Below are 57,671 nucleotides of genomic sequence, written 5' to 3' on the forward strand. Positions count from 1 at the left end.
TGATCCTTCCGTCTCCGGCCGGTCCTTCCCGGCCTCTGCTGACGCGTCGAACAGCGGGCCGCCCGATCGACACGGCTCACGAGATTTTTCCGGACTTTCTATCAGCGGTCCGCGCCGCGGGTCGGCGGAGCGGTGTCACCGCAGGCCAGGGCCGTACGGCCGCCGCCCCGCGCCCCCGTCACCGCGCCCGGTGGAGGCTGAAGTCGTCGAAGGAGACGGTGAGGAGGCCGTCGCCGCCCTCCGGCACCTGGGCGATCAGGCCCGCCTGGCTGTTGCCCGCGTCGGGCAGGGCCCGGGAGTCGGTGACGTCGAGCACCTGGGTCCCGTCGACCCAGAAGGTGAGGCGGGTCCCGGCGTCGGTCCGGCGGCACGCGGCCTGCAGGCGCACCGTCTGCCCCACGCCCGGCGCGTCCGCCCGCACGGCGGGCGCCACGTCCAGGCGGTCGCCCCGCGCGGTCCTGGTGACCCGGGCCGTGCCGTCGAGCCCGAGCAGGAAGCGGTATCCGTTGGGCACGTTCTCGTCCCACCAGCACAGGAGCCCGAGCGCGCCCGTGCCGGTCGAGCCCTCCCGCACCTGGGCGGTCGCCCCGATCAGCACGTCGCGCTCGGGGGACGACAGGGCGACCGGGGTCTTGGCCGGGACCGGGGACAGCGCGGGGCTGGACGGGTAGGAGGAGTCGGCCCGGAGCGAGAAGACCCCGCGGTCGATCTCGTGGCCCCGGTAGGTGCGCTCCTCCGCCGGGGCGTCGGGGTTGAAGGTGTAACCGTCCCACCCGGTCCGCTCGCTGAAGTCGTCGCTGAACAGCGGCGCGTCCGCCGCCTCGGAGGCCGGGTCGCCGCCCCCGGGCCTCAGGATGAGGACCGCGGCCGTGACCAGCAGCGCCACGACGACGGCGGCCGCCCCCCAGATCCATCGCCGTGCCGGCGGCCTGCCCGGGCTCGCCGCGGTCGTCGCGGAGCGCGGGGCGGCGGTCTCCCGGCCGGGGAGGGCGGGGCCGGTGAGAAGCCGGGTGGCCTTCTCCCCGGCGGGCACGGCTTCGCCGGCGGGCGCGGCGGGTCCTCCCGCGAACGCGGCGGGTTCCCCGGTGAGCGTGGCGGGTCCTCCCGCGAACGCGGCGGGTTCCCCGGTGAGCGTGGCGGGTTCTCCCGTGAACGCGGCGGGTTCCCCGGTGAGCGTGGCGGGTTCTCCGGCGGGCGCGCCGGCCGGCCGGGTCTGTGCCTCCGCCCGTCCCAGGAGAGCCGCGCCGCCGCTCGCGTCGTCGTCCCCGATCAGGCGGAGCAGCACCTCCCGCGCGGTCGGGCGCAGCTCCGGATCCCTGGCCAGGCAGGCCGTCACCACCTCCCGCAGGTCGTCCGGGAGCGGCGGGAGCACGGGGTCGGCGTGCAGGATCCGGTACATGATCGCCGGAACGGTGTCCTGCCCGAAGGGCGACTCCCCGCCCGCCGCGTAGGCCATCGTCGCGGCCCAGCTGAACATGTCGGAGGCGAAGTCGACGCGCGCGCCGGCCACCTGCTCGGGCGACATGTACGCGACGGTGCCGACCACGTGACCGGTCGTCGTGGAGGCCGTGTCCAGCAGCCGGGCGATCCCGAAGTCGATCACCCGCGGCCCGTCCGGGCCCAGCAGCACGTTGGGCGGTTTGACGTCCCGGTGGACGATCCCGGCCTGGTGGATGGCGGCCAGCGCGGTCACGGTGCCCACGGCCAGGCGGCGCAGGGTGCCTCCGCTCCGCGGCCCGCCGGTCTCCACGGCGGTCTTCAGGGAGGGGCCGTCGACGTACTCGCTGACGATGTAGGGCCGCTCGCTGTCGAGGTCGGCGTCCAGCACCTCCGCCACGCAGAACGACGACACCTGGCGGATCAGCTCCGCCTCGCCCGCGAAACGCCGCCGCCTGATCGGGTCGGAGCTCGCCGCGGCGTGCAGCGCCTTCACCGCCACGGGCGTCCCGGAGGGGTCCTCGGCGAGGTAGACCGTGCCCTGCCCGCCCTCGCCCAGGCGGCCCAGCAACCGGTAGTCGCCCAGACGGCCCGGATCCCCCGGCCGGAGAGGGTCCATCGCCGCTCCTGTTCATGATCGAAGAGCGGCACCGTGGACGCTCCACCACGAAGCGTGGCAGGAAACGGCCGCCGCGTGAAGCGGATCCCCCGCTTCTCCGCCCGCCCGAGCCGTTCTCCGGCCGCCCGGACCCGTCCCCGGAGGGGATGCCGTGTCCGGTTCGCGGTTGTGCGACAGAGTGTCGTGATATCACCCCCATCGGTTACTTCCTGCGGATTGTCCGAGGTGATGCCGGGTCCGCAAGCTGATCGGCAACACGATCAGAAAGGCAGCACCCCCCATGCCGCGAACGTCCTCCCTCCGCGCGCTCCAGCGCGTCGCCGCCGACCACCACGCCGCCCGCCGCCTCGGCCTCCCCGTCGACGAACTGCGCGGCCTGCGCGCGGAGGCGGCGGCCGAGCCGGGCGGCATCGCCCGGCGCGAGCTGCTCAAGCGGGCCGCGCTCCTCGGCCTCGGCGCGGCGGCCCTCGGCGCGCAGGCCGCGGCGGCCCGCCCGGCCCGCGCCGACACCGTCACGCCGCAGGCCGGGCCGCTCAAGCCCGCCCGCGTCGCCGTGATCGGGGCGGGCATCGCCGGGCTCACGGCGGCGCTCACCCTGCGGGACGCCGGGGCGACACCCGTCGTCTACGAGGCCAACGCCTCCCGCGTCGGCGGCCGGATGTACTCCCAGCGCTCACTCTGGGCGGGCGGGCAGACCTCCGAGATCGGCGGGGAGCTGATCGACGTCGAGCACAAGAAGATGCTGGAGCTGTGCCGCCGCTTCGACCTGCCCACCCGGAACTTCGCCGGGGCCGGGCCGAACGGGGCCGAGGAGATCCTGCACGTCAACGGCGCCTACTACCCGCGCTCCCAGGCGGACGAGGACTTCAAGGACGTCTACCACGCCCTGCACTCCGACCTGATGGCGGCCGGCGAGGTGATGTGGAACCAGACGACGCCCGAGGGCACCGCGCTGGACAACATGTCGATCCGGCAGTGGATCGACTCGCGCGTGCCCGGCGGCTACGCCTCCGACCTCGGCCGCTTCCTCGACGTCGCCTACAACGTCGAGTACGGCGCCGAGACGGTGAACCAGTCGTCCCTGGCGCTGGTGCTGCTGATGGGCTACCAGCCCAACCCGGGGCACTTCAACGTCTGGGGGCTGTCCGACGAGCGCTACCACATCGTCGGCGGCAACGACCAGCTGCCGCAGGCGATGGCCGCCTCGCTGCCGCCCGGCTCGCTGCAGCTGGGGTGGACGCTGCTGGCCGTACGGGCCAACTCCGACGGCACGCAGACGCTCACCTTCGACGAGGGCGGCGCCACCAGGACCGTCACCGCCGACCACACGATCATCACCGTGCCGCTCCCGATCCTGCAGGGCCTCGACCTGTCACGCGCCGGGTTCGACGCCCGCATGACGAACCTGCTGCGCGACGCGCGGATGGGCCACGTCACCAAGCTCAACATGCAGTTCTCCGCCCGCACGTGGCTGGGTACCGGTCCCTGGCCGGGGGTGTCGGCCGGCGACTGCTTCACCGACCTGCCGTTCCAGCAGTGCTGGGACACCACCAAGGACCAGGCGGGCACGACCGGGGTGCTGATCCAGTACGGCGGCGGCGACGCGGCGCGCGCGCTGAACCCCTCCACGCCGTTCCCCACGCACGCCGACGCCTACGTGCGCACCCTGGTGCCCACCGTCCTGACCCAGATCGACAAGGTCTTCCCCGGGACCAAGGCCAAGTGGAACGGCCGGGCCCAGCTGTCGGCCTGGCACAAGAACCCCCACGCGCTCGGCGCCTACTCCTACTGGCCCGTCGGCTACCTGCACCGGTACGCGGGCTACGAGGGGGTACGCCAGGGCAACGTCCACCTGGCCGGGGAGCACTGCTCCTACGACTTCCAGGGCTTCATGAACGGCGGGGCCACCGAGGGCGAGAGGGCCGCCGGCGAGGTCATCGCCGACCTGCGGTAACCGGCCCGGGGGAACGGGTCCGCCCCGGGCCCGCTCCCGTACGGCGCGCGCCCGGCCTCCCACGGGAGGGCCGGGCGCGCGCTGTATGGGACGACCTGGGAAGAGCCGGACGAGACGACCTGAGGAAGGCTGTACGAGACGACCGGGGAAGAGCCGTACGAGACAACCCGGGAAAGGAACCTCAGTCGAGCCTGACGGCGTCCATCGGGCCGGTCCCGCCGACGGACGCCTTCTCGGCCGGGTCACGCTCGGCGGTGTCCTCCAGGACGATCCGGCCGATGATCGCGTACTTCGCCGGGTTCCTGGCCCGCAGGTAGAGCGCCAGGGCGGCGCCGAGCACGGCGAAGCCGAGCACGATCCACGGGATCAGCTTGAAGAACAGGGACTTGGAGGCGTCCCCGGCCGCGGTCTCCTGGTTCTGGAACAGCAGCAGCACGACGTAGGACATCGCCAGGCCCCCTGCCAGCGGGGCGAGCAGGGTGCGCCACCACGAGGCGGTCTCGGGATGCTTCTTCCTGATGTGGAAGTAGCCGATGACCGAGAACGAGCACATGGTCTGCACGATCAGGATCGCCAGCGTGCCCAGCACCGCGAGCAGCGTGTAGATGTGCAGGTACGGGTCCATCCCCGCGAGGGCGAACACCGCGATGATCAGCACCGAGATGCCCGTCTGGACGAACCCGGCGATGTGCGGCGAGCCGTGCTTGGGGTGGGTGGCGCCGAGGGTCCGGCGGGTGCCGGGGATGAGGTCCTCGCGGCCGATGGCGTACAGGTAGCGCGAGGCGCAGTTGTGGAAGGCCATCGAGCAGGCGAACGAGCCGGTCAGGATGAGGACCTTGAACAGGTCGACCGCCCACTGGCCGACGAGCTCGCCGGTCGGGATGAAGAAGATCCCGGCGAACTCGCTGGCCGCGATCTCCGGCGCCTTGACGCCGTTGGCCGCCACCGTCATCCAGGAGACGAAGGTGTAGAACAGGCCGATGCCGACCACGGAGACGAGGGTCGCGATCGGGATGATCCGCTTGGGGTCGCGGGACTCCTCGCCGTACATGGCGGTGGACTCGAAGCCGACCCACGACCAGAAGCACATGAACAGGCCGAGCCCGACCGCCCCGCCCGTCAGGCCCGTGGTGGTGAAGGCGTTGGCCGGGTTGAGGGTGTCGGCCATCAGCCCGTCCGGGCCGCCGCCGTTCAGCAGGGCGGCGACGGCGGTCAGGCCGAGCATGAGGATCTCGGTGATCAGGAAGACGCCGAGGACCTTCGCGGTCAGGTTGATGTCGAAGTAGGTGAGGATCGCGTTCAGGGCGAGGCCGAGGGCGGCGAACCAGAGCCAGTGGACGTCCACCCCGGCCAGGCTCTTGAAGGTGTCGTTGGCCGAGTAGGCGAAGAACCCGATGATGGACGCCTCGAAGACCACGTAGGCCATGGTCGCCAGCATCCCGGCGACCATGCCTGCGACCTGGCCGAGGCCGTGGGAGATGTAGCCGTAGAACGCTCCGGCGGAGGTGATGTGCTTGGCCATGGCCACGTACCCGACGGAGAAGATCGTCAGGACCAGCGTCGCCACGAGGTACGCCGCCGGCACCCCGAGGCCGTTTCCGAAGCCGACGACCATCGGAACGTTGCCGGTCATGGCGGTGATGGGGGCGGCGGTGGCGACCGCCATGAAGATGACGCCGACGAGACCGACGGCGTCCTTGCGGAGCCGGCTGATGCCTTCGGCCGCCTCCGCGGGCCTCTCAGTGATGCTCAATCGCGTGCGCCCTTCTGTAACCAGCGCCTGACGGGGGGATGGCGGCGATAATGGCATCAGCGCGGGGCGACGAGATAGTGGCATTCCCCCTGAAACGCTTACGAGATGTCAGCTTCACCGGGGCGCGCAAGGGCATGTGAAAGCCCTGAAACCTCCGCGAAAGCCGTGCGGTCCCCCGGTGTCGCGGGGCGCGTTCCCGAGGACGGCGCCGGAGCCTCCCGGCGCCGGGCGCGGGTCTCAGGCCGCGGCGTCGAACGCCTCGTGCAGGGTGCCGCAGGTCTCGAAGTGGCGGTCGAGACTGGTGATCGCCAGCAGGCGGGTGATCATTCCCGGCGTGAGGACGAGGATGAGACGGCCCTGGGAGTTCCGCATCTTGGTGAGCGCGCTCACCAGGGTCCCCAGTCCCACCGAGTCGCAGAACGGCACCTGGGTCAGGTCCATCACCAGGCAGGGGTGGCTCCCGGCCTCCAGCACCCGGTCGACCTCGGCCCCGAGACGCGGGGCGACGGTCATGTCCAACTCGCCCGTCGCCCGGATCACCGCGCACGGGCCGTTCTTCCAGGTCTGAACGTCGAATGCCGGAATCATGTTCGTCACCTCCGTCGGCTGACCACTGCCCCGCCTAGCGGGCGTTATGCGACTTGAATCACTTTTTGCAGATGTTCTGCGTCGCGGTTCTGGCCGTCGGAGTGGCGACAGGGGAGGCGGAGGGGGTGGGCGCGGCCTCCTTGACGGTGACCTTCTTGACCTGCGGGCGCTTCTCGCCGACGATGACCTCGATCCGGTCCCCGAGCTCCTCGATCGGGCGGACGTCCGCGCCGGGGAGGGCGGCGGCCAGGGTGCGGGCGGAGTCTTCGCGGCCGGGGCCGTACCGGATGACCGTCTCCTTGTGGTCCCGGCGCTGGGTGTCCCCGGCGGGCTCGGGCACGAGGAACCCGGCGTCCAGCAGATCCTGCCGGGTGCGCGCGCCGAGACCGGTGATCAGGGTGCCGTTGAGGACCTTGACCGCGATCCGGGAGGGCGGCACGGTCAGCGGGGCGGCCGAGGGCGTCGCGGCGGGCGCGGCGGATCCGGACGCGGACGGCTTGGGCGCGGGTTTGGTCAGCTCCTCGTCGGCCGCGATCCGCTGGAACAGCTCGCGCGCGGCGGGCTTGTCCCACAGCACCGCGGACTCACCCGTCGGCGTCCGGTAGTCGACGTCGGCGAGCGGCACGGTGGCGAAGGCCACGTCGTCGGTGGAGACGGTCTTGAGCTGGTCGGCCAGGCCGAGCAGGTTCCCGCGGAGCGAGTCGTCCACCCGGAGCGTGCTCAACGTCGTGTTGACGAAATTGGTGAGCTTGACCGGGTTGGCCAGCGTGTCACCGCTCAGCGCCTGGTTCAGCAGGGCCGAGATCACCTGCTGCTGGCGGTCGATCCGGTCGAGGTCGGAGCGGGCGGTGGCCCGGGTGCGGGCGTAGGCGAGGGCCCTGACGCCGTCGAGGGAGTGGGTGCCCGGCTGGAGCTGCAGGGCGGTCTTCGGGTCGTTGATCGCGACCGGGGTGCAGACCGAGACGCCGCCGAGCGCTTCCACCACGTTGATGAAGCCGAGCACGTTGACCTCGACGTAGTGGTTGATCATCAGGCCGGTGGCGTTCTGCACCGTGCGCACGGCGAGCTTGGGACCGCCGAGCTGGTAGGCGGCGTTGATCTTGTGCTCGCCCTTGCCGGGGACGGTCGTCCAGGTGTCGCGGGGGAGGCTGACCACGGTGACCTTGCGGTGGTCCTCCGACAGGTGGATCACCATCATGGTGTCGGTGCGCTCGCCGCTCTCGCGGCCCAGCTTGAGCTGGTTCTGCTGCTTGCGGGTGAGGTCGTCGCGCCTGTCCACGCCGACGAGCAGGATGTTCATCGCCCCGGTGGACTGCGACCCGGGCACGCCCGCGTCGACACTCTCGATCTTGCTCGCCGCGTAGTTCGGCAGCGACCACGCGGCCCCCGAGCCGACCAGGACCAGGCCGGAGAGCGCCCCCGCGACGATCAGGTTGCGCCGCCGGGAACGAGCGCCCCGGGCGGGCCTGCGGCCACGCTTCGGAGCCACCCGGACGACGCCGTAGGCGTCGCCGCCCACGTGCACACCCGAGTCCTCGTCTTCCGGGTCGCGCATCAGCCCCCCTACGGGTGTGTCCGGCTCCGACCAGAGTCCATCCGGGCTCCAACATGGGTCGATGAGGTACCCGTTCGTACAGTAGCGTGAGCGACGCCATGAAGCAGTTCCCCGACTCGCCCGCGCCGGCCCCGTCTTCCGAGTCTTCCGATTCCGCCAAGACCCGGGTCTGGCCGCCCATCTCCGTCGTCATCCCGGTGCTGAACGAGGAGCGCCATCTGCGGGAGGCGGTGCACCAGGTCCTGTCCCAGCACTACGAAGGACCCATCGAGGTCGTCCTCGCGATCGGCCCCTCCCAGGACCGCACCCAGGAGGTCGCCGACGCGATCGCGGCGGAGGACCCCCGGGTGATCGTGGTCCCCAATCCCACCGGTCGCACGCCCAACGCGCTCAACGCCGCCATCGCCGCCTCCGGTAACGGGATTGTGGCCCGGGTGGACGGCCACGCCATGCTGCCGGAGGACTACCTCCGGGTCGCGGTGGAGACGCTGGAGGAGACCGGCGCCGACAACGTGGGCGGCATCATGGCCGCCGAGGGCGTCACCCCCTTCGAGCGGGCGGTCGCCCGCGCCATGACCTCCAAGATCGGCGTCGGCGGCGCCCGGTTCCACACCGGCGGCACCGCGGGCCCGGCCGACACGGTCTATCTCGGGGTGTTCCGCCGCGAGGCGCTGGAGCGGGTCGGCGGCTACGACGAGCACTTCCAGCGCGCCCAGGACTGGGAGATGAACCACCGCATCCGCCAGAGCGGCGGCCTGGTCTGGTTCCAGCCCCGCATGCGCGTCTCCTACCGGCCGCGCCCCACCATCAAGGCCCTCGCCAAGCAGTACTTCCACTACGGCCGCTGGCGGCGCGTGGTCGCCCGCACCCACGAGGGCACGATCAACATGCGCTACCTGGCCCCGCCGCTGGCGGTCCTGGCCATGCTCGCGGGCCTGCTGGTCTCCCCGTTCTTCTGGCCGGGCCTGCTGATCCCCGGCGGCTACGTCGCGGCGATCGTCGCCGGCTCGGCGGTGACCGGCAGCGGCCTGCCCCCGGCCGCGCTGGCACGGCTCCCGCTCGTCTACGCGACCATGCACATCTCCTGGGGCTGGGGCTTCCTCACCAGCCCGCCGAGCCTCGGCAAGCCGACCGGCTGACCCGGGCCGGGGACCGTCCCCGGCCCGACGCGGAACCGCGGCCGGCTTCCCGGCCGGGGCGCGACCGCGGAGCCGGGATCAGCTCTCCGGCACGCCGGAACCGTCGCCGAGGCGCAGGAGCGTCTCGGCGACGAGGACGTCCACCGGGTGGGTGACCTTCATGTTGCGCTCGCTGCCCGGCACGATGTGGATCGGCACGTCGGGCAGGTAGCGCAGCACCACGCCGCAGTCGTCGGTGGCCTGCCGCCCGCCGAAGGCGGGGTCGGCGAAGGCCCGCTCGTAGGCCTCGCGGATCACCGGCAGCCGGAAGCACTGCGGCGTCTGGGCGCGCCAGATCCGCGACCGGTCGGGCACCTCGCTGACGACCTCCCCGTACGGTCCCGGCGCGGTCACCACGACCGTGTCGGAGCTCGGGATCGCCACCTCCACGGCCGCGTGGGTGCGCAGCGCCGCCACGCACTCGGTGATGATGCGCGGCTCCAGCAGCGGGCGCGCGGCGTCGTGCAGGAGCACGTCGCAGTCCTGCCCCTCCAGCGCCCTCAGCGCCCGCCAGGTGGTCTCCGTACGGCTCGCGCCGCCCTCCAGCACCCGGCCGACCTTCGCGAACCCGTTGCGCGCGACGAGCCGCCCCGCCTCCTCCGCGAAGCCCGGAGCCATCATCACGACGACCTCGTCGATCTCCGGTGCGGCGTCGAACGCGGCGATCGCGTGCTCCAGGATCGTCCTGCCGCCGATCTCGATGAGCTGCTTGGGGGTGTCCCGGCCGATCCGCCGGCCGACCCCGCCCGCGAGGACGACTCCGACGGCGCGGCGATGTGGTTCACGAGCGGTCAAGGCGGGCTTCCTCCGGGGTGCGGGGGATCGGGGCGGGAGTCGGTGTAGCGCGAGGGTAGCGCCTCCGGGCCCGCGCGCCGGGGGCGGGTGGACGCGGGCGGCCGTCGCGTCGTCCGTGATATCGAGTCAGGATCTCGCTACGCTGGGTGCGCACTCCCCGATTCGTGCGGCGATCCCGTCGGATGCGAAGGAGCTCCGCTTGCACGACACCCCATCCTCCCCGCCGTTCCCCCCCGGTTCCGCCACCCCCCGGACCTCCGCCGTCGTGCTCGCCACCGCCGCCGCGACCACGCTGCGCTGCCCCGACGGCACCCTGCTCGACCGGCTGACCGGCCAGCTCGCCGAGCTCGCCGTCCAGGACGTGCACACGGTGGGCGGATCCGGCGACGTCATCCGCGCCTCCGGCGGGGCCTACATGATCGGATCGGACGGGTCGCGCGGGATCGCCGACGACCTGCGCCGGGTCGCCCGGGTGGCGCGCGACTCCACGGGGCCGGTGGCCGTGCTGGCCGGAGACCTGGTGGCCCACACGGAGGCCCTGGCCGAGCTGCTGGACCACCCCGGCCGCGGCACCGGCGCGATCGTGGTCGTCGGGGGCGACCCGGACGGCCCGCTGCGCCCGCCGGTCCGGGTCGAGGACGGCCGGCTGGTCGCCGCGGGCAGCTCGTTCCACCGGGTGACCGGGGCCAACGGCACCTTCCGCGGGGTCCTCCGGGTCGGCGAGGCCGACCTCGGCGGCCTCGCCGCGACCGCCGAGCGGCTGGCCGAACTGGCCGAGGCGGGGCTCTTCGGCCAGGTGAACGGCTCCGAGGCGGGCGAGCTGCTCCTGGTGGGGCTGATCCGCTCCGGCGTCGCCGTCCGCGCGGCCGAGCCCGGGGCGCTCCACTGCGACCGGGTGGCCGGGCAGGTCGCCGCCGAGGTGGCCCTCGCCCGGATGGCCGAGGTGGACGTGGGCAGGGCCCGGCTGGACGCGGCGGTCAAGCGGGACGACGGCTTCTTCACCACCTACTTCGTCAGCTCCTGGTCCCGCGTCCTGGTCGCGCTCGCCGCCTGGTCGCGGCTGACGCCGAACGCGGTCACCGGGATGTCCGTCGGGCTGGCCGTGCTGGCGGCGGTCTGGTTCTCCGACGGCGGCCGGGCCGCGATGATCACCGGGGCGGTCCTGCTCTACCTGTCGTTCGTGCTCGACTGCGTGGACGGCCAGCTCGCCCGCTACACCCGGGTGTTCTCCCCGCTCGGCTCGTGGCTGGACGCCACCTCCGACCGGGTCAAGGAGTACGCCGTCTACGCGGGCCTCGCCTTCGGCGGCGCCGCGGGCGCCGGGAGCGGCGTGTGGAGCTGGGACGTCTGGGGCCTGGCCGTGGCGGCGCTGATCCTCCAGACGCTCCGCCACATGATCGACTTCTCCTACGAGGGGGCCCGCTCCGACGCCGCGCGGGCCCGTGCGGCGCGGCCCGCGGCGGCCGTCCCGCTGACCGTCCGGGCCGACACGGGCGACCCGCTGGTCCCGGCGCCGGCGCCGCCCCTGGGCGAGTCCGGCGGCCTCGGGGCGGACGGCCCCGGCGCGGTGGCGCGGCTCTCGAACCGCCTGGAGCAGGACACCTTCGCCCGCTGGCTGAAGAAGATCGTCATCCTCCCCATCGGGGAGCGCATGGCGCTGATCGCGGTGACCGCGGCGGCCTCCGACGCGAGAGTGACCTTCGTCGCGCTCCTGAGCTGGGGCGGCCTGGCCGCCCTGTACACGCTCGCCGGCCGGATGGGCAGGTCCCTCGCATGACGGGGGCGTCTTCCGCATCCTCCCGCTTCCCCGCGCGGATGACGCCGGTGCCGCGCAGCGCCGTGGCCGCCTACCGCGACGACGGGCCGGCCTCCCGGATGATGGGCAGGCCGGCGGCCGGTCAGCTGCCGCCGCTGCCGCCCGTGCTCGTCGGCACGTTCGTCGTCGGCGTGCTGCTGGGCGTCGGCGTGGCCGGGACCGGCGGCCTGACGGCGTTCGCCCCGGCGGTGGCGCTGCTGCTGGCCGGCCCCGGCAGCTCCCACCCGCACGGCGGGCGGCTCGACTGGCTGGTCCCGCCGATCCTGCGCCTGGCCGAGTACGGCTTCGCCGCGTCGGCCGGGTTCTCCACCGGCGTGCCACCGTGGCTGATCTTCCTGCTCCTCGGCGCGCTGGCCTTCCACCACTACGACGTCGTCTACCGGATCCGCCAGCGCCTCTACCCGCCGGCCTGGCTGGCCGTGGCCGGGCTCGGCTGGGACGGGCGGATGCTGCTGCTGGCGCTGGGGGGCCTCACCGAGCGGATGACGCTGCTGTTCGCACTGCTGGCGATCTACCTGTGGCTGCTGTTCGGCTGGGAGAGCCTTACCTGCTGGCTGGCGACGACGCATCCGGAGACGGACTCCGGCGAGCTCCGCGAGCTCGGCGCGCACGATTGAGACGCCCGGCGCGCAGATCGGGAACGCCCGGCAAACCTCGGATTACACGATCAGGGGCCAAAGGCAACTAACCTTTGGGCCAGGAGTGCCCGCCGAGGGTCTCATTGGAACGAGGAGTGCACGTTGCTGGGAATGGTGCTGGCCGCCGGGGCCGGACGACGCCTGCGGCCGTACACCGACACGCTGCCCAAGGCGCTCGTGCCGGTCGACGGTGACACCACGATCATGGATATCTCGCTGCGGAACCTCGCGGCGGCCGACCTCCGCGACGTCGTGGTCATCGTCGGATACCAGGCGCAGGCCGTACACGAGCGCAAGGCCGAGCTGGAGCGGCGGCACGGCGTGAAGCTCACCCTCGTGCACAACGACAAGGCCGAGGAGTGGAACAACGCCTACTCCCTGTGGTGCGCCCGCGACTACTTCGACCAGGGCGTGCTGCTGGTCAACGGCGACACCGTGCACCCGGTCTCGGTCGAGCACACGCTCCTGTCGGCCCCGGTCACGAGCGACATCCTGCTCGCGGTGGACGACGTGAAGAAGCTCGCCGACGAGGAGATGAAGGTCACCCTCGACGAGAACGGCCACCTGAAGCAGATCACCAAGCTGATGGACCCCGCCTCCGCCGCGGGTGAGTACATCGGCGCGACCCTGATCCGCCCGGGCGTCGGCGCGCGCCTGGCCGACGCGCTCCAGGCCACCTTCGAGCGCGACCCGCAGCTGTACTATGAGGACGGCTACCAGGAGCTGGTCGCCCGCGGCGAGAAGATCGCGGTCGCCCCCATCGGCGACGTCGCGTGGGTCGAGGTCGACAACCACGACGACCTCGCGAAGGCGCGGGAGATCGCGTGCCGATACTAGCCAGGATGCTGCCCGCCCCGCTGACCATGGAGGTACGGCGGGGCGCCATCGCGCAGCTCGGCTCCCTGCTGGCGGACAACCGGGTGGCGACCTCCGGGCGGGTGGCGGTCGCGGTGGGCGCCGGCCAGGGCGACAGGATCGCCTCGGTGATCGCCCCCTCCCTCGGCGAGGCCCAGGTCTTCCGGGTGGCCGACGGCTCGGTCGACGCGGCGGTGACGCTCGGGGCCGACCTGCGCAAGGGCGCCTACGAGGCGCTCGTCGGCATCGGCGGCGGCAAGACGATCGACGCGACGAAGTACGCCGCCTCCCTCGCCGGGATCCCGATGGTGGCGGTGGCCACCAACCTGTCGCACGACGGGATCTGCTCGCCGGTGGCGTCGCTGACCCACGAGAGCGGCAAGGGCTCCTTCGGCGTGCCGATGCCGCTGGCCATCGTCGTCGACCTCGACTTCGTGCACGACGCGCCGCCGTCGCTGGTCCGCTCCGGGGTCGGCGACGTGGTGAGCAACCTGTCGGCGATCGAGGACTGGCAGCTGGGCAACACCGAGCGGGGCGAGCCGATCGACGGCCTGGCCTGCTCGATGGCCCGCACCGCGGCGGAGGCGGTGATCGGCAGGCGTGACTCGATCGAGTCCGACGCTTTCCTGACGGTTCTGGCCGAGGCGCTTATCCTGTCCGGAATGTCGATGGTCATCGCCGGGTCATCCCGTCCCTCCAGCGGGGGAGACCATGAGATCCTTCATGCCGTGGATCAGCTCTTCCCCGGCACATCGAACCACGGCGAGCTCGCCGGGATCGGCGCCGCCTTCTGCTTCTTCCTCCGCGAGGACGGACGGAGGCTGAACCAGGTCGTCGACTGCCTGCGCCGGCACGAGCTGCCGGTCACCCCCGGCGACGTCGGGCTGACCGCCGACCAGTTCACCGCGGCGGTCATGCTGGCGCCCTCGACCCGCCCCGGGCGTTACACGATCCTGGAGCACCTGCGTCTGTCGGAGTCGGAGATCAGGGATCGGGTGGAGGATTATGTCCGGGCCGTCGGTCGCTGAGCTGCGCGCGGTCGCCCAGCCGCACTCGACCATGGACCGCGCCAGCGGTGAGCACTGGGCCGGCGTGCTCTACATGCGCAAGCTGTCGATCTACGTCACCTGGTTCCTCGCCAAGACGCCGATCACCCCCAACCAGACCACCTGGCTGATGATCCTGTGCGGTCTGGCGGCGGGCGGCGTCATGGCGCTGCCGGGTCTGTGGGCGGCCGTGGGCGCGGCCCTGCTCATCCAGGTCTACCTGCTGCTCGACTGCTCCGACGGGGAGCTGGCCCGGTGGACGGGGCGCACCTCCATCACGGGGGTCTACCTCGACCGGGTCGGTCACTACTTCGCCGAGGCGGCCCTGCTGATCGGGCTGGGCTTCCGCGCCTCCGAGGTCCTCCCCGACTGGTACACCGTGGCGGGCTTCGCCGCGGCGCTCGGCGCGATCCTCATCAAGGCGGAGACCGACCTGGTGGACGTGGCCCGGGCCCGCTCCGGGCTGGTGGCCGCGACCGAGGCCTCCGCCGGGCAGTTCCAGTCGCGCGGCCTGGGCCTGGCAAGGAAGGCCGCGGCGGCGCTGCGCTTCCACCGCATCGTCCAGGCCGTGGAGCTCTCGCTCCTGGTGGTGGCCGCCGCGGTGTGGGACCTCGTCGCCGGCGGCCTGGCCGCGACCCGGGTGCTGGCGGTGGCCTGCGTGGCGGTGGCCGCCCTCCAGATGGTCCTGCACCTGGTCAGCATCCTGGCGTCCAGGCGGCTCTCATGAGGAACCGGACGGCGTCGCGGTGCGTCGTAGGTGCGAACACATCACTGTTCGGTGGGTGTTCGTTGATGCTTCCGATACGCTTGTCCTCTGCTAAACCCCGGAGCCGCGCCTCTGGCAGTTCCCAGATCCGCGGCTCCGTCAGAACAGCCCGTCCCAGCAGACTCGGTGATCATGAAAGTATGTTCCGTACGTGTTCTCGACGCGTCAAGGCGATGACGCGTTGAAGATCTCGTGCGTCATCCTCACCATGGGCAACCGGGTCCCCGAGCTGGGCCGGGCGGTCGAGTCCGCCCTGCACCAGGACGACGGTGACGTCGAGGTGGTCATCGTCGGCAACGGGGCCGACGTCCCCGAGCTCCCGGTCACCGTGCCGCCGGGCTCGGGAGCCACGATCAAGACCGTGCGCCTGGCGCACAACGCGGGCATCCCGGCCGGACGCAACCGCGGCGTCGAGGAGTGCTCCGGCGACGTGGTGCTCTTCCTCGACGACGACGGCTGGTACGGCACCATGGACGTCGTCTCCCACCTGCGTGAGCGTTTCTCCACCGAGCACGACCTCGCGGTCGTCTCCTTCCGGGTGATGGACCCCGACGGCGGCGTCGGCCAGCGCCGCCACGTCCCCCGCCTGCGCGCGGGCGACCCCGAGCGGTCCTCCCCGGTCACGACTTTCCTCGGCGGCGCCTGCGCGATCCGCCGCTCCGCCTTCCTGCAGGTCGGCGGTCTGCCCGAGCGTTTCTTCTACGCGCACGAGGAGACCGACCTGGCCTGGCGGCTGCTGGGCGAGGGCTACCGGATCGAGTACGACGCCAAGACGATCATGTACCACCCGCAGGTCCCGCCGACCCGGCACGCCGATTTCTACCGTCTCAACGCCCGTAACCGCGTCTGGCTGGCGCGTCGTAACCTGCCCTGGTCCCTGGCCATCCTCTATCTTCTCAACTGGGTGGTCCTCACCCTGCTCCGCGAGCGCTCTCGCCAGGCCCTGCGTGCCTGGTTCAAGGGCTTTCGCGAGGGGCTGCGCGAACCGGCGGGTGAGCGTCGTCCCATGGGATGGAACACGGCCTGGCGCATGCTCCGTCTGGGTCGTCCGCCCATCGTCTGATCTTCCGCCTGGAGGATCTTCCGTACGGATGTCGCGAAAGGGCCTCGACGTGGACGTCTACACCCTCGGCGAGGTTTTCGGTGTCCTGACCAGCGGCCGGATCCGTCATGAGCACGAGGCGCGGCTGGACGTGACCGGAGCCGAGCTCACCGTCGCCATCGGACTGACCAGACTCGGGCACACGGTGAGCTGGCTGGGCAAGGTCGGCGCGGACGAACTGGGCGTCAGGATCCTGTCGGTGCTGCGCGGCGAGGGCGTGGACGTCTCCGACGCCCGCGTGGACGAGAGCGCCCCGACCGGGATGATCCTCAAGGAGGCGCGGACCGGGCAGGCGTCCAAGCTCACCTACTATCCGACGGCCGTACGGCTGGCGCAGGGGAACGTCCCGGTGGACCGGGTCACCCAGGCGAGCATCCTGCACGTCAGCGGCATCACCGCCGCGCTGAACGCGCGTGACGCCATGAACGCCGCGGTGCGGACCGCCCGGACCGCCGGGGTGCCCGTCTCGGTGTCCGTCGACTACGACGAGCGGCTCTGGCCCGACCTGAAGGAGGCCGAGGAGGTCCTCAACGTGCTGGCCTGCGCCGCCGACGTGCTGTTCGTCCGGCAGTGCGAGCTGGACCTGGTCAAGCCCGCCCTCGCCGGTGACCGGGAGGTCATCGTGAACCGGGGCACCCGGGGCGCGAGCGTGCGGGTGAACGGCGTCCGGCACGACGCGCCCGGACTCGGCGCGCCCGTGGTCGATCCCGGCGGTTCGAGCGCCGCGTTCGTCGCCGGCTACCTCAGCGCGCTGCTGGAGCGCCTGCACCCCGCCGACCGCCTGCGCCGCGGCGCGCTGCTGGCGGCCTTCGCCGCCTCCGGCCCGAGCGACTGGCAGTCACTGCCCACCAGGGACGAGCTGCCCCTGCTGGACCTCGACAAGTGACCGGCCGGCCGGCCGGGGCCTCCTAAGGCTCCTAGGTCTCCTTCGCCTCTTCGAAGGACATGGCGACGCGGGCGAAGCCGGCGGTCATCACGGCCCGCTTGGGCAGGCCCAGCTCGCTCAGCTCCCTGGCGACGGGATGGTTGCCGAGGCGGACCAGCGCGCCCCCGGGGCGGACGCGGATCCCGCGGGGGGACACCGTCCAGGGGATGCGCCGGGTGACGCCGTCCAGGTGGCTGTAGGCGTCGAGGGAGAACGTCGCGCCGGCGGCGGTCACCGGGACACCGGGTTTGACCAGCATGTCGATCACCAGGCGGTCGTCCTTGCGCACGACGCACCGCTTGTACGGTGAGGACAGGCGGAGGTCGATGGTGGCCAGCTCCTTGGGGAAACCCCAGATCGTCCGCCCTGCCTCCAGGGTGAACCCCTGGTCGACGGGGAGCCAGTGGACGAACACCCCGGCTCCGGACCGGCGCAGCCCGGCCAGGCTCTTGACCGGACCCTTCCGGGCCGCGGGCCCGGCCTCGGGCGGCCGGACCATGAAGGTGACCCCGAACTCGTGGTAGGCGTCCAGGTCACCGTCCACGTAGTCGACGAACGCCAGCGAGCAGACGGTTCTGCCGGGCAGGACCTCGGCGACGTCCATCCCCGAGTACGCGATCACCGCTCGGGCCGCGTCGGCTCGCACCAGATATGCGGCGGTGCAGACGGTGGCGTGCCGGATGCGTACCGGCATGGCCACGGCGCGACCTTGGATCAGATGGCGTGCCATGGTTCAAGTAGACCAATCTCCCGGCCGCTCGTCACGGTTTTGCCCGCCCATTCCTCCAGCAGGCCGACGAAGCCCGCCGCCTGCTCGGGCCAGTGGTAACCGCGTGTCGCCTCGGCGTAGCCGCGCGCGCCCATCGCCGCCGCCCTCCCGGGGTCGTCCCGCAGCTCCACCACGGCCTCCACGGCCGCGTCCACGTCCCCGAAGGGCACGACGACCCCGCAGTCCACCCGGCGGACCAGGTCGGCCGCCGGCGGGAGCGGGGTGGTGACCACCGGCAGCCCCCGGGTCATGTACTCCATGACCTTGGCGGGCATCGCCCGCCGGTGGGCCGGGAGGTCGTGCAGGAGCGAGAGCCCGGCGATCGCGCCCTCGGCCATCCGCAGCGCGTGCCGGTTGGGGACGTGCCCATACCAGTCGAGCACGCCCTCGCGCTGCATGTCCCGCAGCAGCGGCCGGACCTCGGGGTCGGCGGGACCGACCAGGTCCAGCCTGATCCCGTGCGGACCCAGTCGCCGGGCCAGCTCGACCAGCTCGGTCGCGCCCCTCCCCCGGGAGATCCTGCCCACGTAGACGATCCGGTTCCGGCCCGGCGGGAGAGGCCGGCGCCGGGGCACGTCCGGGATATTGAGGATCACCGGATGCGGGCCGGCGAACCGCTCCCGGTGCGACTCCTCGGCCAGGATGAGGCGGAGGTCGCGCTCGGCGCGGGCCTCGAGGCGGCGGACCAGCGCGGGCAGCGCCCGGCGCAGGAACCCGGCAAGGCGGTCGTCGGCCGCGAGCGAGGCGGCGGCGTCGCCGTGCACGTCCCAGACGGTGACGGGCCGGCGCCGGGGAAGCCGGAGCAGAAGCTCGACGTCGTGGACGAGCAGCAGATCGGCGCCCTCGACGCCGCGCTTGAGCGCCCGCCTCGCCGCCCTCACGGCCCGCCACCGCCGCCGGCCCGCCGCCCGGGGCACGTCCACGGCCCGGATCCCCGGGGCCGGGGTGACATTGAAATCGGTGAAGGGCGCGACATAGGTGATCTCGTGTCCGGCGTCGAGGAGCGCGCGGATCTGCCGATGCATGATCCGGGCGTCTTCGGGGTGGTGGACGATGGTCCCGACACATACCCGCATGCGCGAACCTGCCTTCCGGACGGGTGCGGCTCAGCAGCGATGCTAGGCGTGACCTGGCACGACGGGCGGAAGCCCGAGTGTCACCCACATGAACGGATCAGGTCATCCAGGGGTCACCCCCACCTCGTACGGCGCCATCGTGGGGCGCACACGGTTCCAGCGACACGACGGACCTCGCACCCGGAGGCGGAAGCCGAGAAGATGCGCCGCGGTTCACCGGTCGGTCAGGGCGCCGTTCTGGAAGCCGTCCGCCGCACTGCCGGGACTGACCGGTCGCCCTGCTCGGACCCGCCGTAGCAGGCGCACCCACGACGACCGGCGCGCGGGGCGGCGGCTCAGCGTGCCGGTCGCCGCGCGCTCGGCGTTGTCGAAGAGATCCTGCATCAGCGCCTCGTGCAGCCAGCGGATCGCCAGCGGCCACATGATCCGCATGCGCCCTCGGAGGGCGCCGTCGATCGTGTGGGTGAGGCGGCAGCGCTCCGGGCCCTCCGCGGTGACAGTGAACTCGTGGTGGCCGTCGAGTCCCAGTGCCGGGTCGAAGAGGAAGCGGACCCGGCGGCCGGGCTCGTAGGCGGAGACGCTGTAGCGGATCGGGCCGTGGCCTCCGCGCGAGCCGGGGGCCAGACCGGAGTCGAGGACGAGCCGCGGCCAGGCCGGGGCGGGCCAGAGGCGGTCGTCGGCGGTGGCCACCCGATCCAGCAGCGCGCCGAGTGTCTCCGCCGACGCGTCGATCGTGCGTTCCTGGATGTTCCGCATCTCGTTCCTCCATACGCCAGCGTATGGAGGAACGGTACTGCGCCGGGCCGCAGAGCCGTGGGCCGGGGTACGGCCACCGCCGCCTTCGCGCGGCCCACGCTCACTCCGAGCGGGTGTCCAGACCCTGGAGCGCATCGAGTCGCCGGGCGGCGGTGAGCATGTGGCTGCTGACGCCGAGCAGCGACGGTACGGACTCCAGCGAACGCTGCGCGTCGAGCAGGAGCCGGCGGCGTTCCGGATCGTCGAGCCAGTCGTCGACGTCGCCGTACAGCCAGAAGGCGCCCTCCAGCCCGTACCGATCGGCCTCGGGGAGCCCGGCGTCGGCGAACTCCCCCGGAACCTCGTCCGGGTCGTGGAGGTAGGCGGGGAAGCCCTGACCGGGGGAGATCATGATCCCGTCCTCCAGGGCCGCGTGGGCGGCCTGCCGCTGCCGATCCTGGGAGTAGACACCCAGGTAGACCGTGTCGTGGACGGCCGCGTAGCGGTTGATGGTCGCCGCCGCGACCAGGCCGCCGGGCCGTACCGCGCGCCGGGCCTCGGTCAGCGCCCGCACCCGGTCGGCGCGCTCGGCCAGGTGGTAGAGAGGACCCAGGAGCAGCACCGCGTCCACGCTCGCGTCCGGCACCGGCAAGTGGCGGGCGGGCCGGGTCACCGGGGCGCCGGGGTGTTCTCCTTGGCGGGGTCGGGGGTGTCCTTGGCCGCGGGAGGGGCGGAGGGGCGGCGGTAGAGCCAGACCAGACGGGGCTCCAGCAGCCACTTGAAGAGCTTGCGGGTCTCGGGCAGGCACAGGACGATGGCCAGCGCCACCGAGCTGGACATGATGGCCAGCACGCCCAGCGGGCCGTACAGCCAGGAGAAGCTCAGCCAGCCCTGGTCCTTGGCGATGAGGACCACGACGCCGTGCAGCAGGTAGGCGTAGAGCGTGCGGGTGCCGAGGTCGGAGAACCAGGTCTCACGCCGGGGGACCAGCGCCAGCAGCGCGAACGTCAGGACCAGGGCCGCGGCCAGTATGGCCCCGCGCACGCCGAGGCCGATCCACCAGTCCATGTCCATCTTCTTGAAGCTGTAGCGGAAGTAGACCGGCTTGAGGTCGACGTGCGGGGCGATGAAGACGGCCACGGCGACGGCGCCCGCCATCACGACGCCCGCCGTGATCCTGATCCAGAGCGGCTTGAGCAGGTCGAAATGCTCCGGTTTGAGCATCATGCCGAGCACGTAGAACGGCAGCAGCCCGAAGAAGCGGTCGAGGCTGAAGTCACCGGAGATCTCGGAGAATCCGGCCATCATGTAGATGACGATGGCGACCAGAAGGGGCTGCCGCATGCGGGTCCAGATGGGGGAGGAGATCCGCCAGAGCACCAGGGCCAGGAGATACCAGTTCAGCCAGGCCGGGTCGATGATCGTCAGAGTCCACTTCTGGCCCAGCCCGTAGCGGAGCAGCGCGTAGCCGATCTCCACGATCACGTACGGCACCAGCATGGTGTCGACGAGTTTGTTGATCTTCGCGTTGGAGTTCCAGAAGTTCCGTCCCAGGTATCCGCTGATCAGCACGAACGCCGGCATGTGGAACGTGTAGATGAACAGGTAGGCGGACTTGGCCGAGTGGGCCTCGAAGGTGGGCACCAGCGAGTGGCCCGCCACGACCAGGGCGATCAGGACGAACTTGACGTTGTCGAGGTACGGCTCGCGCTTCTTCTTGGCCGGAGGCGGCTCGGGCGCCTCCTCGGGGTTCCGGTCCTCCTCGGGGAACCGTCCCCAGGCCCCGCCCCACGACGAGTGGTCCGGCTCCCGCGGCTGGTCCCAGAACGAGGGTTCGGGCTCCCGCGCGGCGCGCCGGGGCGCGGCGGGCGCCTGCGCCGGCGGCGACACGGGCGAGGGGGCGGGCGCCGGCGGCGGCACGGGGGCGGGCGCCTGCGCGGGGGAGGTCTCCCAGTAGGAGAAGGGCCGCTCCGGCTGCTGGTCGGGGAGGCCGCCGACGTCCAGCGGGCCGGACGGCCGGGGCTCCTGGTAGACCGGGTAGCCCCAGGCGGTGACCTCGCCGGGGGTCTCCTCGTCGCGATCCCCCCGGCGGGTCCGGCCGGAGAGGGTCGGCCCGGCGTCCGGCAGCTCGGGCCAGGAGGGCTGGGGCGGCTGGGGGACCGAGGGCTGCGCGTGCTCGGGCATCGGCCACGGGGCGGGCGTCCGGCCCGGCCCGTCGGCGGGCCTGCCGTGGGCGCCGCCGGACGAGCCGTCGTCCCAGGGGGCCGGAGCCGGGAAGGGGGATCGGGTGTCGCTCACGAGGGAAACGCTCAGCTATCTGTCGGAGATTGAAAAGGTCGTCGGACACACAGGCGAGGACGGCTCCGGAGCGGCCGTGCGAGATTCGCCGAACCGACTCGACCACCTTAAACCGGCGGCGCCATGCCTGTCGCACTCGTCCGGTCCTTTGGACCGGTTAACGGGAAATCGTGATTCTCGGCGGCCGGGCCGCGCGTCCGGCGCGGTCCGGCCCGTCGCCGGTTCGGTCGATCACCCGTCACTGGCAGGGGTTGGTCGTGTGGTCGACGACGCTGTCCTTGAGGGACTTGGGGATGCTGGGCACCCGGACGCCCTTCCAATCGGCGCCGATGACGAGCTGGACGACCGGGCCGCTGAGGGTGGCCGCCTCCGCCGGCGCCGCCGGGTACGGGCTCACGGTGGCGGGCTTGATCTTGCCCGCGGTCGGGTCGAGCCGCTCCCCGGAGAGCCGGGGGCCCAGGGTGTCGGCGTAGACCGTGCCCTCGGCGTCCTTCTTGGCGTACCGGATGGCGGTGGTGGGCGCCGGGGTGCGGGTGTTGCCGACGTGGGTCACCACGAAGCCCTGCTCGGCCAGCTTGCCGGCGACCTCGGTGGCCAGTCCCGGCTTGCCGGTGCCGTTGATGACCTGGACCCTGACCTGCTCGTTCTTGACGGTCGGCCGGGCCGGGGCGGTGGCGGTGGCGCTGGCCTTCGGGGCGGGGGTCACCTCGACGTCGGTTCGGATCGCCTCGAACAGGTTGCCGGCGTCCGGCTGCCTCCACTCGACCTGCGCGGGCTTGGGGTCGTACGGCTTCGTGGGCACGGTGATGGCCTGCAGGCTCTTCTCGGTCAGCGTGCTCGCGCTCCGGGCGATCTCCAGGATCCGGCTGGTGTTGAGGTTGCGGTCCATCGTGACCGAGGCGGCGGCCGCGTTCAGGAACGAGGTCAGCTTGCCGACGTCGGTGAGCAGGGAGGAGCTGGTGGCCTGCTTCATCACCTGGGTCATGAAGACCTGCTGCCGCTTGATCCGGCCGAGGTCGCTGCCGTCGCCGAACGCGTAGCGGGCGCGCACGTACGCCAGGGCGGTCTCGCCGCCGACGACCTGCTTGCCCTTCTTGAGGTCGAGCTTGGCCTTCTTGTCGAACACGTCCTTGGGCACGCAGATCTCGATGCCGCCGAGGGCGTCGACGATGCCCTTGAACCCGGCGAAGTCGACCTTGACGAAGTGGTTGATGCGGATCTGGGTCAGCGTCTCGATCGTCTTCCAGGTGCAGGCGACCCCGCCGTCGTTGAAGGTCGCGTTGATCTGCTTGATCCCGCCGGGGATGATCACTCCGGTCTTGGCGTGCTTGCACTCGGGGGCCTGGACCATCGAGTCGCGCGGAAAGCTGATCAGCGTCACCTTGTCCCGGTTCGGGGAGAGGTGGAGCAGCATGATCGTGTCGGTCCGCTCGCCCTCGTTCTGCATGTACTGGCCGTACTTCTTGTTGGCCGCGCCGGCGCGGGTGTCGGAGCCGACGAGGAGCACGTTGAGCGCGCCGGTCTCGGGCGGGCGGTTCGCGCCGAGCACCTTCTCGGGGTCCTCGCGCCTGATGTTGTCCCCGATGCCGCGGTAGAGCTTGTACGCGCCCAGGGTGACGGCCACCATGACGATGGTCATCACGACGCTGATCCAGCCGCCCACGCTGAGCCGCACGGCCGTCCGGCCCCTGCCCCGGGGGGAACGGCCGCCCGGAGCGTAGTCCTGCGGTGGCGGACCGTCGTCGCCGCCCGCGCGGCGGGAACCCCGGCGGCCCGGACTGGTCGTCTCGGTCCGGCGGTCCTCCACGGCGACATGCCGATGGTCGCTCATGCGATCTCCTCGCTCGGCGGCAACGTGCTGCGCTGTTCAAGCGCGCTCATTGCGCCCAAAGAGTAGGTCACGTGGCGAGTTCGGGGTGCCATGATGGGCTGAATTTGGCCATGGCCGTCCCCCGGTTGCCGTCGTGATGATCTGGCCGCCCAGCATACTCAAATTCGGACATTTCATGGAATGTTCTTGGAAGAAGCGTTACCTGGGAGAAGGCTGAGAGCCAGGCAGGCGGCGGGAACGGCCGGCAGGACGTACCGGTAGTCGAACTCCGCGACCGCCGGGGGGACCGCCAGCAGCACCACCGCCGTGGCCCAGGGCAGCACCCACATCGCGGTGCCCGCCTCCGCGGTGCCCCCTTCCGCAGCGCCCTTCCGGCCCCGCCACCGCCGCAGGCCCGCCAGCGCCGGCGCGGCCGCCAGGATCACCAGCAGCGCCGCGCCCGGCAGCCGCACCGCGTCCTGGTAGGCCCGCATCCACCCGGCGTACGGCTCGGCGATCACCGTGGTGATCGGTCCCCGCTCGTAGCGCTGCGCGAACTCCGCCCCGACCGTGGCCGGATAGCGGCCCGGCGGCGGGGGCGGAGCCGCCGGGAACCGGTAGTAGCCGTAGACCTCCGCGTCCGGGTAGACGGGACGGCCCCAGGTGAAGGACCGGGCCAGCTCGGAGAGCGCCGAGCCCAGGTAGTCGAGGGGCTGGCTCCGGATGGCCAGCGACGCGAACCTCCCGGCGAGGGCGTCGGTCTCCTCGGTGAAGGTGATGCCGGGCAGCTTCACCAGCGGGGAGTCGGGACTCCAGATGTACTCCTGCGCCACCGGCCGCCGCTCCGGCGGCCGGGGGTCGCAGAGCACGGCCAGGTCCGGCGGCGGGTCCATCACCGCGCAGTCGGCGAACGTCATCGTCTTGGAGTACAGGAACACCCCGTTCGCCCCCACCAGGCCGACCCGCTCGTAGGTGGCGTGGAACCAGGCCCCGTACCCCAGGATCGGGACCGTGGCCGCGGCGAGCATCACCCCGGCCGTCAGGACCCGGCCGCGCTCCCGGTAGATCAGCCAGGCCGCGAAGACCGCCACCATGGGCAGGCCGACGGTCCTGGTGAGCGTCGCCGCCGCGAGCAGCAGGCCGATCCCGCAGGCCGTACGCCGTCCCAGGCGGGGGGAGACGGCGAGGCAGGCCGCGGCCACGACCAGCACGGTGAACAGGGTGTCGGAGACCAGCAGGTGCTCCAGCTCGATCTGGTAGGCGTCCAGCAGCACCGGGACGGAGGCGAGCGCCGCGGCCCAGCCGGCGGCGCGCAACCGGCGGGCGGTGAGGTAGACCAGCGCGCCCGTCAGGAGTCCCAGCAGATGCTGGGCCAGGGAGACGACGGCGAAGCTGTGGAACGGCTCCAGCAGCCGCAGGAACACCGGGTATCCGGCCGGGCGGACGAGGTCGGGACGGAGCTTCAGCGCGGTGACCACGTAGGTGTAGGAGTCGGGGAACCAGAGCGCCGGCCGGTAGCCCAGCATCGTGACCACCCGCAGCGCGGCCCCGAGCGCCAGCACTCCCAGGAACCACCGGTGCTCGCGGACGCGCGCCGCCCACGGCCGTCCGTGCGCCAGCGCGGCCCACGACCGTCGCGTCCGTTCGCGGACGCGTTCCGCCCACCGCCTCCCGGAGCGCGGACGCGCCGCCGTACCCGGAACCGCCCGGAGCCCGCCCACTCACCGCTCCCTTCGCACGTCCCGCGTACGCTACCGGCTTTCCGGCGGCCGGGACGCACGGCCGGGCGGATCGCGGCGAACCGTGCCGGGGGCTGCCGCTACCCTCGGTGGCAATCATGGGAACCTCGGTGGCAATCATGGGAACCGGCCTGCCGGATCGCGGGCGGAGGCCCTCGGCGGGGCGGGTGCTCGCCGTGGCGTCGGCCCTGCCCGCGCTCGCCCTGGCGGGCTGGCTGGCCGCCGGGCTCCCGCTGCTCCTGCTCGGCTGGTTCCGGCCGCTCGCCGCGGTCCCGCTGGGCCTGGCCGCGGCCGGGCTGCTGTGCCGGTACGGCCTGCGCCGCCCGCCCGGGATCCCCGCCGCGAGCGGATGGCAGGCGGCCGCGGTGGTCGCGGCCGCCCTCGGCTCGGGGATCTTCAACGCCGTCTTCCACAGCGAGCAGCTCATCGTCCGGCGCGACCCCGCCACCTACGCGCAGTACGCCGTCTGGCTGGCCACCCGCGGCTCACTCCCGATCCCGTACGGCGAGGCCGCCTTCGGCGGTCCCGACCCGGCGCTCCGCTTCGGCAGCGTGGGCTTCTACGACCACGGCGGCGCGGTCGTGCCGCAGTTCATGCCGGGGCCGCCGATGGTCCACGCGATCGGCCACTGGCTGGGAGGGGCGCCGGGGCTGCTGCTGACCCCGCCGGTGCTGGGCGCCCTGGCGGTGCTCGTTTTCGCCGGGACCGTCGCCCGGCTGGCCGGGGCCCGCTGGGCGGCGCTCGCCGCGCCGGCGTTCGCGGTGAGCCTGCCGATCCTCTACACCTCGCGGACCGCCTTCAGCGAGATCCCGTCCCTGATCCTGCTCTTCGGCGGGATGTCCCTGCTGCTCGACGCGCGTGCCCGGCTGCGCGCGGCCCGGCGGGCGGCGCCGTCCGGCACGGCGGAGACGCCCGCCGTCCCGGCCCGCGACGCGACGGCCGGGGCGGCGGTGGCCGGACTGGTCTTCGGGCTCGCCATCCTGGTCAGGATCGACGGCCTGCGGGACGTGCTGCCCGTGCTGGTCTACGCGGGGGCTCTGGTCGCCCTGCGCAGGGCCGAGAGCCGGGCGCAGGCGGCGTCGGGCGTCCGGAGGGCCGGCGGATCCGGCGCTTCTGCCCCGGAGACGTCGAGTGCCCGCGGGGACGGCAGGCTCGGCGTGCCGCTGCTGGCCGGGTTGCTGGCGGGCGCCGGCCTCGGCCTGCTCGCCGCCGTCCTGCTCGCCGCGCCGTACCTGGACTACCTCTCCGGCTCCCTGGTCCCCCTGCTGGCCGTCTGCGCCGCCGTCCTGCTCCTCACGGTGATCGCCGCCGCGCTCGCCCCCCGGCTCGCGGCCCCGCTGCGGAGGCTCGCCCGGATCCGGCGGCTGCCCGGTCTGGCGGGGGGCGCGGTCGTGCTCGTCATGGGCCTGTTCGCGATCCGGCCGCTGCTGCAGACCGTGACCCGCCACGCGACCACCCCCGAAGACCTGCTGACCTCGGACTTCATCGAGAAGACCCAGGCGGCGAACGGGTTGCCGTCGGACGGGACCCGGCTCTACTACGAGGACGCGCTGCACTGGGTGGCCTGGTACATCGGGCCTCCGGCGGTGGTGCTCGCCACGCTCGCGGGGGCCGTGCTGGTCCGCGGGCTGGTCAGGGGGATCGCCTCCGAATGGCTCCTCCCACTGATGATCATCGGCTGGACGACGGTCACCACGCTCTACCGCCCGGCCATCACCCCCGACCACCCCTTCGCCGCCCGGCGGCTGGTCCCGGTGATCATTCCCGGGCTGGTGCTGCTCGCCGTCTGGGCGGTGCGCCGGATCGGGGAGAGGGCCCGGAGACGGGGGTACGGCGAGCCGACCGCCGCCGCGTCCGGCCGACCGGTCGCCGCCCGTCTCCGCCGCGCCGCGACCCCGGCCCGTCTCACCGCCCTCGGCGCGGTGCTCCTGCTCGTCCCACCGGCCGCGACCTCCATCGGGACCGCCTTCACCCCGGTCGGCCGGGGAGAGCGGGCGGCGGTCGAGGCCATGTGCGCCGCCCTCCCGGAGAACGCCTCGGTCCTGCTGGTGGAGCGGGTCACCGCCGACCGGCTCACCCAGCTCGTCCGGGGCGTGTGCGGCGTGCCCGCCGCCGGGGTCGAGGTCGCCCCGGACGCCGACCTCCCGGCGCCGGACGACGTCACCCGCCTGATCGGCCGCGTCCGGGCGGCGGGCCGGGTCCCGGTCCTGCTCGCCGCCGAGCCGGGCCAGCTGGCGCCGTACGGCACGCCGGTCCAGGTGATGGCCCTGCGCACCCGCCAGGACGAGCGCTCCCTGGTCAAGGCCCCCGACGGCACGTGGTCCCTCAGGATCGACGTATGGATGGCCGCGGGGTGAGCTTCCGCACCCCGTGCCGGTGAAGGACCTGCCGGCTTCCCGCTACTTCCTTCGGCGGTTCCTACCGGGGTAGTACCATAGGAATATGGCCGTAAGAAAAATCTCGGTGTCCCTTCCGGAAGAAGTGGCGGAAGCCGTCAGCGTGGCCGCTGAACGTGCGGGCCTCAGCGTGTCCGCCTGGGTGACCAGGGCAGCGGCCCATTCGGCGAGAGTCGAGGCGGGCTTGGCCGCGGTCACCGAATGGGAAAGGGAACACGGGGCCATCACGGCGGCCGACCTGTCCCGTGCGGCGGCGGTGCTCGCCGACGCCGATGCCCAGATGTTCGGGGGCGTGGATGAGGAGCGTATCGCCGGATGAGAGCGGTAGCCCCCCGTTCCGCGCTCGTATACGACGCGGGAGCCCTCATCGCGGCAGAGGCCGACAAAGCCGCCCTCTGGCATCTTCACCGGCAGGCGCTGGACGAGAAGCGCCGCATCATCGTTCCCGTTCCCGTGCTCGCTCAGGTCTGGCGGGGCTCTGCACGCCAGGCATCGCTGGCACGCCTGCTGTTCGGTTGCGAGATCGTGGAGATGGCGGAGGTCGTGGGGCGCGAAGCAGGCGTGCTGTGCGGGAAGGCACGCACCTCGGACGTGGTGGACGCCACCGTGGCCGTCATGGCGATCCGGACCACTGCGAGCATCCTCACCTCGGATCCGGGAGACATCGCCGTACTCCTCGACGCCGCCCGCCCGGCCGTCCGGCCCGCGCTGATCCCCGTATGACGGACTCACGGCCGGGAAACCGACGGGAGCCGAGGGGCGTCGGTCGAGAAGACGGTGGGATAGCCGTTCTCTGAGGGGGTTTGGCATAGTCGATCCATGGCCTTCCGCGATCACCAGGAATCCTCCTCCGGGTACGAGGAGCTCTCCTTCGGCGGTGGCGACCCGGACCGGGAGCCCGGGGTCCGGGAGCGGCTCCGGACATGGCTGGAAGACCGGCGGCGGAGGCACGCCCGGCTGCTGACCGCCTGCGCCGTGGTGCTGGCGCTGCTCGGGGCGGCCGGGGCCGGGGGACGGTATCTCTACGAGCGTTCCCGCGAGCCGCTGCCCCCGCCCGACGCCCCGCTCTCCGCGCAGATGCGTATCGTGGCCCACCTCTGCGGCCAGCGGGTGGAGGCGTGGACCTGTCCTGACATGGGCGAGGTGACGGATGCCGAGGGCCGGGCGATCGCCGAGCACATGCGGGCGATGCCCGAGTTGGAGGACGTCGCCTTCGTGAGCAAGGAGGAGGACGGCCGCAGGGCGCTGGCCTACTACACCGCCATCGGTGAACCGGAGCGGGCGGACGAGCTGTTCTTCCACGCCAGCGTCGAGGCCGTGCTCCGCCGCGGCGGGGACTTCGAGAAGGTCGCGGCCCGGCTGCGCGAGAGCCCCGGGGTCGTGGCGGTGCTCCGGGAGCTCCCGGACGTCTGGGCGGGCAAAGCCGACCTCGCCGTCGCCCTGTGCGTGGAGGGGGAGCGGCTGGCGCGGGGATGCCGGGAGGGCCGGACGGCCGGAACCGGGATCCCGGCGACCGAGAGGGAGAAGAAGGCGGTTCTCGACCGGCTGTGGGACCTGCCCGGCGTCGAGACGGTCTACTTGCAGGGCAGGGAGGACGTCCTGCGGCTCAAGCGGCAGTACGAGCCGCAGGACCCGGCCGAGCACGTGCCTCTCGGGGCGGAGCGCACACGCGAGACCTTCTACGTGAAACTCTCCGACCCCGCCGGTCTCGCCGCGATCGCCGGGGCGGTCAAGCACCTGCCCGGCGTCGGAGGCGTGTTCCCCATCGGGCTCTCGGGATGACACCCACTCCGCCGGGGTGAACGCTCCCCGGCCGGGGACTCCCGTCTTCCCGACCGGGATCGCGGGTCCCGGGCCGGAGCGGGCGGACGCCGGGGTGGTGGAGGGGCTGCCGGGTGTGGGTGACGTCGAGTAGACGATTTGGGATAGTCGCCTCATGCCGTTTCCTGAGCACGCGGGGCCGTCTTCCGGGGATGAGGAGCTCTCCTTCGGCGGCGGGCCCGATCGGGAGCCGTGGCTGCGGAACCGGGTGGAGGGGTGGCTGCGGGCGCACTCCCGGCTGGCGGCGGTCTGCGTCGTCGCGGCGGTGGTGCTCGGGGCGGCCGGGATCGGCGGCCGGTACCTCCACGAGCGGTCCCGCGAACCGCTGCCCCCGCCGGCGTCGGCGTTCCCGGAGCAGGTGCGGTTCATGGTCATTCTGTGCGGCGGTTACGGGCCGGGGGAGGGTCGTGGCCGCTGTCCCGGGCGGAGGAAGGCCGGGGAGGCCGAGTACACGGCGGTGGCGGAGCGCATGCGGGCGATGCCCGAGCTGGCCGAGGCCTTCTACGTGAGCGGGGAGGGGCACGGGAAGCCGACGGTCCGCCGCGCCGTCATGGGTGAGGAGGCGGCGGAGGGCGTTCCCTTCACCCCCCATCTGCGGGGCACGTTGCGCCGGGACGCCGACTTCGCCGCGGTGGCCGCGCGGGTGGACGCGTTCCCGGAGGTCGAGGCGGTGGTCCGGGAGTTTCCGGATGTCTGGTCGGGCAAGGCGGATCTTGCGGTCCGGCTGTGCGCGACGGCCGACCGGCTGGAGGAGGAGTGCGCGCGGAACCGGCCCGGCGGAACCGCGGGCGCCGCCACCGACGCGGAGAAGGAGGCGGTTCTCGACCGGCTGTGGGATCTGCCCGGCGTCGAGACGGTCTACCTGCAGGATCGCGACCACCTCGCCCGGATGCTGCGGCGCCACGGGCCGCAGGGCGCGGACGGGGAGACGGCTCCCCCGCCGGAGCAGCTGTACGAGACCTTCTACGTGAAACTCTCCCGCCGCGCCGAGCCCGCGGAGGCGGACAGGACGGCCGAGGCGCTGGAGTCCCTGCCCGGCGTCGGGGAGGTGCTCCCCGTCATGCCCGCGGGATAGGGCCGGACGGGGCCGCCGGGCGGAAAAGGATCGGCGCCGGGAGGAAGAGGGATCGGCGCCGCCGCGTCCGGCGGCCGTCCTCGGGTGATCGAAAGCCTCGTGCGGATGGCCGAACCGGGTGATGTGGGTACGGCTTCCGGCTGGGCAGAGTATCCTCGCCCGTCGTGAGCACGCCCGAGACCCCCGAGAGTGGATCAGCTGTGGACGCAACGCCGTACGTCACGATCGTCCTGCCCTGTTACAACGAGCAGGACCACGTCATCGACGAGGTCGAGCGCATCTGCCGGGCCATGGACGACAGCGGCTACACCTACGAGCTCGTGGCCGTGGACGACTGCTCCACCGACGAGACCCTCGCCCGCCTGAAGGAGGCCGCGCCGCGGTTCCCGAACATGCGGATCAGGGCGTTCCACCGCAACGGCGGCTCGGGCACCGTGCGCAGGATCGGCACGCAGGAGGCGCGCGGCGAGATCGTCGTGTGGACCGACGCGGACATGACCTATCCGAACGAGCGCATCCCCGAGCTGGTGCAGATCCTGGAGAAGGACGCCACGATCGACCAGGTCGTGGGCGCGCGGACCACCGAGGAGGGCTCGCACAAGTTCCTGCGGGTCCCGGCCAAGTGGTTCATCCGCAAGGTCGCCGAGCGGCTGGCCGGGCAGAAGATCCCCGATCTCAACTCCGGGCTGCGCGCCTTCCGCAAGTCGGTCGCCCGGCCGTACCTGCGGCTGCTGCCCCCCGGGTTCTCCTGCGTCACGACGATCACGCTGTCGTTCCTGTCGAACCAGCACGACGTCTACTACCTGCCGATCGAGTACAGCAAGCGGGCGGGCACGTCGAAGTTCAGCTTCGTCTCCGACGCCTACCGCTACATCCTGCAGGTGTTGCGGATGGTGATGTACTTCAACCCGCTCAAGGTGCTCATGCCGCCGGCGATCTGGCTGGTCGGCATCGGCATCGCCAAGGGGATCTACGACAACGTCAAGACCCCGTTCTACCTGGCCAACAACACCATCATCATCTTCGTGACCGGGCTGCTGATCGGGTCGCTGGCGCTGCTGGCCGACCTCATCGTGCGCTCCAGGAGCGAGTAGCCGTGCGGATCGCGATCGTCGGGCCGACCTTCCCCTACAAGGGCGGCGGGGCCGCGCACACCACGGAGCTGGCCCACCGCCTCGCGGCCGCCGGGCACGACGTCGTCATCGAGTCGTGGAAGGCGCAGTATCCGTCGTTCCTCTACCCGGGGCGGCAGACCGTGGACAGCCCGGACGGCGAGCCGTACCCGCGGTCCTTCCGCCGGCTCGACTGGCGCCGCCCCGACGGCTGGGTCGAGTGCGGGCGCCGGCTGCGCACCGCCGACCTGGTGATCCTCGCCGTGCTCAGCCCGGTGCAGGTACCGCCCTATCTCGGCATCCTGTACGGCCTGCGCCGTCACGCCCCGGTGGTGGCGCTGTGCCACAACGTGCTCCCGCACGAGCGCAAGCCGTACGACGCGCCGCTGATGAAGGCGCTGCTGCGCCGAGTGGACGGGGTGCTCGCCCACTCCGAGGCGCAGGCGGCGCTGGCCCGGGAGCTGGCGCCCGCGCCGGTGACCGTGGCCCAGATGGCCCCGCACCTGCCGGCCAGGGCCGTGACGCGCCCCGAGCCGATCGGGGCGCGGGGGCGGCTGCTGTTCTTCGGGCTGGTCCGTCCGTACAAGGGGCTCGACCTGCTGATCCGCGCGCTGCCGGAGGGCGTCTCGCTCCGGGTCGCGGGGGAGTTCTGGGGCGGCCTGGAGGAGACCGAGGCGCTCGTCGCCGGGCTGGGCCTGGGCGACCGGGTGGAGCTGCGGCCCGGATACGTCGCGGCCGAGGACGTGCCCGCGCTGTTCGAGGACGTGGACGCGCTCGTGCTGCCCTACCGGAGCGGCACGGCCAGCCAGCAGGTCTGGCTCGGCCACGAGCAGGGCGTGCCGGTGATCGCCACCCGGGTCGGGACGCTGGGCGAGCACGTCACCGACGGGGTGGACGGGCTGCTGGCAGAGCCGGGGTCGGTGGAGGCGCTGCGCGAGGCGCTGACGCGCTTCTACCGGCCGGGCGAGCCCGAGCGGCTGCGCGCCGGGGTCAAGGCCGTGGACCCCGAGCCCTACTGGGCGGCGTACGTCGAGGCGCTGGTCTCGGCGGGGTCGGGCGCCGGGCGCTGAGCCCCGCGGCCCAGCAGGAACCCGATCCCCGCCCAGGCCACGTCGGCGAAGGTGAAGGCCAGCCGGGAGATCACCGCGGCGACGATGGCGTTGCCCTCGCCGATCGTCGGCGCGAGGACCAGCACCATCGCGCCCTCGCGCACGCCCACCCCGGCCGGGATGAACGCGAACAGCAGCCCGGTGGCCCAGGCGAAGGCGTAGGCCCCGGCGCCCAGCAGGTAGAACGAGAAGTCGCCGGTCAGGTCGCCGATGACCAGCCACAGGTGCAGGCCGTACACCAGCCAGCCGGCGATCGTCCACGCCGTGACCTCCAGCAGGGCGCGGCCGGAGAGCACCTCGTCGAAGGGCTCCCGGCGGGCGAGCCGCAGCGCCTGGTTCAGCCCCCAGGTGAGGATCCTCGGGTGCAGGCAGACGAGGATCACCGGGATGATCAGCGCGAGGTACCACGTCCGCTCGGCCACCTCCCGGGCGGTGAACGGGAGCGTGGCGGCGGCGAGGCCGACCGCGCAGCCGAGCGAGATCACCAGGCCGATCGAGGTGCCGCCGAAGGTGCGCCGGGGCGGGCAGCCGTGGTCGCGGCCCAGCTCCATCATCGCGGCGTAGGCCCAGACCGACCCCGGGACGTACTTGCCGAGCTGGCCCACGAACAGCACGCGGGCGGCCGTGCGGAGCGGGAACGCGGAGCCGAGCCCGGCCAGGACCCGCTGCCAGGCGACCATCATGATCCAGATGCCGATCATCACCACGGCGATGGATCCGGCCACCGACCACCACGACAGCTTGGCGAGGGAGGAGACGGTGTCGTCCCAGTTGCGGGCCAGGCCGTACCCGACGAAGGCGAGGGCGACCAGTGCCAGCAGGACGCGGAGCAGACGGCTCGATCGCAGGCGGCTGAGCATTCGCCAAGGGTACGACGTTGCGGTTACCCGGTGGTAGGGTTTCGCCGCGCCGGTACCCTAGGGCCCCGTGAGCACGAAACGAGTGGCGCAGCTTGAGTACTCCGAGTTCCAGGCGGCGATGCTGGACGAGGAGAAGCGCCGCAGGAAGGCCGCGAAGATCGTGGCGGTGCTCGGCCACTTCCTCGGCCGGGACGAGGACGTCCTCGCGGGCCTGACCGTCGCCGACATCGGCTGCTCGGCCGGGTTCATCGCCGACGAGCTGGCGAACGCGGGCGCGGCCCGGACCTTCGGCGTGGACATCGACGTGCCCGGCCTGCGCAAGGCGGCCGCGCGCTTCGGCGAGCGGGTGGAGTTCGTGTGCGCCGACGGCACCGCGCTGCCCTTCCCCGACGGCTCGATCGACGTGCTGGTCTTCAACCACATCTACGAGCACGTGGTCGACCCCGACGCGATCATGGCCGAGATGCGCCGGGTGCTCGCCGACGACGGCGTGCTCTACCTGGGGCTGGGCAACCGGCTCGGGGTCATGGAGCCCCACTACAAGCTCCCCTTCCTGTCCTACCTGCCGCCCGCCCTGGCCGACCGCTACGTCCGCCTGTCCGGCCGGGCCGACAGCTACTACGAGCGCTACCGGACCCGGCGCGGCCTGCGGAAGATGGCCCGGGGCTTCCGGGTCTGGGACTACACCTTCCCGGTGCTGGCCACCCCGGCGGCCTTCGCGGGCTCGGAGCTGTTCCCGGGCGTGATCGGGCGCGTGGCCGGGGGCGTGCTGTCCCGGCTGCCCCGCGCCGTGCTGCGCGCGCTGCTGCCGGTGGTGCCGACCTACCTGTGGGTGGCCACCAAGGGCGCCCGCCGCCCGGCCGGGCCCGTCCTGCCCCAGCCTCCCGACCCCGTCCAGACCCGGTGAATCCCGTCCCCCCGGATCCCGAGCCTCCCGCGTCCGCGGAGTCCGCGCCCGCGGGCCCCGCGCGCCCGTCCCGGGCCAGGCGGCTGCTCCGGATCGTGTTCCTGCTGGCGGCCCTGGGGTTCGGGACGTGGGCGGTGGCGGGCCAGTGGGACGCCGTGCGCGCCGGGTTCGCCCGGCTGTCCTGGCTCTCCCTCGTGCTCTCGCTGCTCGCCGTGGTCGCGGCCCTGGGCGGCGGCATGCTGACCTGGCGGGCGCTGCTGGCCGACCTCGGCTCGCCGCTCCCGCTCCGCCCGGCGGCCAGGGTCTTCTTCGTCGGCCAGCTCGGCAAATACATCCCCGGCTCGCTCTGGCCGGTCATCGCCCAGATGGAGATGGGACGCGAACTGGGGATCCCCCGATCGCGCAGCGCGGCGGCGTTCTTCCTGACGATGCCGGTCCAGCTCGGCAGCGGGCTGCTGGTCTCGGGGGTGACGCTGCTGGCGGCCCGGCCGGGGGCGGCGGCGCCGTACGCCTGGATGTTCCTGCTCATCCCGGTCCTCGCGGTGGCGTTCGAGCCCCGGGTGATCAACGCGGTGATCGGGTTCGGGCTGCGGAAGCTCGGGCGCGAGCCGCTGGAGCGCCCGCTGACCCGGCGCGGCATGCTCACCGCGCTGGGCTGGGCGCTGCTCGGCTGGACCGCGTACGGCCTGCACCTGGCCGCGATCGTCCGCGAACTGGACCCCGCGGGCGTCTCGGGCGTCTCGGCCGTCGCGTTCTCCGTCGGGGCGTTCGCGCTGTCGTGGTGCCTGGGGATCATGACGTTCGTGGTGCCCGCCGGGGCGGGAGTGCGCGAAGTGGCCATGGTGGCCGTGCTGGCGCCCGTCCTGGACTCCGGATCCGCGATCGCGGCGGCGCTCTGCTCCCGGGTGACGATCGTCCTCGGAGACCTGGCGTGCGCGGCCGCGGCGGGTCTGGCGGCCCGCCGCCCGGCCGGCCTCGGGCGCGAGCCGGACGGCGACCCGGACGGCGACCCGGACGGCGCTGCGGGACGCGGTCCCACCGATCGAGAAGGCGTGTGATTCGGCCCACGTTCCGGACCGTTCTGGCAATAGGGTGAAGCGGAGAGGGGACCGCCGGTCCCGCGTGGTCCTTGAGGGGAGCGATCCTTCGTGACGCCTCGTGTGCTCGTTGACGCGGCCGCGGTGCCGGCCGATCGCGGCGCGCTGATCAGGTATGTCGACGGACTCGTCGCCGCGCTCGGGCGGGCGGGCGCGGATGTGGCGGTGGTCTGCCAGCGTGCCGACGCCGAGCGGTACAGCCGGCTGGCGCCCTCGGCCCGCATCCTGTCCGGACCGCCCGCGATCACCAACCGGGCCACCCGGCTGGCCTGGGAGCAGACCGGGCTCCCGGTCGTCGCCGAGCAGACCGGGGCCCAGGTGATCCACGCCCCCTACTACTCGATCCCCCTCGACACCCGCCTGCCGGTCGTGGTGACCGTGCACGACGTCACCTGGTTCACCGAGCCCTCGCAGCACAGCGTGGACAAGGCCTCCTTCTTCAGGAACGCCACCCGCACCGCCGTCCGGCGCGCCAGCCGGGTGATCGTCCCGTCCAAGGCGACCAGGGACGAGCTGGTCCGGGTGCTCGGCACCGACCCCACCAGGATCGACGTGGCCTACCACGGGGCGGATCCGAAGCTGTTCCACCGGCCGTCCGAGCAGGAGGTCAAGCACGTCGCCGACCGGCTCGGCCTGCACGGCACGCCGTACGTCGCCTTCCTCGGGGCGCTGGAGCCCCGCAAGAACGTGCCGAACCTGATCCGCGGCTTCGCCAAGGCCGTCGCGGGCGTCTCCGAGCCGCCCGCGCTGGTGCTGGCCGGAGGGGTGCACGACACCGAGGTGGACGCCGCGGTCGCCGAGGTGTCGTCGTCCGTCCGCGTGATCCGCCCCGGCTACATCCCCTTCGGCGACCTGTCCGGCTTCCTCGGCGGAGCCCTCGTGGTGGCCTACCCCTCCCGGGGCGAGGGCTTCGGGCTGCCGGTCCTGGAGGCCATGGCCTGCGGCGCCCCGGTGCTCACCACGCACTGCGCCTCCCTGCCGGAGGTGGGCGGGGACGCGGTCGCCTACACCGAGCCCGACGTGGAGGGAATCGCCACCGGGCTGCGGGCGCTGCTGGAGTCGCCGGAACGCCGTGAGGCGCTCTCCTCCGCCGGGATGACCCGGGCGAGAGAGTTCACCTGGGAGAGCTCGGCCGCGGCACATATGCTGGCTTACCAACGAGCCGTCGAATAGTGGGTTAATCTCACCGGGTGACAGAGACCTCTGTGCGGGAACTGGAGGCGGTTCTCCTTGTCGGCGGGCAGGGGACACGCCTGCGCCCGCTGACGATCGGCACGCCCAAACCGCTGCTTCCCACGGCAGGGGTGCCCTTCCTCGCTCACCAGCTGGCGCGCGCCCGCTCGTTCGGCGTCCGCCGCGTCGTCTTCGCCACCTCCTACCGCGCGGAGATGTTCTCCGACGCGTTCGGGGACGGCTCGGCGTTCGGACTCTCCCTCGTGTACATGACCGAGGAGACCCCGCTCGGCACCGGAGGCGCGATCCGCAACGCGGCCGAGGCGCTGACCTGCGGGCCGGACGCGCCCGTGCTGGTGCTCAACGGCGACATCCTGTCCGGGCACGACATCGGCGACCAGGTCGCCCGGCACGTCGCCCGGGAGGCCGCCCTCACCCTGCACCTGACCGAGGTGGACGACCCCTCGCGTTTCGGCTGCGTGCCGACCGACGACGAGGGCTGGGTGACCGCCTTCCTGGAGAAGACCCCGAACCCGGTCACCAACCGGATCAACGCGGGCTGCTACGTCTTCACCCGCTCGGTGATCGACACGATCCCGGAGGGCGAGGTCGTCTCGGTCGAGCGGGAGACCTTCCCCGGGCTGATCGAGGCCGGGGCCCGGGTGCTCGGCTACCCCGACGCCTCCTACTGGCTCGACGTGGGCACCCCGGCCGCGTTCGTCCAGGGCTCCCGCGACCTGGTCCTCGGTCGCCTGTCCTCGCCCGCCCTGCCCGGCCCGACGGGTGACCTCCTCGCCCTGCCCGGAGCCGTGATCTCGTCCGAGGCCAAGGTGGCCGGCGGATCGACGGTGGGGTCCCGCGCGGTGGTGGAGGCGGGGGCCAAGGTCACCGGGAGCGTCCTGGGCGACGACTGCGTGGTCGAGTCCGGGGCGACCGTGGCCGACTCGGTCGTCGGGGCCGGCGCGCGCGTGGCCTCGGGCGCGGTCCTGCGGGACGCGGTGATCGGGGACGGCGCGGTGGTCGGTCCCGGCAACGAGCTCCTCGAGGGCGCTCGCGTCTGGCCGGGCGTCGCGCTGCCCGGATGCGCGATCCGCTTCTCCAGCGACGTCTGAGCCACCGGTGAACCCGCCGTACGGCCCGCCGTCCGGAGGACCGGCCGGCATCGCGGCCCCCGAGCCGCGCGCTCCCGGCGTGCCGGCCGAGACCCGCGCCGCCTCGGCCCCGCCGGCCGCGGAGCGGCGCTGGCGGCCGGAGGGGTCCCTGGACGTCCTGCTGACCCTGCGCCCGCACCGGCGCGGGGGCGGGGATCCCACCTGGCGCCGGACGCCCGACGGGGCGATCTGGCGGACCTGCCGGACCCCCGACGGGCCGGGCACGCTCCGGGTCGGCGCGCGGGGCGGGGAGATCCTGGCCTCGGCCTGGGGGCGGGGCGCGCCGTGGCTGCTGGAGACGCTGCCGTCGCTGCTCGGCGCGGACGACGACGTCGCGGGGTTCACGCCGGGGCACGGGGTGGTGCGGGACGCGGCCCGCCGTCATCCGGGGCTGCGGATCGGGCGGACCTCGCGGGTGCTGGAGGCCCTGGTCCCCGCCGTGCTGGAGCAGAAGGTCGTGCTCGAGGAGGCCCGGCGGGCGTGGCGGTGGCTGGTGTCCCGGTACGGCGAGCCCGCGCCGGGCCCCGCCCCCGAGGGCATGCGGGTCTTCCCCGCCCCCGAGGTGTGGCGGTCGATCCCGGCGTGGGACTGGCACCGGGCCGGGGCGGAGGCCGTACGGGCTAAGACGGTCATGAATGCCGCGTGGCACGCGGAGAAGCTGGAGGCGGCCGCCGGCAGCGCGGAGCTGGACCGGCTGCTGCGGGCCCTGCCCGGAATCGGGGTCTGGACGTCGGCGGAGGTGCGTCAGCGCTCACACGGAGACCCCGACGCGGTCTCGGTGGGCGACTACCACCTGCCGTCGCTGGTCGGCTGGTCGCTGACCGGGCGGCGCACCGACGACGCGGGGATGTTGCGGCTGCTGGCCCCCTACCGCGGGCACCGCCACCGGGTCGGCCGCCTGCTGGCGCTGGGCGGCGAACGGCCGCCCGCCCGCGGGCCGCGGGCGCGGATACGGGACTACCGCTCGTTCTGAGTCCGTCCCGGGGAGGCCGCGGCGCGTCCGGTCACGCCCGATGCGATCCGTGGCGCCGCCGCGTCATCCGGACGGGGCATCACGTCCGCCGCGGTGGGGGCGCCGGGTCCCCGTAGGATCTGGGCATGGTTCTCGACCCGCGGCACACCGCCGTCCTGGCCCTGCACTGGCAGGTCAACGTCATCAAGCCGGAGGGGTTCTTCGGCGGGATGCTGGCCGGGCCGGTGGCCCGCAGCGGCGTCGTGGAACGGGCCGCGCGCTTCCACGACGCGGTGGCCGCGCTGGGCGTGCCGGTCGTGTTCACCCGCTTCACCGTGCCGGAGGGCGAGGGCGGCCTGGTGCGCAACACCCGGTTCATGCAGGCCGTCGGAGACGCCCAGGAGGCCTTCCGGCCGGACGCTCCGGGCGCGCAGGTGATCCCCGAGATGCTGAAGCAGGCGGAGGCCGGGCACGTCGTGGACAACCAGCGGCTGTCCGGGCTGGCGGGCGACGAGCTGCCCGGCTGGCTGGCCGGGCGCGGGATCCGCACCCTGCTGGTCACCGGAGTCGCCACCAACCTCACGGTCGAGCAGACCGCCAGGCACGGCACCGACCTGGGGTTCCACGTGCACCCGATCGCGGACTGCGTCGCGGCCGCGGCCGAGGAGGTCCACGCCGCGTCACTGGCGAATCTGGAACTGGCCACGGCGGGCTGCCTGACCGCCGACCGGGCGCTGGCCGGACTCGGCTGACGGGAGCGCCTTCTCCGAGTCCGGTCCCGTGAGGACGCCCGGCAGGCGACCTGCTTCGCCGGGCGCGTCCGCTTCGCCGACACGGCGGCCGGGCGCCGGGTCAGCCGGCGACCGGTCGCGGGTGGTGGGCGGCCACCTTCGTGCGGGCGGAGGCCGCGGGCGCGGGGCTGCCGCTCGTTCTGAGGCCGTGGAACGGGTCGGGCTCGCTGGGTTGCCAGTCACGACCGTCGCGCGTGTCGGCTCCGATCAGCGGGACGAGGACGGCGAGGGCGACGAGGGCGAGGACGAACCAGATCATTTCTATCTCCTGGGAGGGGTTCCGGTTGGATGTCTCTAATCTATGCAGGCGCAAGCATTTACGTCTATCGAGACTTTCTTCAGTGTTCCCTTTAGTAGATCTGAACTATGCGATCGACCGCCCGCCCCCGGGTGCCGGACCGGTGAGCGAAGCCCCGTAATGTGCGCACATGAGCGCACACCCCACCGAAGCCGCGATGCGCCGCGCCCTGGCCAGGGCCCGCGACGGCAAAGCCCTCGACCAGGCCGAAGCCACCGTCCTGCTGCACGCCAGGGACGCGGACCTCGACGCCCTGGTCGGCTATGCGGGGCGGGTCAGGGACGCGGGTCTGGAGGCCGCCGGGCGTCCGGGGGTCATCACCTACAGCCGCAAGGTGTTCATCCCGCTGACCCGGCTCTGCCGCGACCGCTGCGGCTACTGCACCTTCGCCACCGCCCCGCACAAGCTCGACAGCCCGTTCCTCAGCCCCGACGAGGTCCTGGAGATCGCCCGGCAGGGCGCCGCGATGGGGTGCAAGGAGGCGCTGTTCACGCTGGGCGACCGGCCGGAGGACCGCTGGCACCAGGCCCGCGAGTGGCTGGACGCGCACGGCTACGACGACACGCTCTCCTACGTGCGGGCGATGGCGATCCGGGTGCTGGAGGAGACCGGACTGCTGCCGCACCTCAACCCGGGGGTCATGACCTGGCGCGACCTGCAGCGCCTCAAGCCGGTCGCGCCCTCGATGGGCATGATGCTGGAGACGACCTCACGGCGCCTGTTCGAGGAGAAGGGGCAGCCGCACTACGGCTCCCCGGACAAGGACCCCGCCGTACGGCTGCGCGTGCTGGAGGACGCGGGGCGCTCCAACGTGCCCTTCACCAGCGGCATTCTGATCGGCATCGGCGAGACGGTCGGGGAACGGGCCGATTCGCTGTTCGCGCTGCGGAAGGTCTCCCGGGAGTACGGCGGGCTCCAGGAGGTCATCGTCCAGAACTTCCGCGCCAAGCCCGACACCGCGATGCGCGGCATGCCGGACGCGGACCTGCAGGAGCTGGCCGCCACGATCGCGGTGGCCCGCCTGGTGCTGGGGCCGAAGGCGCGGGTGCAGGCGCCGCCGAACCTGGTGGGGGCCGAGTACGACCTGATGATCCGGGCCGGGATCGACGACTGGGGCGGGGTGTCCCCGCTCACCCCCGACCACGTCAACCCCGAGCGCCCCTGGCCGCAGATCGACGACCTCGCCGCCCGCACCGCCGCCTCCGGGTTCGCGCTGCGGGAACGGCTGACGGTCTACCCCGAGTACGTGCTCGCCGGAGAGCCGTGGCTCGACCCCCGGGTGAGCGCCCACGTCGCGGCCCTCGCCGACCCGGAGACCGGGCTCGCCCGCGAGGACGCCGAGCTCGTCGGCCGCCCCTGGCAGGAGCCCGACGGCGGCTTCACCTCCGTGGGCCGCACCGATCTGCACACGGCGGTCGACGCCGAGGGGCGCACCGCCGACCGCCGCGACGACTTCGACCACGTCTACGGCGACTGGGACGCCCTGAGGGACCGTCTCCCGGGCGCCGGGGAGACGGTCGCGCTGCGGCTGGGGGAGGTCGGCCAGGCGCTGCGGCGGGCGGAGAGCGATCCCGCCGGGCTGACCGAGGCGCAGGCGCTGACCCTGCTCGGGCTGGCCGGGGACCACGACGGCGCCGGAGCCGACGACGCGGCCCTGGACGAGCTGTGCCGGATCGCCGACGGCCTGCGCGCGCAGGCCGTGGGGGACGACGTCACCTACGTCGTCAACCGGAACATCAACTTCACCAACGTCTGCTACACCGGCTGCCGGTTCTGCGCCTTCGCGCAGCGCCGTACCGACGCCGACGCCTACACTCTCTCGCTGGAGGAGGTGGCGGACCGGGCGCAGGAGGGCTGGGAGGCCGGGGCGACCGAGGTGTGCATGCAGGGCGGCATCCACCCGGACCTGCCCGGCACCGCCTACTTCGACATCGCCAGGGCGGTCAAGGCGCGGATCCCGGAGATGCACGTCCACGCGTTCTCCCCGATGGAGGTCGTCAACGGCGCGAGCCGGACGAACCTGTCCATCGAGGACTGGCTGATCGCCGCCAGGGAGGCCGGGGTCGACTCGTTGCCCGGGACCGCGGCGGAGATCCTCGACGACGACGTGCGCTGGGTGCTGACCAAGGGCAAGCTGCCCGCCGCGGAGTGGGTGGAGATCATCTCGACCGCCCACCGGCTGGGCATCCCGACGACCTCCACGATGATGTACGGCCACGTGGACACCCACGCCCACTGGGTCCGGCACATCCGCCTCATCCGCCGCATCCAGGAGGAGACCGGCGGGTTCACCGAGTTCGTGCTGCTGCCGTTCGTGCACCACAGCGCGCCCATCTACCTGGCCGGGATCGCCCGTCCGGGCCCGACCGCGCGGGAGAACCGGGCCGTGCACGCGCTGGCCCGCATCCTGCTGCACGGCGCGATCGCCAACATCCAGTGCTCCTGGGTGAAGCTCCGCGACGACCTGTGCCGTCAGGTGCTCCAGGGCGGGGTCAACGACCTGGGCGGCACGCTGATGGAGGAGACGATCAGCCGGATGGCCGGGTCGGAGAACGGTTCGTTCAAGACGATCACCGAGATCGCGGAGATGGTCGCCCCGACCGGCCGGCCGCTCCGGCAGCGGACCACCTCCTACGGGGCGCCGAGTGCGGAACGGCTGGCCGCGGCGGCGGTGAGCGACGGAGTTTGTCAAAGCGTGCGTAACTTTGTCCCGCTAGACCGTCTATAACATGTTCTATACATACTTGCGCTCTGCAAGGGGTTCATTGGGAGAATCGTCACCCCCTGACGAGAGGTCCAAGCGTGTCCACCCCCGGTCGGCACCGCGTGGCCGCCGGCGCCGAGAGGCGCCGTCGGCAGGCGCGCCAACGTCTCACGCTCATCGTGGCCGCGGTGACGGTCGCCCTGGCGGGGGCCGTGGTGCTCACGCTGGAGCAGGTGGACGGCCCCTGCTCCGGTGACTCGGTCCTGGTCGACGTCGCCGCCGCGGTGGACATCGCGCCGACCGTGATGGAGGTGGCCGAGCGGTTCAACGCCGCCCGGGTCGAGGCCGAAGGCCGGTGCGTCCTGGTGCAGGTCACCGAGCAACCGCCGGCCACCGTGCTGCGGACGCTGATCGGGGGCACCGCGGGCGTGCTCGCGGCGCGCCCCGACGGGTGGATCTCCGACTCCTCGGCCTGGATCCGGCTCGCCCGCAAGCAGGGCGCGGAGGACATGGCGGGCACCGAGACGGTGGTGGCCACCTCGCCGCTGGTCTTCGCCACCCGCAAGTCCCTCGCCGACCGTTTCGCGGTCGGCAGGACCGAGATGAACTGGAGGATGGTCTTCCCGGCGACCACCCGGGGCCGGATCGCGCCCAACGAGAACGAGCCCGACGTGGTCCGCGTCCCGGACCCGTCGCTCGCCGGGGCCGGCATCGCCACCGTGGCCGCCGCCCGGGACGTGGTGGGCACCGGGCCCGAGGCCGACCAGGCGCTCACCGCGTTCGTCCGCTGGGCCCAGGCGGGAGCCGCGCCCGACTACCGGAGCATGGTCGAGGCGATCGACCAGCGCTCCTTCTGGCAGCGGCCGGTGGTGATCGTCCCCGAGCAGTCGGTGTGGTTCCACAACCGGCGGCCGTCCGCCGACCCGCTCGTCGCGCTCCACCCCCGCGAGGGGACCATCAACCTCGACTATCCCTACGTGGTCACCTCCGGCGACCCGGCCAAGGCGAGCGGGTCGCGGGCCTTCGCCTCCTGGCTCCGCTCCCCGGAGACCCAGGAGGCGGTACGGCGGGCGGGCTTCCGCTCGGCCGACGGCACCAAGGCCCCCTACTCGCCCGGACCGGAGATCCCGACCGACATCCCCCGGACCCGCCCCACCATCGTGCCCGCCCGGGTCGACGAGGCGCTGGAGGCGTGGAGCAGGCTGGCCCCGCCGACCAACATCCTGGTGCTGGCCGACACCTCCCGGCGCATGGCCGAACCGATCAAGGGGGAGCGCGGCAAGACGAAGCTGTCCGTGGCGCTCGACGCCGCCCGCCTGGGCCTGCAGCTGTTCCCCGACTCGACCCACATGGGCATGTGGGAGTTCGCCGACGGCAAGGGCTCCGGCGACGACCAGCGGGAGCGGGTGAAGATCGGCCCGATCAACGAGCCGGACGGCGGGCAGGTCATCCGGCGCAGCCGGCTGGAGGAGCTCACCCGGACCGTGCGCGCCGACCGCGACCGGTCGAGCTCGCTGAACGACTCGGTCCTGGCCGGGTTCCGCGAGGTGACCAACGCCTACGACGAGCAGATGAACAACACCCTCCTGATCATCACCTCGGGCAAGGACGACGGCAGGGGGATCTCCAGCACGGAGCTGCTGCGGACGCTCCGCGACGAGTGGGACCCGCAGTACCCCGTCCAGATCGTCGTCCTGGCCTTCGGCGACGACGTCGACCGGGACACGCTCTCCCAGGTGGCCACGGCCACCAACGGCTCCCTGCACGTCGCCACGGAACCCGGCGAGATCATCGACGTCTTCCTGTCCGCCCTGGCCCGCCGCCTGTGCCACCCCACCTGCCGCAAGGCGTCCTGACCCCACGGCCGGAGCCCGCGAACCTCTCGGTCCGCCATCGCCGGCATGCCGGCTTCCGGTAAAACGCGGAAATCGATCTCCGCGTTTTACCGGGTGACGATGAAGTCGGCGGCCTTCCTGGGGGCGCGGTCGCGGGGCGGGGCGGCGGGGCGGCCGATGGCGACGGCGCCCATGGGGTCCCAGGCGTCCGGGAGGTCGAGCACCTCGCGGACCACCTCGCGGCAGAACATCGTGGACGACACCCAGGCCGAGCCGAGGCCCTCGACCGCGAGCTGGACCAGGAAGTTCTGCACGCCCGCACCGGTCGCGACCACGAACATCTCCCGCTCGGCGGCGTTGCGGCGCCCGTCGCGGTAGGTGTGCGAGCCCTCCATGACCAGGCAGGGGATCGCCAGGTAGGGCGCGTTGCGCAGCACGTCGCCGCGCCTGACCCGCTTGGCGATCGACTCCTCGGAGAAGCCGTCGCCGCGCAGGTCGGCGATCCACGCCTCGCGCATGGCGTCGAGCAGCTTCTCGCGGATCTGCGCCGACTCCAGCAGCACGAACCGCCACGGCGTCGTGTGGTGCGGGGCGGGCGCGGCGATCGCGGCGTCCACCGCGCGGCGGACCTTGGCGCCGTCGACCGGCGCGGGGGAGAACTCGCGGATGGTACGGCGGGCGAAGACCACGTCGCGGGAGCCGTACCGGAACATGTCGTCCTCGGACTGGCGGACCAGCTCGCGGATGCCGGGGCCGTCCTCCTGGGTGGTGTACTCGGTCATGCCCCGGATCACCGCCACCGGGGTCTGCGCCAGCTTGCCCTTGACCAGGTCGCCCGCGGCGGCGAACTCGTCGGCGATGGCGGTCAGGGTGACCTCCAGCGCGTTGCCGTGGTCGTCGGACAGGCCCCGGTAGTCGAGCATGGGGGGCACTCCGGCGACGCCGATGGCGAGGTCGGTCTGGCCGTTGCGCCAGGGGCGGCCGAAGGTGTCGGAGACGACCACGCCCACCCAGACGCCGAGGCGCTCGGCGATGCCCGCGCGCAGGGTGCGGGCGGAGGCGTCGGGGTCGGCGGGCAGCAGCACGACGGTGCCCGGCTCGGTGTTGGAGGCGTCCACCCCGGCGGCGGCCATGACGAAGCCGTGGGAGGTCTGGGCGATCACGGTCTCGCCGCGCCGGGCGACGACCCGCTCGGTCTCGGCCGCGATCGCCTCGGCGCGGCCGTCGCCCCGGCGGGTCCGGCCCTCGGCCTTGCTCATCACCTTGGAGGTGACCACGAGGACGTCGCCGTCGCGCAGGTCGGGGCAGGCGGCGACGATCAGCTCGGCGAGGTCGTCGCCCTCCCGCACCTCGGGGATGCCGTTGACCGCGAAGACCTCGATGCGGACCTCGGCGGGGTCGTCCTTCCGGAATCGGCGGATCCTGCTCATCGCGCGTCCTCCGGAGCCGGGGCCGCCGGGGTCCCGGCCGGGGTCCGGGCGATCTCGGCGGCCAGGTCGAGCGCGGCGCGTGCGATGGCGGCGGCGGACTCGACGTCGTGCATGATCAGCGGGCGGGCCTGGACCCGGACGCCGTCCAGGGCGACCCCGGCGTCCTCTTCGGCGACCAGCCAGCCGTTGATCAGCGGCGAGCCGTACAGCTCCAGGACGGCCTGGGCGGTGGTGTCCACCCCGATCGCGGTCAGGCAGGCGTCGGCCATGCCGCGGACCGGGGCGCCGCCGACGATCGGGGAGACGCCGACGACGGTCTTGCCCTCCAGCGCCTCGCGGATTCCCTTGATCTGCAGGATCGTGCCGATGCTGACCACCGGGTTGGAGGGCGGGAGGATCACGGCGTCGGCGTCGGCGATCGCCTGGAGCACGCCGGGGGCGGGCCGGGCCTCGTCGGCGCCGACCAGAATGATCTGCTCGGCCGGGAGCGAGGCGCGCAGGCGGACCCACCACTCCTGGAAGTGCACGGCCCGGCGGCCCCGCTCATCGGTGATCACGACGTGGGTCTCGGTCCGGTCGTCGCTCATCGGGATCAGCCGCACGCCCGGCTCCCACCGCGCGCACAGCGCCTCGGTGACCGCCGAGAGCGGGTAGCCGGCGTCGAGCATCTGGGTGCGGACGATGTGGGTGGCGAAGTCGCGGTCGCCCAGGCCGAACCACTGCGGCTCGACGCCGTAGGCGGCCAGCTCCTCCTTGACGGCGTGCGACTCCTTGTCGCGTCCCCAGCCCTGCTCCTCGTTGATGCCGCCGCCGAGGGTGTACATCACCGTGTCGAGGTCGGGGCAGACCCTCAGCCCGAAGAGGGTGATGTCGTCACCGGTGTTGCCGATGACCGTGATGTCGGCGTCGGGGGCCGCGGCGCGGAGGCCGCGCAGGAAACGGGCGCCGCCGATTCCGCCGGCGAGGGACACGATGCGCATGGCGACCAGTCTCCCACTGGCGGATGACGGGACTGCTCGGAGGGGCGCGGGAAGATCCGCGCGAAGGATCCCGGGGGAGCGGGCGAAGGGGCGCGGGCGGCGCGGGAGAGGGGGCGCCGGGGCCATCTTGTCGTGATCGTTATATGGGCTGTCTGCGCTGGCAGGGTTGCCTCACCCTGTGCCCAAATTGTTCCCAGATGTGGTTGATGGGATACTTGTGCAATTAATGAGCTTACCGGGTCCACTGAAACCAAAGTCGGGCATGTGTAAAACTTGGCCCGGGTTTACCCGAGGACCCTCTGGGGGTAGTTGTGATCAATGTCGAGGCTGGCCGACTCCGTGAACCGGCCGCGTGGCTCATGGTCGCCGCGTCGTCCATCGGCGTCCTTGTGGACATCAAGCAACTGCTCTTCGGCGAGTCGACGTTCGGCGGCGGATCCTTCGCGCTCCGCGCGGCCGTGTACCTGCCCCAGCTGGTCTCGCCGGTGACCATCGCCCTGCTCGTCGGGGCGGTCCTGCTGGCGGGCAACGTCGGCCCGGCGATCGCCCGGCTGAAGATCATGGTCTACGTGGCGGTGGGCACGCTCGCACTCGCGGTGCTCTTCGGCACGATCGGGTTGCTGGGCGGGCTGTTCGGCGGCGCGACCGATTTCCTGGAGAAGGTCGAGTTCCTCCTGCGGAGCCTCCCGCTGCTCGGACTGGGCGCGCTGGCGCTGCTCTACCTGCTTCCCAAGGCGATCCCCGCCAGGGCCGGGACCGGCGGGGTCCCCTTCACGGCGGCCCCGGCGGGCTTCCGTCCCGACGGCGGCCTCGGCGGCCTCGGCGGGCACCCGCAGGAGTACCAGCAGCCCTACGCCCCCAACGCCGGGGGACCGGTCCCCGGCCAGCCGCAGCAGGCGCCCTTCCACGGTCAGCCGCAGCAGGCCCCCTTCCCCGGCCCGCAGGCCGCTCCCGCCTTCCCGCAGGAGCCCGCGGCCGGAGGATTCCCGCAGGAGCCCGCGACGACGGCCTTCCGGCAGCAGGAGCCGGCCGCTCCGGCTCCCGCCCAGCCCTACAGCCCTCCCGCGCTCCCGCCCGCGCCGGCTCACTCCACCCCCGAGTCGTACGGCGCCCAGCATTCCGGCTACGGCCAGGCCCCGGCGGAGCCCGCGGAGCAGCAGCCCTACACCCCCAGCCCGTACGTCGCGGCGGACGTCCAGCCCCCGGCCCCGGTCAAGCCGTACGAGCCGCCGGCCGGCGTCTACGGCGCGCCGATCGAGCAGGCGCAGCCGGTCCAGCACGGGTACGCCGAGCCGCAGCAGGCCTACTCCTCGCAGGCGGAGCAGGCCTACGCCCCGCAGGCCGACCCGCAGATCTCCCCCTACCAGCCGTCTTCGACGGAGCCGCAGCTCTCCGGCTACGCCTCCCCGTCCGACTCCTCCTTCTCGGCGCCCTACACGCCGTCGCCGACGGACCCGCGGGCTTCGCAGCAGCTGCCGTCCTACGGGTCGCAGGAGGCTTACGGATCGCAGGAGCAGTACGGATCGCAGGAGTCCTACGGGTCCTCGCACGAGCAGCAGGCCCCGTACTACCCGGCGCAGCCCGAGGCCGCCCCGGCGCAGCCGTACACGCCCGCGGACAGCCAGCCCCGCCTGCCCTTCGACAGCCAGGCGTCCTTCCCGCAGCCGCCGGACAACTACGGCCAGCCGCTGACCGGGTACTCCGGCGCGGAGTTCGCGCGGCAGGCGGCGGAGGCGGCTCCGCAGTACCCCGACGCGGCCCCGCAGTACCCGGATGCGGCCCCGCACTACTCGGTGCCCGATCCGATGGACGCCCGCTCCCAGCAGATCGCCCACGCCTACCAGCAGGCGGAGAGCTACCAGCAGCAGGCGTACGGCGCCGCGGAACCCTCCTACGGGGCCGAGCCCCAGTACGGCGGCACCGAGCCGCAGCTGCGCCTGCCGGAGTACACCGCCTCCCAGCCGGGCACGGGCTACGACCAGCAGTCTTCGGGCTACGACCAGCAAGCCCCGGCCTACGACCAGCAAGCCCCGGCCTACGACCAGCAGTCTTCGGGCTACGACTCCTCCTTCGGGCAGGCGCAGCCTCCGCAGACCGCGCCGCAGTGGGAGACGCCGCCCGCCGACGCGACGCTCCGCTTCGACCCGGGCGCCTACCGGGCGGACCCGCTCGGCGGCCCGGCCCCGGCGGCTCACTCCGCTCCGGCGGCGTCGTCCTGGGAGTCGCCCCAGCCCATCGACCCCACGGCGATCTACACGCCGGAGCGTTCGGGACAGGCAATGGGTGAGGAAACCGGTGATAGAGAAAGGGTGGGCCCCGGTCAGGAGCAGAGCACGTCCTGGTACGGTTCCGACCGCAGGGAGCACTGAACACTCCAGGTGATCGTCACGATCACCTGGAAGGGCCGCCGCAGTCGCAGGCATGCGATTCAGGACCGGGGAGAGCGGGTCTTTCCCCGGATACCGGCATGCCGCTTGACGTCACGCCGGGTACACGCGTGTAATTAGGCGCACGCGTGAAATTACAAGCGTGTTGTTACGCCTCCCTCCGGGTGGGTAAGGGGGAGGCGTTCATAAGGGGGGCTCCATTGCGGGCGGGCGGCAGGGAGGTGTGCAGTGGCCGACCTGGTCATCGCACAGGACAGCATCGCTGAAGAGCAGCTTGGCTGGCAGGAACGCGCGCTGTGCGCGCAGACCGATCCGGAGGCGTTCTTCCCGGAAAAGGGAGGATCGACCCGGGAGGCCAAGAAAGTATGCCGTTCGTGTGAGGTTCGTGCTGAGTGTCTGGAATATGCACTTGAGCATGATGAGCGGTTCGGCATCTGGGGTGGGCTTTCCGAGCGGGAACGCCGCCGGATCAAGCGTCAGGCCGTCTGAGAGGGCGACGCCTGGCAGGTGAAGGTCATCCGGGACGTCCGGCGAGGACACCTGGCGATATCTCGATGAGGTCACGCGGCTGACGCCGCGTGGCCTTTTCCGTCTTCCCCGGCCTTGTTCCATCCCGTCCTGTTCCCTCCCCGTCCTCTCCCGCCCGGGACTTCATCCGCGGCGGGAACGACGGGGAGGCGCGGGCGACGGCGAGGGACGGCTGCGGATAGCCAGATGACCGGGGATAACACGGGATAGCAGGGGATTTCGTCTGGCTGGACTTTATTCGGGATATATCGCCGGATATAAGGTGCCGTATGGTAGTCGTCCTGATCACCCCCCTCGCGAACCCCGGGACGCATGCCCAGCACCGACTCCTCCCCCCTCCGCCACACCGTCACCGCGATCGTCGTCTCCCACGACGGGACCCGCTGGCTGCGGGAGACGCTCGACGCGCTGTTCCGGCAGACCCGGCCGGTGGACCGGATCGTCGGGGCGGACAACGGCAGCCGTGACGGCAGCGCCGCGCTGCTGAGGGAGGTCCTCGGCCCGCAGGCGGTGCTCACCCTCCCGCGCTCCACCGGCTTCGGCGAGGCCGTCGCGGAGGTGCTCGACCGGCTGGACCCCGCGGGCGGGCGCGAGTGGATCTGGCTGCTCCACGACGACTGCGCCCCGGACGCGTGGGCCCTGGAGACCCTGCTCGACGCCGCCGACGCCGACCCCCGCACCGGGGTGCTCGGGCCCAAGCTCCGCGACTGGCTGGACCGGCGGATCCTGCTGGAGGTCGGCGTCACCGTCGACCGCACGGGCCGCCGCGACACCGGGCTGGAGCCCCGCGAGTTCGACCAGGGACAGTATGACGGCGTCCGGGACGTGCTCTCCGTCTCCACCGCCGGGATGCTGATCCGCCGTGACGTCTGGGAGGAGGTCGGCGGGCTCGACCCGTTCCTGTCGATCTTCCGGGACGACCTGGACCTGTGCTGGCGGGTCAGGTCGGCCGGGTACCGGGTGCGCAACGTCACCCGCGCGATCGCCTGGCACGCCGAGGCCGCCCACCGGCGCCGCCGCCGCATCACCGTCAGCGGCGACCACCCCCGCCGTCTGGACCGCCGCAACGCGATCTTCGTGGTCCTGGCGAACCTGCCGTTCTGGCCGATGATGTGGGCGCTGCTGCGCAACGCCGCCGGATCGTCCTTCCGCGCCCTCCTGTTCCTGCTGGCCAAGCAGCCCGCCAACGCTCTGGACGAGATCGTCGCGCTCGGCTCGGTGCTCGCCCATCCGGTACGGATGATCAAAGCCCGCAGAGCCAGGGCCCCGGGCAGGAAGGAGAACCACCTCGCGGTCAGGCGGCTGCTCACGCCGCCGGGCGCGGGTTACCGGCGGCTGGTGGACCGGGTCCAGAGCTACCTGGCCGGGTCGGGGTTCGTGGAGTCCACCGGACGGCACCAGGCGGCGGGCCCGGCGGAGGAGGGCGACGAACTGCTCGCCGACGACGCCGGGAACGCCGGGATGATGTGGCGGGTCCTGCGCAACCCGGGCACGGTGCTCTTCCTGGTCCTCCTCGTGATCACGTTGGTGGCCGGGCGCGGCCTGGTCGGCGGGGCCCGGCTGGGCGGCGGCGCGCTCGTCCCGGTGATCGGAGGGGCGGGGGACCTGTGGGCCCTCTACACCGAGGGGCGGCACGGGGCGGGCCCGGGAGGCGAGGGTTGGGCCCCGCCGTACGTCGCGGTGCTGGCCATGCTCTCCACGGTGCTGTTCGGCCAGACCTGGCTGGCGGTCTCCCTGCTGCTGCTCGGCTGCGTCCCGCTGGCCGGGGCCGCGGCCTACGCGGCGACCCGGTCGCTGGTCCCCGGCCGGTCGGCCCGCGTCTGGCTGGCGTCCTCCTACGCCCTGCTCCCGGTCGCCACCGGGACGATCGCCGCCGGGAGGCTCGGCACCGCCGTCGTCTTCGTCCTGCTGCCGGCCTACGCGGCCCTGGGCGTCACGGTGTTCACCGGCGAGGGCCGCCAGGCCCGCCGCGCCGCCTGGGCCCTCGGTCTCCTCCTCGCGACCGGCACGGCCTTCGTCCCGCTCGTCTATCCCCTCATGCTGCTTCTCGGAGTCCTGGCCACGCTGGCCTTCCCCCGCAGGGGAGCCGGCCTCTCGGCGGCGATCGTGTTCGGCGTGCCGGCGGCGCTGCTGCTGCCCTGGCTGGCCGAGGTGGTCGCGGATCCCGGGCGGCTCCTGCTGGAGGCCGGACTCCACCGGCCCGACCTGACCGACCCGGCGCTGCCCGCGGCCTCCCTGCTCCTGCTGAGTCCCGGCGGTCCCGGGACGCCGCCGCTCTGGGCGACCGGCGGCCTCGTCGCCGCCTGCCTGGCGGCCCTGCTCGCGCGCGGGAACCGGACGGCCGTCGCGATCGGCTGGGGCGTGGCCCTGCTGGGGCTGCTGGCAGCCGTACTGGTCAGCCGGATCCCGGTCGCCTCGGTCAACGGCGACGCCGTGGGTCCCGCCTGGCCCGGCGTCCCGCTGGCGGTGGCCGCCCTCGGGATGCTGACGGCGGCCGCGCTCACCGCGGGCCGCGTCCGCGGACTCCTCGGAGCCCGCGGGACCAGAGGGGGCCGCGGAGCTCGCGGAGCCCGGGGAGCCCGCGCCGCCGGGCCGCGCCGGGCCGCCGCGCTGCTGGTCGTGGCCGCCGCGGTCGCCACGCCGCTGCTCGCGGCGGGCCTGTGGGCCGCCTCCGGCGTGACCGGGCCGGTCAGCGGGGACGTGCGCGAGGTGATGCCCGCCTCGGCCGCCGCCGCCTCACGGAGCGGGGAACGCATCCTGCTCCTGCGCTCCGAAGGCCGCGGCGGGGGTCTGGTCTTCACCGTCCTGCGCGGCCGTACCCCGATCATCGGGGAGGCCGACATCCCCTCGCCCGCCGGCCCCCGCGAGCTGGTCGGCGTGGCCGCGGCCGGGCTGGTCTCGGGCCGGGGCGGCGACGACGCCCGGGTGCTGGCCGCCCACGGCGTGCGGCTCGTGGTGGTGGCCGCGCCGGTGGACCCGGCGGTCGGCCGCGCCCTGGACTCCCAGCCCGCGCTGGCCAGGGTGAGCCTGTCCGAGCGGGGCGGGGTGTGGCGGCTCACCCAGCCCATCGCGACCCCGGCGGCCCCGCAGGAGGACCCCTGGCGGGTCCGCTGGCTCTGGGCCCAGGCGCTGATGACGCTGCTGGTCGCGATCCTGGCCGCGCCCGGCTCGCGAGCCGCCGACCGCGAGGTCGTCCCGCGGGAACCGCCCGAGACAACGAGGGAGCTGGCGCCCCGGTGAAGCACCTGATCGACAACCGGTTCGGCCCGCTGGCCCTGGTGCTGGCGGCCATGCTCGCCCTGTACGGCGTGGCCGCGGTCACCCGGCCCGCCCCGGCCGCCGAGCCGGCGCCCGGTCCGCGGAAGGTCCCCGTGGCCGCCGTGACGACCGTCTGCCCCGACCCGGCCGGAGCGCAGATCGGCGTCGTCACGCCGCCGGGGGGCGAGGTCGTCGCCCCGGGCGAGGCGCGGATCGAGGCCGCGGACAAGGTCCTGGACACCCTGAACGAGCCGGGGCGGCTCTGGCACGAGACGGCGCCCGACGGGACCGGCCCGGTGACGGTGACCGCCACCGGGAGCAGCGCGGCGGGGCTGGAGTCGGCCCAGACGCGCAGGGAGACCTCCGGCAGGCACCGGGGGCTGGCCGGGACGCGATGCGCGGAGCCGGCCGCGAGCACCTGGCTGGTCGGACCGGGGCCGGCCGCCGCCGACGTCACGCTGCACCTGGCCAACGCCGACCTCGCCACGGCCGTCGTGGAGATCCTGGTCTACTCGGGCGAGGGGCAGGTGGTCGGCGAGGCCGGAGGCATCCTCACGCTGGGCCCCGGCGAGAGCCGCACCCTCGACCTCGCGGACCTGGCCCCCTCCCCCCTCGTCATGGCCGTGGAGGTACGGACCGGTCCGGGCCGCGTCACCGCCGCGGCCCGCGCCGTCATGCGCGGGGGCAAGGGCGTCGACTGGCTGCCCGCCGCCGCGCCCCCGGCCACGCGCGTCGTGGTGCCGGCCGTGCCCGGCGGCGGGGGCGGGCGCGAGCTGCTGGTCGCCACCCCGGCCGAGGTGGACACCCTGGTCGAGGTCAAAGCCCTCACCCCGGACGGGACCTACGCGCTCAAGGGCCGCGAGCTGGTCGAGGTGCCCGCCGGGTCCGTCGCGACGGTCGATCTGTCCGAGGGCGTCGGCGGCCAGCCCGCCGCGCTCGTCCTCACCTCCGACACGCCGATCGTGGCCGGGGTGGTCGCCACCGGGACGGGAAAGGAACCCGACGTGGCCTTCACCGCCGGGACGGCCCCGATCGACCTGGGCAGCGTCGTGGCCGACAACCGCACGGGCAAGAAGAAGAGCTCCCGGCTGCTGCTGGCCGCGCCGGACACGGCCGGCAAGGTGAGCGTGCAGGTGCTGCCGCGCTCGGGGGAGGCGCCCGAGCCGTTCGAGCTGGCCGTCGCCGCCGCCCGCGTCGAGGAGGTCGAACTGCCCGAGATGGACGGCGCCTTCGCGGTGGTGGTGCTGCCGCTGCCGGGATCGGGGCCGGTGTACGGCGGGCGGGTGATGGACGAGAAGATCGAGGACGGGCTCGCGCTGACCGTCCAGCCGCTGGCGGCGGCCCGCATGTGGGCGCTGGTCCCGCCGGTCGGCGAGTCCGCGGCGGTCGTCCTGCCCCGGGACGTGTCAGACGCCCCCTGACCGGGCGCCGGCCGGCCGGGAGCCCGGCGGCCGGTCAGTCGCGGTCGCCGCCGTACCCCGGGTCCACGGACTCGGGGGAGAGGCCGAGGAGCCCGGCGACCTGCTCCACCACGGTGTCGTGCACCATCGCGCCGAGCTGGTCGCGGTCGCCGGCGCGGGCCTCCAGCGGGCGGCGGTAGACGATGACGACGGCGGGGCGCTTGCCGTCGGCGGGCTCGGCCCGGCCGAACGGGATGGGCTCGCCGGTGAGCAGGCCGGGGCCGTCGCCCAGATCGGCCGCCGGCGGCACCTCCTCGACCGCGAACTCCACGGAGGCCAGCTGCCGGCCCCAGCGGGGCTTGAGGCGGTCCACGGCGTCCAGGACGAGGTCGTCGAAGCGTTCGCTGCGGGCCTTGGCGATCGGCACGTGAGAGGGCGCCAGGGGGCCGCGCATGCCCCGCCCGTGGCGGTCGCGCCTGCGGGGGGAGCGGGGTCTTCCGGGTGCCGGGCTCACGAGCCCAGCTTAGGGTGTGTTTCCTAGATCGTCTTGCCTGGCGGAGCCGTACGGGAGGAAAGGGAGGAAACGTCGTGACAGGTGTCCGAATTGTGGCGACACGCTCGTTAAGAGCGCTCAGATAGTGGCGCCCCGGACGCTTACCGGATACGGTCACCACCGTGAGCCCCGTCCGCCGCTGTTCCCGCACCGCGTGCAGTCAGCCTGCCGTTTTCACGCTCACGTACGTCTACGCCGATTCGACCGCTGTTCTCGGGCCCTTGGCAACGTACGCCGAGCCGCACTGCTACGACCTGTGTGCCGAACACGCCGAGCGGCTGACCGCACCGCGCGGCTGGGAGGTGGTCCGCCTGCCCACGGAGGGCGTGCCGCCGAGCACGGACGACCTCGAGGCCCTCGCCAACGCGGTGCGCGAGGCCGCCAGGCCCGCCCCGGCGGGGGGCGCCGAGCCGGTCGGCCAGGCCGTCGAGATCGGGCGGCGCGGACATCTGCGGGTGCTCCGTTCGGCGCAACCTCAGCGTGACCGCTGAACCCTCTAGGGTGGGTTCGGCAGAAACGACACCGAGGGGCGGAGCTGGAGTGGGCGACCTCGCCAGGATCTTCAAGGCGTACGACGTGCGCGGCGTCGTGCCGGACGAATTCGACGAGGCGACCGCGGAGGCGGTCGGAGCCGCCTTCGTCGAGGTGATCGGGGCGGGCAAGCTCGTGCTGGCCCACGACATGCGCTCCTCGTCCGAGCCGCTGGCCGCCGCGTTCGCCCGGGGGGCGACGGCGCGGGGCGCCGACGTGGTCCACGCGGGCCTGGGCTCCACCGACCTGCTCTACTACGCCAGCGGCAGCCTCGGGCTGCCCGGCGTGATGTTCACCGCCAGCCACAACCCGGCCCGCTACAACGGGATGAAGATGTGCCGCGCGGGCGCCGTCCCGATCGGCGGCGACACCGGGCTCACCGAGATCCGCGACCGGGCCGCCGAGATCCTGGCCTCGGGCGCCGCCGGCACGGGCGCTGTGAGCTCCGGCACGGCCGCCGGGGGATCGGTCGAGCGCCGGGACCTGCTCCGGGGCTACGCCGACCACCTGCGCGGCCTGGTCGACCTGTCCGGCATCCGGCCGCTGAAGGTCGTGGTGGACGCCGGCAACGGCATGGGCGGGCACACCGTCGGGGCCGTCTTCGCGGGGCTGCCCGTCGAGCTGGTCCCGCTCTACTTCGAGCTGGACGGCTCCTTCCCCAACCACGAGGCCAACCCGCTCGAGCCGGAGAACCTGCGCGACCTGCAGAAGGCCGTCGTCGAGACCGGCGCGGACATCGGCCTGGCCTTCGACGGCGACGCCGACCGCTGCTGGGTCGTGGACGAGCACGGCGCGTCGGTCTCCCCGTCCGCCGTCACCGCGCTGGTCGCGGCGCGGGAGCTGGTCAAGCACCCGGGCTCGGTGATCATCCACAATCTGATCACCTCGCGGAGCGTCCCCGAGATCGTCGCCGAGCGCGGCGGCACGCCGGTGAGAACCCGGGTGGGCCACTCCTTCATCAAGGCCGAGATGGCCAGGACCGGCGCCGTCTTCGGCGGCGAGCACTCCGCCCACTACTACTTCCGGGACTTCTGGTTCGCCGACTCCGGCATGCTGGCCGCGCTGCACGTGCTGGCCGCGCTGGGCGAGCAGGACCGGCCGCTCTCGGAGGTGCTGGCCGAATACACCCGCTACGCCGCCTCCGGTGAGATCAACAGCACCGTCGCCGACCAGGCCGCCGCGGCGGCCCGGGTCCGGGAGGCCTTCGCCGCCCGCGACGGGGTCACCTTCGACGAGCTGGACGGTCTGACCGTGTCCGGCCCCGGATGGTGGTTCAATCTTCGTCCGTCCAACACCGAGCCGCTGCTCCGGCTGAACGCCGAGGCGGCCGACGAGAATCAGATGGCGGCCGTCAGGGACGAGGTCCTGGCCGTCGTGAGGAGCTGACCGAGTGAAGATCGACGACTGGCTGCTGGAGATCCTGGCCTGCCCCAGTTGCAAGTCCCCCCTGCGCGCCGAACCGGAGACGGACGAGCTGGCCTGCACCTCCACCGCCTGCGGGCTGGTCTATCCGGTCCGCGACGACATCCCGGTGCTGCTGGTGGACGAGGCACGGAAGCCGTGACCTGGGACGCCGACCGGCTCGACGACTCCGCCGGGCTGAGTGACGGCGATCCCGGCGGGATGTTGCGGGCGGTCGCGGGTTCGGCGGCGCAGATACGCACCTCCTACCGGGCCGCCCGCGAGGCGGGCGTGCCGTCGCTGGCCGAGGGCGGCCGTCCCCGGGCCATCGTGGTCGCGGGGATGGGCGGCTCGGGCATCGCCGGAGAGGTCCTGGAGGCGGTGTGCGGCAACGGCGCGCCGCTGCCGATCGTGACGGTGCGCTCCTACCGGCTCCCGGGCTGGGTCGGGGTGGCCGACCTGGTCGTC

Annotated in this window: 49 protein-coding genes (1 of these 49 cut by a window edge); 32 read left to right on the forward strand and 17 right to left on the reverse strand. The window is 73.1% G+C overall.

Features of this window, described 5'->3' with window-relative positions; all coding sequences use genetic code 11:
• Positions 1 to 178: 178 nt before the first annotated feature.
• Positions 179 to 2,056 carry a serine/threonine-protein kinase gene (locus Plo01_RS04390; RefSeq protein WP_203889180.1) on the reverse strand — a complete coding sequence of 626 codons (1,878 nt, stop codon included), beginning with the start codon at positions 2,054 to 2,056 and terminating at the stop codon, positions 179 to 181.
• A 280-nt stretch (positions 2,057 to 2,336) separates the two neighbouring features.
• Here Plo01_RS04390 and Plo01_RS04395 point away from each other — a divergent pair, with 280 nt between their 5' ends.
• Complete coding sequence (locus tag Plo01_RS04395) at positions 2,337 to 4,010, forward strand: flavin monoamine oxidase family protein (RefSeq protein WP_203889181.1); 1,674 nt, start codon at positions 2,337 to 2,339, stop codon at positions 4,008 to 4,010.
• Positions 4,011 to 4,191: 181 nt separating this feature from the next.
• On the opposite strand, the gene Plo01_RS04400 is transcribed toward Plo01_RS04395, so the two are convergent.
• The 3 genes from Plo01_RS04400 to Plo01_RS04410 form a co-directional block, all read right to left on the reverse strand.
• Positions 4,192 to 5,763, reverse strand: coding sequence for an APC family permease (locus Plo01_RS04400; RefSeq protein ID WP_203889182.1), 1,572 nt, complete (start codon positions 5,761 to 5,763; stop codon positions 4,192 to 4,194).
• Between the two features lie 237 nt (positions 5,764 to 6,000).
• Positions 6,001 to 6,351, reverse strand: coding sequence for an STAS domain-containing protein (locus Plo01_RS04405; RefSeq protein WP_203889183.1), 351 nt, complete (start codon positions 6,349 to 6,351; stop codon positions 6,001 to 6,003).
• A gap of 58 nt (positions 6,352 to 6,409) precedes the next feature.
• Entirely contained in the window at positions 6,410 to 7,906 is a 1,497-nt protein-coding gene (locus Plo01_RS04410) for an LCP family protein (RefSeq protein ID WP_203889184.1), read from the reverse strand.
• A 98-nt stretch (positions 7,907 to 8,004) separates the two neighbouring features.
• Here Plo01_RS04410 and Plo01_RS04415 point away from each other — a divergent pair, with 98 nt between their 5' ends.
• The gene (locus Plo01_RS04415) at positions 8,005 to 9,045 is read left to right on the forward strand and encodes a glycosyltransferase family 2 protein (protein ID WP_203889270.1); all 1,041 of its coding nucleotides are present in this window, start codon (positions 8,005 to 8,007) and stop codon (positions 9,043 to 9,045) included.
• Positions 9,046 to 9,123: 78 nt separating this feature from the next.
• On the opposite strand, the gene Plo01_RS04420 is transcribed toward Plo01_RS04415, so the two are convergent.
• A complete protein-coding gene (locus Plo01_RS04420; RefSeq protein WP_203889185.1) occupies positions 9,124 to 9,879 on the reverse strand; it encodes an IspD/TarI family cytidylyltransferase in 756 nt (251 codons plus the stop codon).
• A gap of 199 nt (positions 9,880 to 10,078) precedes the next feature.
• Here Plo01_RS04420 and Plo01_RS40840 point away from each other — a divergent pair, with 199 nt between their 5' ends.
• The 7 genes from Plo01_RS40840 to Plo01_RS04455 all read left to right on the forward strand — a co-directional run bounded on the left by Plo01_RS40840 (position 10,079) and on the right by Plo01_RS04455 (position 16,988).
• Positions 10,079 to 11,656 carry a CDP-alcohol phosphatidyltransferase family protein gene (locus Plo01_RS40840; protein WP_275415361.1) on the forward strand — a complete coding sequence of 526 codons (1,578 nt, stop codon included), beginning with the start codon at positions 10,079 to 10,081 and terminating at the stop codon, positions 11,654 to 11,656.
• 38 nt (positions 11,657 to 11,694) lie between these two features.
• A complete protein-coding gene (locus tag Plo01_RS40845; protein ID WP_203889271.1) occupies positions 11,695 to 12,312 on the forward strand; it encodes a DUF5941 domain-containing protein in 618 nt (205 codons plus the stop codon).
• A 123-nt stretch (positions 12,313 to 12,435) separates the two neighbouring features.
• Positions 12,436 to 13,170, forward strand: coding sequence for a phosphocholine cytidylyltransferase family protein (locus Plo01_RS04435; RefSeq protein WP_203889187.1), 735 nt, complete (start codon positions 12,436 to 12,438; stop codon positions 13,168 to 13,170).
• Positions 13,171 to 13,175: 5 nt separating this feature from the next.
• Complete coding sequence (locus Plo01_RS04440; RefSeq protein WP_203889272.1) at positions 13,176 to 14,216, forward strand: iron-containing alcohol dehydrogenase family protein; 1,041 nt, start codon at positions 13,176 to 13,178, stop codon at positions 14,214 to 14,216.
• The gene (locus tag Plo01_RS04445; protein WP_203889188.1) at positions 14,194 to 14,961 is read left to right on the forward strand and encodes a CDP-alcohol phosphatidyltransferase family protein; all 768 of its coding nucleotides are present in this window, start codon (positions 14,194 to 14,196) and stop codon (positions 14,959 to 14,961) included. Before Plo01_RS04440 ends, Plo01_RS04445 begins: the two co-directional genes overlap by 23 nt.
• 220 nt (positions 14,962 to 15,181) lie before the next feature.
• Entirely contained in the window at positions 15,182 to 16,063 is an 882-nt protein-coding gene (locus Plo01_RS04450; RefSeq protein ID WP_239315890.1) for a glycosyltransferase family 2 protein, read from the forward strand.
• A gap of 28 nt (positions 16,064 to 16,091) precedes the next feature.
• A complete protein-coding gene (locus tag Plo01_RS04455; RefSeq protein WP_239315874.1) occupies positions 16,092 to 16,988 on the forward strand; it encodes a sugar kinase in 897 nt (298 codons plus the stop codon).
• 31 nt (positions 16,989 to 17,019) lie between these two features.
• Here Plo01_RS04455 and Plo01_RS04460 read toward each other — a convergent pair whose 3' ends face one another.
• The 7 genes from Plo01_RS04460 to Plo01_RS04490 all read right to left on the reverse strand — a co-directional run bounded on the left by Plo01_RS04460 (position 17,020) and on the right by Plo01_RS04490 (position 25,436).
• Positions 17,020 to 17,757, reverse strand: a complete 738-nt coding sequence (locus Plo01_RS04460; protein WP_203889189.1) for an acetoacetate decarboxylase family protein — start codon at positions 17,755 to 17,757, stop codon at positions 17,020 to 17,022.
• The gene (locus tag Plo01_RS04465) at positions 17,742 to 18,872 is read right to left on the reverse strand and encodes a glycosyltransferase family 4 protein (protein ID WP_203889190.1); all 1,131 of its coding nucleotides are present in this window, start codon (positions 18,870 to 18,872) and stop codon (positions 17,742 to 17,744) included. The genes Plo01_RS04460 and Plo01_RS04465 overlap by 16 nt, the downstream gene beginning before the upstream one ends.
• Positions 18,873 to 19,085: 213 nt before the next feature.
• On the reverse strand, positions 19,086 to 19,628 hold the full coding sequence (locus Plo01_RS04470; RefSeq protein ID WP_203889191.1) for an SRPBCC family protein: 543 nt from the start codon (positions 19,626 to 19,628) through the stop codon (positions 19,086 to 19,088).
• A gap of 100 nt (positions 19,629 to 19,728) precedes the next feature.
• Positions 19,729 to 20,253, reverse strand: coding sequence for a class I SAM-dependent methyltransferase (locus Plo01_RS04475; RefSeq protein WP_203889192.1), 525 nt, complete (start codon positions 20,251 to 20,253; stop codon positions 19,729 to 19,731).
• 23 nt (positions 20,254 to 20,276) lie between these two features.
• Complete coding sequence (locus Plo01_RS04480; RefSeq protein WP_203889193.1) at positions 20,277 to 21,905, reverse strand: acyltransferase family protein; 1,629 nt, start codon at positions 21,903 to 21,905, stop codon at positions 20,277 to 20,279.
• A gap of 238 nt (positions 21,906 to 22,143) precedes the next feature.
• On the reverse strand, positions 22,144 to 23,736 hold the full coding sequence (locus tag Plo01_RS04485; RefSeq protein ID WP_203889194.1) for an LCP family protein: 1,593 nt from the start codon (positions 23,734 to 23,736) through the stop codon (positions 22,144 to 22,146).
• Positions 23,737 to 23,909: 173 nt separating this feature from the next.
• Positions 23,910 to 25,436, reverse strand: a complete 1,527-nt coding sequence (locus Plo01_RS04490; protein ID WP_239315875.1) for a hypothetical protein — start codon at positions 25,434 to 25,436, stop codon at positions 23,910 to 23,912.
• A 137-nt stretch (positions 25,437 to 25,573) separates the two neighbouring features.
• On the opposite strand from Plo01_RS04490, the gene Plo01_RS04495 reads away from it, so the two are divergent.
• The 7 genes from Plo01_RS04495 to Plo01_RS04525 all read left to right on the forward strand — a co-directional run bounded on the left by Plo01_RS04495 (position 25,574) and on the right by Plo01_RS04525 (position 32,928).
• A complete protein-coding gene (locus Plo01_RS04495; RefSeq protein WP_203889276.1) occupies positions 25,574 to 27,811 on the forward strand; it encodes a hypothetical protein in 2,238 nt (745 codons plus the stop codon).
• A gap of 85 nt (positions 27,812 to 27,896) precedes the next feature.
• A complete protein-coding gene (locus Plo01_RS04500) occupies positions 27,897 to 28,169 on the forward strand; it encodes a ribbon-helix-helix protein, CopG family (protein ID WP_203889195.1) in 273 nt (90 codons plus the stop codon).
• Positions 28,166 to 28,573 carry a PIN domain-containing protein gene (locus Plo01_RS04505; RefSeq protein WP_203889196.1) on the forward strand — a complete coding sequence of 136 codons (408 nt, stop codon included), beginning with the start codon at positions 28,166 to 28,168 and terminating at the stop codon, positions 28,571 to 28,573. Before Plo01_RS04500 ends, Plo01_RS04505 begins: the two co-directional genes overlap by 4 nt.
• 96 nt (positions 28,574 to 28,669) lie before the next feature.
• Entirely contained in the window at positions 28,670 to 29,632 is a 963-nt protein-coding gene (locus Plo01_RS04510; RefSeq protein ID WP_203889197.1) for a permease-like cell division protein FtsX, read from the forward strand.
• Between the two features lie 154 nt (positions 29,633 to 29,786).
• Positions 29,787 to 30,746, forward strand: a complete 960-nt coding sequence (locus tag Plo01_RS04515) for a permease-like cell division protein FtsX (RefSeq protein ID WP_203889198.1) — start codon at positions 29,787 to 29,789, stop codon at positions 30,744 to 30,746.
• 164 nt (positions 30,747 to 30,910) lie between these two features.
• A complete protein-coding gene (locus Plo01_RS04520) occupies positions 30,911 to 31,840 on the forward strand; it encodes a glycosyltransferase family 2 protein (protein ID WP_203889199.1) in 930 nt (309 codons plus the stop codon).
• 2 nt (positions 31,841 to 31,842) lie between these two features.
• Positions 31,843 to 32,928: a glycosyltransferase family 4 protein gene (locus tag Plo01_RS04525; protein ID WP_203889200.1), complete on the forward strand. Its 1,086-nt coding sequence runs from the start codon at positions 31,843 to 31,845 to the stop codon at positions 32,926 to 32,928.
• On the opposite strand, the gene Plo01_RS04530 is transcribed toward Plo01_RS04525, so the two are convergent.
• On the reverse strand, positions 32,871 to 33,827 hold the full coding sequence (locus Plo01_RS04530; protein ID WP_203889201.1) for a lysylphosphatidylglycerol synthase transmembrane domain-containing protein: 957 nt from the start codon (positions 33,825 to 33,827) through the stop codon (positions 32,871 to 32,873). The genes Plo01_RS04525 and Plo01_RS04530 overlap by 58 nt on opposite strands.
• Positions 33,828 to 33,894: 67 nt before the next feature.
• Between Plo01_RS04530 and Plo01_RS04535 the strand changes: the two genes are divergently transcribed.
• The 6 genes from Plo01_RS04535 to Plo01_RS04560 all read left to right on the forward strand — a co-directional run bounded on the left by Plo01_RS04535 (position 33,895) and on the right by Plo01_RS04560 (position 39,859).
• Entirely contained in the window at positions 33,895 to 34,734 is an 840-nt protein-coding gene (locus Plo01_RS04535) for a class I SAM-dependent methyltransferase (protein ID WP_203889202.1), read from the forward strand.
• Positions 34,731 to 35,792: a lysylphosphatidylglycerol synthase domain-containing protein gene (locus tag Plo01_RS04540; protein WP_239315876.1), complete on the forward strand. Its 1,062-nt coding sequence runs from the start codon at positions 34,731 to 34,733 to the stop codon at positions 35,790 to 35,792. The genes Plo01_RS04535 and Plo01_RS04540 overlap by 4 nt, the downstream gene beginning before the upstream one ends.
• A 90-nt stretch (positions 35,793 to 35,882) precedes the next feature.
• On the forward strand, positions 35,883 to 37,004 hold the full coding sequence (locus Plo01_RS04545; RefSeq protein ID WP_239315877.1) for a glycosyltransferase family 4 protein: 1,122 nt from the start codon (positions 35,883 to 35,885) through the stop codon (positions 37,002 to 37,004).
• 17 nt (positions 37,005 to 37,021) lie between these two features.
• On the forward strand, positions 37,022 to 38,116 hold the full coding sequence (gene manB / locus Plo01_RS04550; RefSeq protein WP_239315878.1) for a mannose-1-phosphate guanylyltransferase: 1,095 nt from the start codon (positions 37,022 to 37,024) through the stop codon (positions 38,114 to 38,116).
• Between the two features lie 79 nt (positions 38,117 to 38,195).
• A complete protein-coding gene (locus Plo01_RS04555; protein ID WP_239315891.1) occupies positions 38,196 to 39,128 on the forward strand; it encodes a DNA-3-methyladenine glycosylase family protein in 933 nt (310 codons plus the stop codon).
• A 125-nt stretch (positions 39,129 to 39,253) separates the two neighbouring features.
• A complete protein-coding gene (locus Plo01_RS04560; protein WP_203889203.1) occupies positions 39,254 to 39,859 on the forward strand; it encodes a cysteine hydrolase family protein in 606 nt (201 codons plus the stop codon).
• A 100-nt stretch (positions 39,860 to 39,959) separates the two neighbouring features.
• Here the strand turns inward: Plo01_RS04560 and Plo01_RS04565 are convergent, their stop codons facing one another.
• A complete protein-coding gene (locus tag Plo01_RS04565) occupies positions 39,960 to 40,157 on the reverse strand; it encodes a hypothetical protein (RefSeq protein WP_203889204.1) in 198 nt (65 codons plus the stop codon).
• Between the two features lie 169 nt (positions 40,158 to 40,326).
• Here Plo01_RS04565 and Plo01_RS04570 point away from each other — a divergent pair, with 169 nt between their 5' ends.
• Together Plo01_RS04570 and Plo01_RS04575 are read left to right on the forward strand one after the other, a co-directional pair.
• Complete coding sequence (locus Plo01_RS04570; protein ID WP_203889205.1) at positions 40,327 to 42,924, forward strand: bifunctional FO biosynthesis protein CofGH; 2,598 nt, start codon at positions 40,327 to 40,329, stop codon at positions 42,922 to 42,924.
• A 74-nt stretch (positions 42,925 to 42,998) separates the two neighbouring features.
• Entirely contained in the window at positions 42,999 to 44,756 is a 1,758-nt protein-coding gene (locus tag Plo01_RS04575; protein ID WP_203889206.1) for a substrate-binding and VWA domain-containing protein, read from the forward strand.
• 86 nt (positions 44,757 to 44,842) lie between these two features.
• Here Plo01_RS04575 and Plo01_RS04580 read toward each other — a convergent pair whose 3' ends face one another.
• Entirely contained in the window at positions 44,843 to 46,165 is a 1,323-nt protein-coding gene (locus tag Plo01_RS04580; RefSeq protein ID WP_203889207.1) for a coenzyme F420-0:L-glutamate ligase, read from the reverse strand.
• A complete protein-coding gene (gene cofD, locus Plo01_RS04585; RefSeq protein WP_203889208.1) occupies positions 46,162 to 47,145 on the reverse strand; it encodes a 2-phospho-L-lactate transferase in 984 nt (327 codons plus the stop codon). Before cofD ends, Plo01_RS04580 begins: the two co-directional genes overlap by 4 nt.
• A gap of 389 nt (positions 47,146 to 47,534) precedes the next feature.
• Between cofD and Plo01_RS04590 the strand changes: the two genes are divergently transcribed.
• The 4 genes from Plo01_RS04590 (at position 47,535) to Plo01_RS04605 (ending at position 54,739) form a co-directional block, all read left to right on the forward strand.
• The gene (locus Plo01_RS04590; RefSeq protein WP_203889209.1) at positions 47,535 to 49,514 is read left to right on the forward strand and encodes a hypothetical protein; all 1,980 of its coding nucleotides are present in this window, start codon (positions 47,535 to 47,537) and stop codon (positions 49,512 to 49,514) included.
• 246 nt (positions 49,515 to 49,760) lie between these two features.
• Positions 49,761 to 50,021 carry a WhiB family transcriptional regulator gene (locus Plo01_RS04595; protein ID WP_084779585.1) on the forward strand — a complete coding sequence of 87 codons (261 nt, stop codon included), beginning with the start codon at positions 49,761 to 49,763 and terminating at the stop codon, positions 50,019 to 50,021.
• A 351-nt stretch (positions 50,022 to 50,372) separates the two neighbouring features.
• A complete protein-coding gene (locus Plo01_RS04600; RefSeq protein WP_203889210.1) occupies positions 50,373 to 53,300 on the forward strand; it encodes a glycosyltransferase family 2 protein in 2,928 nt (975 codons plus the stop codon).
• Positions 53,297 to 54,739, forward strand: a complete 1,443-nt coding sequence (locus tag Plo01_RS04605) for a DUF5719 family protein (RefSeq protein WP_203889211.1) — start codon at positions 53,297 to 53,299, stop codon at positions 54,737 to 54,739. Before Plo01_RS04600 ends, Plo01_RS04605 begins: the two co-directional genes overlap by 4 nt.
• A gap of 34 nt (positions 54,740 to 54,773) precedes the next feature.
• Here Plo01_RS04605 and Plo01_RS04610 read toward each other — a convergent pair whose 3' ends face one another.
• Positions 54,774 to 55,232 (reverse strand): metallopeptidase family protein, encoded by a 459-nt coding sequence (locus tag Plo01_RS04610; protein WP_239315879.1) that lies wholly within the window; start codon positions 55,230 to 55,232, stop codon positions 54,774 to 54,776.
• Between the two features lie 161 nt (positions 55,233 to 55,393).
• Here Plo01_RS04610 and Plo01_RS04615 point away from each other — a divergent pair, with 161 nt between their 5' ends.
• The 4 genes in view from Plo01_RS04615 to Plo01_RS04630 are tightly spaced (at most 49 nt apart) and all read left to right on the forward strand, a layout consistent with a single transcriptional unit that may run on beyond the window.
• On the forward strand, positions 55,394 to 55,762 hold the full coding sequence (locus tag Plo01_RS04615) for a DUF3499 domain-containing protein (RefSeq protein ID WP_203889212.1): 369 nt from the start codon (positions 55,394 to 55,396) through the stop codon (positions 55,760 to 55,762).
• A 49-nt stretch (positions 55,763 to 55,811) separates the two neighbouring features.
• The gene (locus tag Plo01_RS04620) at positions 55,812 to 57,188 is read left to right on the forward strand and encodes a phosphomannomutase/phosphoglucomutase (protein WP_203889213.1); all 1,377 of its coding nucleotides are present in this window, start codon (positions 55,812 to 55,814) and stop codon (positions 57,186 to 57,188) included.
• 4 nt (positions 57,189 to 57,192) lie between these two features.
• Entirely contained in the window at positions 57,193 to 57,366 is a 174-nt protein-coding gene (locus Plo01_RS04625) for a Trm112 family protein (protein WP_203889214.1), read from the forward strand.
• Positions 57,363 to 57,671 carry the 5' end (the start) of a bifunctional phosphoglucose/phosphomannose isomerase gene (locus Plo01_RS04630; RefSeq protein WP_203889215.1) on the forward strand. It continues 798 nt past the right edge of the window, so only the first 309 of its 1,107 coding nucleotides appear in the window; its start codon is at positions 57,363 to 57,365; its stop codon lies off the right edge, out of view. The genes Plo01_RS04625 and Plo01_RS04630 overlap by 4 nt, the downstream gene beginning before the upstream one ends.

Source organism: Planobispora longispora (assembly GCF_016863135.1).
Taxonomy (GTDB): domain Bacteria; phylum Actinomycetota; class Actinomycetes; order Streptosporangiales; family Streptosporangiaceae; genus Planobispora; species Planobispora longispora.

What these genes read in the sequence shown, in the direction of transcription:
- Plo01_RS04390 (WP_203889180.1), bottom strand. Translation starts at nt 2,056, where the DNA reads ATGGACCCTCTCCGGCCGGGGGATCCGGGCCGTCTGGGCGACTACCGG.
- Plo01_RS04395 (WP_203889181.1), top strand. Translation starts at nt 2,337, where the DNA reads ATGCCGCGAACGTCCTCCCTCCGCGCGCTCCAGCGCGTCGCCGCCGAC.
- Plo01_RS04405 (WP_203889183.1), bottom strand. Translation starts at nt 6,351, where the DNA reads ATGATTCCGGCATTCGACGTTCAGACCTGGAAGAACGGCCCGTGCGCG.
- Plo01_RS04410 (WP_203889184.1), bottom strand. Translation starts at nt 7,906, where the DNA reads ATGCGCGACCCGGAAGACGAGGACTCGGGTGTGCACGTGGGCGGCGAC.
- Plo01_RS04415 (WP_203889270.1), top strand. Translation starts at nt 8,005, where the DNA reads ATGAAGCAGTTCCCCGACTCGCCCGCGCCGGCCCCGTCTTCCGAGTCT.
- Plo01_RS40845 (WP_203889271.1), top strand. Translation starts at nt 11,695, where the DNA reads ATGACGCCGGTGCCGCGCAGCGCCGTGGCCGCCTACCGCGACGACGGG.
- Plo01_RS04440 (WP_203889272.1), top strand. Translation starts at nt 13,176, where the DNA reads ATGCTGCCCGCCCCGCTGACCATGGAGGTACGGCGGGGCGCCATCGCG.
- Plo01_RS04445 (WP_203889188.1), top strand. Translation starts at nt 14,194, where the DNA reads ATGTCCGGGCCGTCGGTCGCTGAGCTGCGCGCGGTCGCCCAGCCGCAC.
- Plo01_RS04455 (WP_239315874.1), top strand. Translation starts at nt 16,092, where the DNA reads ATGTCGCGAAAGGGCCTCGACGTGGACGTCTACACCCTCGGCGAGGTT.
- Plo01_RS04460 (WP_203889189.1), bottom strand. Translation starts at nt 17,757, where the DNA reads ATGGCACGCCATCTGATCCAAGGTCGCGCCGTGGCCATGCCGGTACGC.
- Plo01_RS04465 (WP_203889190.1), bottom strand. Translation starts at nt 18,872, where the DNA reads ATGCGGGTATGTGTCGGGACCATCGTCCACCACCCCGAAGACGCCCGG.
- Plo01_RS04470 (WP_203889191.1), bottom strand. Translation starts at nt 19,628, where the DNA reads ATGCGGAACATCCAGGAACGCACGATCGACGCGTCGGCGGAGACACTC.
- Plo01_RS04485 (WP_203889194.1), bottom strand. Translation starts at nt 23,736, where the DNA reads ATGAGCGACCATCGGCATGTCGCCGTGGAGGACCGCCGGACCGAGACG.
- Plo01_RS04495 (WP_203889276.1), top strand. Translation starts at nt 25,574, where the DNA reads ATGGGAACCGGCCTGCCGGATCGCGGGCGGAGGCCCTCGGCGGGGCGG.
- Plo01_RS04500 (WP_203889195.1), top strand. Translation starts at nt 27,897, where the DNA reads ATGGCCGTAAGAAAAATCTCGGTGTCCCTTCCGGAAGAAGTGGCGGAA.
- Plo01_RS04505 (WP_203889196.1), top strand. Translation starts at nt 28,166, where the DNA reads ATGAGAGCGGTAGCCCCCCGTTCCGCGCTCGTATACGACGCGGGAGCC.
- Plo01_RS04510 (WP_203889197.1), top strand. Translation starts at nt 28,670, where the DNA reads ATGGCCTTCCGCGATCACCAGGAATCCTCCTCCGGGTACGAGGAGCTC.
- Plo01_RS04515 (WP_203889198.1), top strand. Translation starts at nt 29,787, where the DNA reads ATGCCGTTTCCTGAGCACGCGGGGCCGTCTTCCGGGGATGAGGAGCTC.
- Plo01_RS04530 (WP_203889201.1), bottom strand. Translation starts at nt 33,827, where the DNA reads ATGCTCAGCCGCCTGCGATCGAGCCGTCTGCTCCGCGTCCTGCTGGCA.
- Plo01_RS04560 (WP_203889203.1), top strand. Translation starts at nt 39,254, where the DNA reads ATGGTTCTCGACCCGCGGCACACCGCCGTCCTGGCCCTGCACTGGCAG.
- Plo01_RS04565 (WP_203889204.1), bottom strand. Translation starts at nt 40,157, where the DNA reads ATGATCTGGTTCGTCCTCGCCCTCGTCGCCCTCGCCGTCCTCGTCCCG.
- Plo01_RS04570 (WP_203889205.1), top strand. Translation starts at nt 40,327, where the DNA reads ATGAGCGCACACCCCACCGAAGCCGCGATGCGCCGCGCCCTGGCCAGG.
- Plo01_RS04580 (WP_203889207.1), bottom strand. Translation starts at nt 46,165, where the DNA reads ATGAGCAGGATCCGCCGATTCCGGAAGGACGACCCCGCCGAGGTCCGC.
- cofD (WP_203889208.1), bottom strand. Translation starts at nt 47,145, where the DNA reads ATGCGCATCGTGTCCCTCGCCGGCGGAATCGGCGGCGCCCGTTTCCTG.
- Plo01_RS04600 (WP_203889210.1), top strand. Translation starts at nt 50,373, where the DNA reads ATGCCCAGCACCGACTCCTCCCCCCTCCGCCACACCGTCACCGCGATC.